The sequence below is a fragment of the Herbaspirillum chlorophenolicum genome (assembly GCF_001189955.1).
Taxonomy (GTDB): Bacteria; Pseudomonadota; Gammaproteobacteria; order Burkholderiales; family Burkholderiaceae_D; genus Herbaspirillum; species Herbaspirillum chlorophenolicum.
The window spans coordinates 1-56,655 of the sequence record NZ_LFLT01000009.1 but is presented as its reverse complement, the minus strand read 5'-3'; the positions used below and the strand labels follow the sequence as shown (position 1 = coordinate 56,655).

Here is a 56,655-nt window from a genome sequence, read left to right as displayed (position 1 = left end):
CTTGGAGGTAGTTTGCTCAGCATCGTCCTGCTGGTGGTGGTGTACCGGAAACTCAGGCTCGAGATGGCAAAGCGCGCAGATGCCCAGCAAAAGACCCAAGCTTACACCAACGAAATCGAAGACCTGTATAACAATGCGCCCTGCGGTTATCACGCGGTGGATGAGACAAACAAGAAAATCATCAAGATCAACGACACCGAACTGAAGTGGCTGGGCTACACGCGCGATCAGGTAGTGGGCAAGATGACCCATGCAGAGCTGCTGGCGCCGGAAAGCGCCGAACGTTATGTCAGGGAGCTGTTGCCGCAGCTCCTGCTCAAGCGGGAAATCATCAGCCAGGATTTGAAGTACCAGCGCTCGGATGGGTCGGTATTCACGGCATTGCTCAACGCTACCGCCATCCTGAATCCGGAGACCGGCCACCTGGTCAGCCGTACCGTGATATACGACATCTCGGAGCGCAAGCGTGCCGAGGACGAGATCGAGGCGCTGAACGCCGACCTGAAGCGCCAGGCCTTGCATCTGCATAACGTGAATAAGGAACTGGAGAGTTTTTCGTATTCGGTATCGCACGACCTGCGCGCGCCGCTGCGCGCCATCTCCGGTTACGCGATGATTCTCGAAGAGGATTATGCCCAAGTGCTGGAGGACAAGGGCCGCGAGCAATTGCAGGTGATCCGCCGCAACGTCAAGAAGATGGACGAGCTGATCAACGACCTGTTGAAGCTGGCCAAGTCGACGACCGGCGATCTGGCGCCGGAACGTTTCGCCATGGAAGATCTGGTGATGCAAACGATCAGCGAGCTGCGGCAGGAAAACCCGCGCGTGACCTTCGATGTGGCCGCGATGGGCAGCGTGGTAGCCAATCGTGGGCTGGTGGCCCAAGTCTGGGAGAACCTGTTGAGCAACGCGATCAAGTTCAGCAGTAAAAGTGAACAGCCTCTGGTGCGCGTGACAGCCGAGGAGGGCGAGGACGAGATTGTCTATGGCGTACACGACAATGGCGTGGGTTTCGACATGCGTTATGCGCACAAACTCTTCGGCACGTTCCAGCGTTTGCACCGCCAGGAAGAATATGCCGGCACGGGTATCGGGCTGGCGCTGGTGCAACGCATCGTGATCCGCCATGCCGGCCGCGTCTGGGCGGAAAGCACGCTCAAGGAAGGCGCCAGCTTCTACTTCTCCCTGCCGAAAAAGGGCCTGCTCCCCAACATGGGCGAGCAGCCGTGAACGATAAGCGCGCGGCAACCGGCAGGCAGGCCATGAGCGCCGCCCCGGTTGTATCGCAACGCATTTTTGAGAGCCCAGGACCATGAGCATTCCGCTTCGCGTCTTGTTTGTCGAGGATATGGAAGAAGATGCCGTACTGATGGTGCGCGAACTCAAGCGTGCGGGCTTCGAGCCGACCTGGCTGCGGGTCGACGATGAGCCGGCGCTGTTGGGCGCATTGCGCGAGGCGCGCTGGGACATCGTCATCTCCGACTATTCGATGCCGGCCTTCAGCGGTGTGGAGGCCTTGAAGATCGTCAAGCAAGACAACGACCAGACGCCGTTCATCATCGTCTCCGGCGTCATCGGCGAGCAGACTGCGGTCGAGGTGATGAAGGCCGGCGCCCAGGATTATTTTTTGAAAAGCGCCATCGCACGCTTGCCGCACGCAGTGGAGCGTGAACTGCGCGATGCCCAGGCGCGGCGCAAGCAGCGCGCCAGCGCCCAGGCGCTGCGCGAGATGCAGGCGCGCTTCAACGCGTTCATGAATGCGGCGCCGATGCCGACCTGGATCAAGGATGCGCAGTTGCGCTACAGCTATGTCAATCCGGCGCAATCGGCTTTCTTCGGCATGACGCCCGGCGACATGGATGGCTTGACCGATTTCGACCTGATGTCGACCGGTGCGGCGCAAGCGTCGCAAGAGAGCGACCGCAAAGTGCTGCAAGACCGGTGCGAACTGCATACGCAGGAGACGGTGTTCGACTACAACCACAATGCCCGCATCCTGGATGTGGTGCGTTTCCCGATTCACGGGGAAGGCAAGGGCGATATGGTGGCGGGATTGGCGATCGACGTTACCGAGCGCGAGCAGTCCCGGCGGGAGCTGGAGCTGGCCATCCAGCGCCAGCAATTGCTGTCTTCCCGCGTGATCGAAGTGCAGGAGCGCGAACGCCAGCATCTGGCGCGCGGCCTGCACGATGATGTCGGCCAGTCGCTCACGGCGTTGAAGATCACGCTGGAAACCATCAGGAAGAATGGCTCGCTGGAAGGCCCATCGCTGCAAAACGGCATCGACATCGTCACCGCGGTGCTGGCGCAGGTGCGCAGCCTGTCGCTGGACCTGCGCCCGCCGCAGTTGGACAATCTCGGCCTGATCGCGGCCTTGCGTTCCTATGTCGAACAGAAGTCCAGGCTGGCCGGCGTCAGCGGCTGGTTCGAAAGCAGCGGCCACGATGACGGGCTGCACCATGACATCGAGAACACCGCTTTCCGCATCGTCCAGGAAGCCGTCACCAACATCCTGCGCCATGCCAAATGCAAGAATATCCGGGTCAAGATCGACCGCCAGCAGGACCAACTCTACTTGTGCATACGCGACGATGGCCAGGGCTTCGACATCGAGACGGCACGCAGCAATGCAATTTCCGGCACCAGCTTCGGGTTGCTCAATATGGAGGAACGCGCGGTGCTGGTCGGCGGTTCCATGGATATTTCATCGGCGCCAGGCGAGGGGACGGAAATCGTCATGCATTTGCCGGTTGCGCCTGTCGTGAGGAGAATTTGAGCATGCAGACACGAATCGTACTTGCCGACGACCATGCGCTGGTGCGCAGCGGCATCAAGGCGCTGCTGGCTGCCATGCCAGGGGTGGACGTGGTGGGCGAGGCTTCCGACGGCAGCGAGGCAATCGAGATGATCGCGCGCCTGAAACCCGACCTGGTGGTGCTGGACATCGCCATGAAAGGCATGAATGGCCTGGAGGCACTGCGCCGTTTGCGCGGCGCTTACCCGGCCATGCGGTTCTTGATGCTATCGATGTACGGTAGCGAGGAATATGTGATGCAGGCATTGAATGCCGGCGCCAACGGCTACCTGTTCAAGGATTCCGCCGCCACCGAACTGGAAAAGGCGTTGGTCGAACTCAGGCAAGGCCGGCAATACCTAGACTCGCACATTTCGCGCGAGGCGCTGGACAACTACATGAAGCGCGTATCGCAAAACGGTACGCCGGCAGAGGTATTGACGCCGCGGCAGCGCGAGATCCTGCAACTGATCGCCGAAGGCAACAACACCAAGGAAATCGCCTACCAGCTCAATGTCAGCGCCAAGACCATCGAGACGCATCGCGCGCAACTGATGGAGCGGCTGGATATCCGCGACGTTCCCGGGCTGGTCCGATATGCGATTCGCACCGGCATTGCGACGTCGGATAAATAACCGATTGATGGATGGAGATCAGGAAAACCCTGATTTCTTTTGAAATCGCCTATGCAATAATCTGCAGAGGAAAGGCTTGAACTGGCGTCTGTACTGGCTTTCAGGCGGATTGCCGATGATGCGAACGGACTGGACGCGATGGCGTTGCGGAGGGAGCCGCATCGATGAGGGCGCAGAGCAGTGCATGGGATGGCCGGAAAGTGGTCAGATTAATAACAATAGTTCCAGCTTGAAACTTATTGAAGGAAGCGACCCTTATGGATATCGGGCAATATGACATCATCCTCGTCGACGACAGCCAGGAAGTGGCAGAGTTGACGCGCCTTGCCCTGGGCACCCGCAAGCTGGCTGAAAAAATGACCTGGTTCGCCGATGCAGAGCTTGCGCAGGATTACTTTTTTGCGCAGGGCGGATATGCCGACCGCAAGGAAACGCATCCTTCCCTGATTCTGCTGGATCTCAACCTGCCGCTGATGAGTGGGCATGATTTCCTGCAGATCATCAAATCCAATGCCGCGACCGCGCACATCCCGGTCGTGATGTTTTCATCCTCGGAAGACCAGCGCGACATCGACCAGAGCTACCATCTGGGCGCCAACGGTTATGTGGTGAAGTCAGCCGATCCGAAGGAATTCATGGGAACGGTGGCCGATACCGGTACTTACTGGCTTAACCGCAACCGTCCCGCGCGCGGGAACGAAGGGCCGCCACCGGGGCGTTCGCCTTCCGCTTCCGACCGGTAATTCGATAAAAAAAGCTGCCTGCAGGCAGCTTTTTTACATTGCTCTTCTAATCTCTTCTAATGCGCATTCACGGTGTCTTTACCCGTGGAATTGGCGCAGTCCATCGAGGTCGTTGATGGTGATGCTGCCGTAATCCACTTTCAGCAAACCGGCTTTTTCCAGCACCTGCAATGCCTGGTTGGCGCGCTGGCGCGATGTGCCGGAAAGATTGCCGACTTCTTCCTGGGAAATCTGCAGGTTCAGGCCGATGCCGGGATTCAGGTAGGGGTTGAACAGCGCCGCCAGGCAGCGCGCTACACGCGCATCCGGTTCCAGCATGCGGTCGTATTCCACCAGCGAAATGAACAGCCCCAGGCGCTCGTTCAACTGCGTCACCAGGAAGCGGTTGAACGGGATGCTGTTGTCCAGCAGCCAGATGTAAGTGGCTTTGGGCATGTAGAGCAACTCGCTCTCGCGCAGCGCGACCACGTCATACTTGCGCGGTTCGTCCTTGAGCAGGGAGCCTTCGCCCAGCCAGCCGCCGTTGGCCATGCCGGCGAACGAGACCGTCTTGCCTTCCGGTGAGACGCTGCTCATTTTCAGCAAGCCTTCATGCACGCCGATCCAATGCGTCACCGGATCGCCCTTGCGGCATACATAGCCGCCAGCGGCAATCTTGCGGCTCGATACCTCGGATTCCACCCGGGCCAACTGATCTTCAGTCAGTGCTTGCGCCCAGATGCTTTTTGCCAGCATGGTTCTTATTGGTGTCTCCGTCATGATGCGTCGCAATATCGAAAGTTTGACAATTGTCGGTGAGATGACATCCGCTGGCAACAACTGACTCTACTATCATCCCAAAAAAGCAGTCATGAAAAATACAGGACGGCTGGCACGCAAGACTTCACGGCGGATGCAGTAAGACCGACGTAAGCAAGGCGGCACAGACTGATCCGACACCGGATATTTCCAGCATCCTGGCAATATCCTCCGAGCCTACAAAAAGAAGGTGGGAAGATGGTGGAGACGAGACAAGAGACGGAAACGCAAACGTTTCCGCAGCTGCTGCTTGCGCACGCGCAGACACGGCCGCAGCGACCGGCCTTCCGCGAGAAGGACCTGGGCATCTGGCAGGCCACGAGCTGGCAGCAGGTGGCTGATGAAGTGCGTGCCTTCGCCTGTGGACTGGCGGCGCTGGGGTTCAAGCGTGGCATGAGCCTGGCGATCATCGGCAACAATTGCCCGCGCCTGTATTGGGCGATGTCCGCCGCACAGGTGCTGGGCGGCATGCCGGTGCCGCTGTACCAGGACGCCCCGGCTGCCGACATGGCCTATGTGCTGGCCGACGCCAATGTCGACTTCGTCATGGCCGAAGACCAGGAGCAGGTCGACAAGGTCTTCGAGATCAAGGAAAGCCTGCCGCGCATCGCGCATGTCATTTACGACGATGAGCGCGGCATGCGCAATTACCATCAGCCGGAGCTGCTGTCGTTTGCTCGCGTTCAGGAACTGGGCCGCGCCTACGAGCGCGTGCATCCTGATTTCTTCATGAACGAAGTCAAGGCCGGCAAGCCCGACGACGTTGCCATCATCCTCTATACCTCCGGCACCACCGGCAAGCCCAAGGGCGTCTGCCATTCGCACCGCGCGATGATCACCACCGCGCGCACGCTGGTGGAGTTCGACCGCCTCAACGAAGAGGACGACATCCTCTGCTACCTGCCGTTGGCCTGGGTGGGAGATTTCCTGTACTCGTTCGCCCAGCAGCACGTGGCGGGCTTCTGCCTGAACTGCCCGGAGTCGCCCAATACCGTGATGAGCGACCTGCGCGAGATCGGCCCGACCTATTACTTCGCGCCGCCGCGCGTTTATGAAAATATCCTGACCCAGGTGATGATCCGCATCGAGGACGCTGGCTGGATCAAGCGCAAGATGTTCCACGGTTTCATGCGCGTGGCGCGCCGTGTCGGCATGCGCATCCTCGACCGCAAGCCCGGTGTCTCGCTGGCCGATCGCCTGCAGTACGCGTTGGGCGACCTGCTGGTGTATGGCCCGCTGAAGAATGTGCTGGGCATGTCGCGATTGCGAGTGGCCTATACCGGCGGCGAAGCCATCGGTCCCGACCTGTTCGATTTCTACCGCTCACTGGGCATCAACCTGAAGCAGCTCTATGGCATGACCGAGACCTGCGTCACCATCTGCATGCAGCCCTCGGGCGACGTCAAGCTGGACAGCGTCGGCCGGCCGATGAAAGGCGTGGAGGTACGCATCGCCGATAACGGCGAAGTGCTGGTGCGATCGCCGGGCCTGATGAAGGAATACTTCAAGCGCCCCGACGCCACCGCCGAAGCCATCGACGCCGAAGGCTATTTCCATACCGGCGATGCCGGCTTCTTCGACAGCGACGGCCACCTCAAGATCATCGACCGCGCCAAGGATGTCGGGAAGATGGCTTGCGGCAGCATGTTTGCGCCCAAGTACATCGAGAACAAGCTGAAGTTCTTCCCCTTCGTCAAGGAGGCCGTCACCTTCGGCAACGAGCGCGAGCAGTGCATGGCCTTCATCAACATCGACATGGATGCGGTCGGCAACTGGGCCGAGCGGCGCAACTTGCCGTACAGCGGCTATACCGACCTGGCCGCCAATCCCGCCGTGTACGAACTGGTGCGCGAATGCGTGGAAAAGGTCAACGCCGACCTGGCGGCCGATCCGTTGCTGGCCGATTCGCAGATCCACCGCTTCCTGATCCTGCACAAGGAACTCGACCCCGATGACGAGGAGCTGACCCGTACCCGCAAGGTGCGGCGCGGCTTCATCGCCGACAAGTACGCGGTGCTGATCGACGCGCTGTACGACGGCCGTGCGTCGCAATACATCGAGACGCAGGTGAAGTTCGAGGACGGCCGGCAGGGCATGATTTCCGCCGACCTGAAGATCGCCGAAGCGAAAACCTTTGCGGTGCTGGGACGCGCGGCCTGAACGGCGCGCCGACGCATACATGCAGCCACACGAACCGGGCCTGTTGGTCCGGCCGAATCCAAGCGTATCCTGACCTATCGATGAATACGATCATGAAGCGACACATGACTGCAGAAATTTTCCCATCCGGGCTGCCGCCCGTATTGACCCCGGATGCGCAGGCCGAAGGCACGTCCGCCAATGGCCGGCAGATCGGCGGCGTCATCCTCGATCTGCAGAACATCTCGCTGTCCTTCGGCGGCGTCAAGGCGCTGACGGACATCTCCTTCAATGTGCGCGAACACGAGATCCGCGCCATCATCGGCCCCAATGGCGCCGGCAAGAGCTCGATGATCAATGTCATCAACGGCGTCTACCATCCGCAAAAGGGCAACATCATCTACCGCGGCCAGCAGCGGCGGGGCATGCGCCCGAGCACGATTGCACGCCAGGGCATCGCGCGCACTTTCCAGAACATCGCGCTGTTCAAGGGCATGACCGTGCTCGACAACATCATGACCGGACGCAACACCAAGATGCGTTCCGGCCTGTTGTCCAACGCGCTGTGGTGGGGCGCTGCGCGCAACGAGGAAATCGAACACCGGCGCAAGGTGGAGGAGGTGATCGACTTCCTTGAGATCCAGCATATCCGCAAGACGCCGGTGGGGCGCTTGCCCTACGGCCTGCAAAAGCGCGTGGAACTGGCGCGTGCGCTGGCGGCAGAGCCGGGCATGCTGCTGCTGGACGAGCCGATGGCCGGCATGAACGTGGAAGAGAAACAGGACATGTGCCGTTTCATCCTCGATGTCAACGACCAGTTCGGCACCACCATCGTGCTGATCGAGCACGACATGGGCGTGGTGATGGATATCTCCGACCGCGTGGTGGTGCTGGACTACGGCAAGAAGATCGGCGACGGCACGCCCGACGAGGTGATGAACAATGAAGAAGTGATCAGGGCTTACCTGGGCACATCGCACTGAATCTGAATCGAACAAAAAAATAACAAGAACGAAGCGGCAAGGAGACGACATGCAATTCTTTTTCGAAGTGGCGCTGAGCGGTTTGCTCTCCGGCCTCATGTATTCGCTGGTGGCGCTGGGATTCGTGCTGATCTACAAGGCTTCCGGCGTATTCAATTTCGCCCAGGGGGCGATGGTGTATTTCGCGGCGCTGGCGGTGGTGGGCTTGATGGACAAGGGCATGCCGATGTGGGCGGCGGTGATCGGCGCCTTCGCCGTCATGATCCTGGTCGGCCTGGCGACTGAGCGCTTCGTGCTGCGCAAGCTGGTCAACCAGCCGCCGATCACGCTGTTCATGGCCACCATCGGCCTGGCGTTCTTCCTTGAAGGCCTGGGGCCTTTGTTGTTCGGCAGCGAAGTGCGCCCGATCGACCTGGGCATCGTCGACGAACCCATCATGTCGGTGATGGACAGCATCGGCATCGGCATTTCCAAGTTCGACCTGTTCGCTTCCGGCATGGTGGTGGCGCTGGTGGCCGTGCTGGCGCTGTTCTTCCAGAAGACCAAGGTCGGCCGCGCGCTGCGCGCCGTGGCGGATGATCACCAGGCGGCATTGTCGCTGGGTATTCCGCTGCAGCACATCTGGGCAGTCGTATGGGGAGTGGCCGGTTTCGTTGCGCTGGTGGCCGGCCTGCTCTGGGGCTCGCGCAACGGTGTGCAGTTCGCGCTCACCATGACCGCCCTGAAAGCGCTGCCGGTGCTGATCCTTGGCGGATTTACCTCGATTCCCGGCGCGATCGTCGGCGGCCTGATCATCGGCGCTTCCGAGAAGCTGGCCGAGATCTATATTCCGCCGGTCATGCAGGATGCCTTCGGTGGCAATTTCGGCGGCATCGAAGGCTGGTTCCCCTACGTGTTCGCGCTGCTGTTCCTGCTGGTGCGGCCGGAGGGATTGTTCGGTGAACGGCATATCGACCGGGTGTGAGTGAAACAGTAGTCAATACATTGGAGACGCACCATGCTGTACCGTGAAGCAGGACAATTCAAGACAAGCTACATCGCCGACAGCCAGATATTCCCGATCCGGCAAGACCGTATCGTTTTTGCGCTGTTCATGGCAGTGGCCTTTGTCGCCGTACCTTTCATGGGAACCGAGTACTGGTTCTCGGCGATCCTGATCCCGTTCCTGGTGTTTGCGCTGGCCGCTCTTGGGCTCAACGTCCTGACCGGCTATGCCGGCCAGCTTTCGCTGGGTTCGGCAGCCTTCATGGCGGTGGGCGCTTATGCCGCCTATAACTTCCAGTTGCGGGTAGAGGGCATTCCCATCCTGCTTACCTTCATCCTGGCTGGCGGCTGCGCGGCGTTGGTGGGCGTGCTGTTCGGCTTGCCTTCATTGCGCATCAAGGGCTTTTATTTGGCAGTGGCGACACTGGCGGCGCAGTTCTTCGTGGTGTGGGCGCTGACCAAATTCGCCTGGTTCTCCAACAACAGCTCATCGGGCGTGATCAGCACGCCCAAGATCGACCTGTTCGGCATCGACATCAATACGCCGGTCAAAAAATACCTGTTCGTGCTGGCCATCGTCTGTGTCATGGCGCTGGTGGCCAAGAACCTGGTGCGGTCAAGCACCGGCCGCGCCTGGATGGCCGTGCGCGACATGGACGTGGCGGCCGAAGTGATCGGCATTCCGCTGATGCGCACCAAGCTGACCGCCTTTGCCGTCAGTTCCTTTTACTGCGGCGTGGCCGGTGCGCTCTACGCATTCTGCTACCTGGGATCGGTGGAGCCGGACGGCTTTTCGCTGGACCTGTCGTTCCGCATCCTGTTCATGATCATCATCGGCGGTGTCGGCAGCATTCTCGGCTCTTTCCTGGGATCGGCTTTCATCCTGCTGCTGCCGATCTTCCTCGATAACGTCTTGCCGCCGCTGGCCGCATTCCTCCATCTGCCGTTCACCAATGCCACCGTTTCGCATATCCAGCTGATGGTGTTCGGCGCGCTGATCATCTTCTTCCTGATCGTGGAGCCGCACGGGCTGGCGCGGCTGTGGCAGATCACCAAGGAAAAATTGCGATTGTGGCCGTTCCCGCATTGACGGGGGGCGAGCGAAGATTCATGAGTTGGAAGGGCCGGCTTGTGCCGGCAACGCATAAGTCGGAAACGACAACACAACAAGGAGACGAGACCATGAAGAGCATGAAACACCTGATGCTGGCAGCGGCAACTGCCGCCAGCCTGCTGTCCACGGCGCTGCCGGCCGCGGCGCAAGCCAACGACCAGTTCATCGCCATTCCCAGCTACCGCGTGGGGCCCTACGGCACCAACGGCCAGTCCTACTACGGCGGCTATGTCGACTACCTGAATTACGTGAACATGAAGGACGGCGGCATCAACGGCGTCAAGCTGTCATGGGAAGAATGCGAGACCGAGTACAACAACGCCAAGGGCGTGGAGTGCTACGAGCGCATGAAGAACAAGAACCCGGTGACCAAGGGCACGGCGATCAACTCGATGGCCACCGGCATCTCCTATGCCCTGATCGACAAGAGCGCCGAAGACAAGGTGCCGCTGCTGATGATGGGCTATGGCCGTACCGATGCGGTGGACGGTTCGGTGTTCCCGTATGCCTTCCCGCTGGTGACCACTTACCAGATGCAGGTCTCGGCCATCGTCAAGTTCCTGGCCAGCAAGAACGGCGGTTCGCTGGCCGGCAAGAAGATCGTGTTCCTGTACCACGATTCGGCCTACGGCAAGGAGCCGATCGTGGCGCTGCAGGCTGAGTCCAGTATCGGCAAGTTCAAGCTGATCGAGATTCCGGTGGCGCATCCCGGCAACGAGCAGGGCGCGCAATGGCTGCGCATCCGCCAGGAGAACCCCGACTACGTGATCTTCTGGGGCTGGGGCGTGATGAACCAGACCGCGCTGAAGGCGGCCCAAAAGGTCGGCTATGCGCGCGACAAGATCATCGGCTCATGGTGGGCCGGTTCCGAGGAGGACACGATCCCAGCGGGTGACGCTGCCAAGGGCTACATGAGCGCGACCTGGAACGTGGCCGGCAAGAACGTGCCGGTGATCGCCGACATCGACAAGGTGGTCTACGGTGCCGGCAAGGGCAACATGCAGGACAAGAACAAGGTCGGCTCCATCCTGTACAACCGCGGCGTCTCGGCGGCCATCGCCACGGTGGAAGCGGTGCGCACCGCGCAGGACAAGTTCGGCAAAGGCAAGGTCATGAGCGGCGAGCAGGTGCGCTGGGGCCTGGAGAACCTGAACATCACCAATGCCCGCCTGCAGCAACTGGGCGCAACCGGCCTGCTGCCGGAGATCAAGACCTCGTGTGAAAACCATGAAGGTTCCGGCATGGTGAAGATCCAGCAGTGGGACGGCAGCAAGTGGGTGCTGGTGTCTGACTGGATCGAAGGCAACAAGAACCTGATCCACCCGTTGTTCAAGGCTTCCGCCGCCAAATACGCAAAAGAAAAAGGCATTACTCCTGCCTGCATGAAGTAGGCGCTTGCGCCGGCGGCCTTGCACGTCTCCCATTCGCCGCCGGTGCTTTTTTGAATTGCGAACGAACATGAATATCAATAGTAGTGCGGCGCTCTCGATCAATAACATCGAAGTCATCTACGACCACGTGATTCTGGTCTTGAAAGGCGTCTCGCTGGACGTCCCGGACGGCAAGATCGTGGCGCTGCTGGGCGCCAACGGCGCCGGCAAGAGCACAACGCTCAAGGCCATTTCAAACCTGCTGCGCGCCGAGCGCGGCGATGTCACCAAGGGCAGCATCGAATTCCGCGGCGAGCGGGTCGACCGCATGACGCCCAACGACCTCGTCAAGCGCGGCGTGATCCAGGTGATGGAAGGACGGCACTGCTTCGGCCACCTGACCGTGGAAGAGAACCTGCTGACCGGCGCCTACACGCGCGGCATCAGCAACGGCGAGGTGAAGCAGGAGCTGGAAAAGATCTATGACTATTTCCCGCGCCTGAAGATCAGGCGCAAGTCGCAGTCGGGCTACACCTCGGGCGGCGAGCAGCAGATGACGGCGATCGGCCGCGCCATGATGGCCAAGCCGTCGATGATTCTGCTGGACGAACCGTCGATGGGCCTGGCGCCGCAGATTGTCGAAGAGATCTTCGAGATCGTGAAGGACCTCAATACGAAGGAAAAGGTCTCGTTCCTGCTGGCCGAACAGAACACCATGGTGGCGCTGCGCTATGCCGACTTCGGCTACATCCTGGAAAACGGCCGGGTGGTAATGGAGGGGGCGGCACGAGATCTGTCGGATAACGAAGACGTCAAGGAGTTCTACCTCGGCGTGTCGTCTGGCGGGCGCAAGAATTTCCGCGACATGAAGTTCTATCGCCGCCGCAAACGCTGGCTGGCTTGAGACGGGGGCGACATGGCAGACGGCAAACAAGCCCTCGCGGAATTGGATGCGCTGGAACGGCGTGACCCGCAGCAGCGTGAAGAGCAACTGATGCAGCGCCTGCCGCAGTTGCTGGCGCGTGCGCAGGCGGCGCCGGGCTGGGCGCGTATTTTGCACGGCATCGATGCGCAGGCGGTACGTTCGCGCGCCGGACTGGCGCAATTGCCGGTCACGCGCAAGTCGGACCTGAGGGAGCTGCAGACGCGCGAGGCGCCGTTCGGCGGCCTCAACAGCACGCCGGTGCGGCAATTGCGGCGCTTGTTCGTGTCGCCTGGGCCGATCTACGATCCGGAAGGGCATTGTGCCGACTGGTGGCGTTTCGCCAGCCCGATGAAGGCGCTGGGGCTGGCGGCCGGCCATATCGTGCAGAACTGTTTCGCCTATCATTTCACGCCGGCCGCCTTCATGGTCGAAGGCGCCGCCGCCAAACTGGGCTGCGCGGTCATTCCGGCCGGCATCGGCCAGACCGAGCTGCAGGTCAACGCGATGGCGGCCCTGAAACCGGACGCCTACGTCGGCACGCCATCCTTCCTCAAGATCATCATCGAGAAGGCGCGCGAGATGAATGCCGACATCGGCAGCGTGCAGCGTGCGCTGGTGAGCGCCGAGGCCTTGCCGCCGTCGCTGCGCAACTGGTTCCATGAGCATGGCGTGCCGCATGTGCTGCAGCTGTATGCCTCGGCCGATATCGGCAACATCGCCTACGAGACCATGAGCGAAGGGGCGGTCAATCCCGGCATGGTGCTGGACGAGGAGCTGATCCTGGAGATCGTGCGCCCCGGCACCGGCGACCCGGTCGCCGAAGGCGAGGTGGGGGAGATAGTGGTGACCTCGTTCAATCCGGATTATCCGCTGCTGCGTTTCGGCACCGGCGATTTGTCGGCGGTGATTGCCGGCGCTTCGCCGTGCGGGCGCACCAATACGCGCATCAAGGGCTGGATGGGACGTGCCGACCAGACCACGAAGGTGCGCGGCATGTTCGTGCACCCGTCCCAGGTGGCCGATGTGCTGCGCCGTCATGGCGATGTGATCAAGGCGCGGCTGGTGGTGAGCGGCGAGATGGCCAATGACATCATGACCTTGCATTGCGAGGTCGGTGATCCGCAAGACCCCGCCATCGATGCGGCGGCCGTGGCCGGCAGCCTGCGCGAGCTGACCAAGCTGCGCGGCGAGGTGATGTTCGTGGCGCCGGGCAGCCTGCCCAACGATGGCAAGGTGATCGAGGACGCGCGCAAATACGAGTGACGATCGGGGCATGATTACGTCTTGTGCAACGGCGCATTCGCGCATAGAATCTTTCGCGGAGCATTCGCTCCAACGTCGCTCGGACGGTTCCGGGCGCTGACGTGAAAGTCCAACATGACGCAATCCGCAGATCCGCGCGAGCCTTCGCGCACGCCTGACGTTTCTTCCTCTTCCTCTTCCTCGCCTGTCCCTGAAACCAACGCCATTCCGGTCAGCTTTCCGCGCATCGACCGCCTGCCGCCGTACGTCTTCAACATTACCGCCGAACTGAAAATGGCTGCGCGCCGCCGCGGCGAGGACATCATCGACATGTCGATGGGCAATCCGGACGGCCCCACGCCACAGCACATCGTGGACAAGCTGGTGGAAGTCGCGCAGCGGCCTGATACGCACGGCTATTCCTCGTCCAAAGGCATCCCACGGCTGCGCCGCGCGATTGCGCACTGGTACAAGTCGCGCTACGAAGTCGACTTCGATCCGGACAGCGAGGCCATCGTCACCATCGGTTCCAAGGAAGGCCTGGCGCACCTGATGCTGGCCACGCTGGACAAGGGCGATACCGTGCTGGTGCCCAATCCAAGTTATCCGATTCATATCTACGGCGCGGTCATTGCCGGCGCCAGCATCCGCTCGGTGCGCATGAGCCCGGGCGTGGACTTTTTCGCTGAGCTGGAACGCGCGGTGCGTGAGAGCTATCCGAAACCCAAGATGATGATCCTGGGCTTTCCGTCGAACCCTACCGCCCAGTGCGTCGAACTGGAATTCTTCGAGCGCGTGGTGAAGCTGGCGCGCGAGCACAACATCCTGGTAGTGCACGACCTGGCCTATGCCGACATCACCTTCGACGGCTGGAAGGCACCCTCCATCATGCAGGTGCCCGGCGCGCGCGATGTCGCGGTGGAATTCTTCACGCTCTCCAAGAGCTACAACATGGCCGGCTGGCGGATCGGTTTCATGGTCGGCAACCAGAAGCTGGTGGCGGCGCTGGCACGCATCAAGAGCTACCACGACTACGGCAGCTTCACGCCGGTGCAGGTGGCGGCGATTGCCGCGCTGGAAGGCGACCAGTCCTGCGTCGAGGAGATCCGCGCCAATTATGAAAAGCGCCGCAACGTGCTGGTCAAGGGCTTGCATGAGGCCGGCTGGATGGTCGATGTGCCCAAGGCATCGATGTATATCTGGGCGCGCATTCCCGAACCTTACCGTGCATTCGGCTCGCTGGAGTTCGCCAAGATACTGCTGGAACAGGCCAAGGTCTGCGTTTCTCCGGGCATCGGCTTCGGGGAATATGGCGACGAGTACGTGCGTTTTGCGCTGATCGAGAACGAGTCCCGCATTCGCCAGGCGGTGCGGGGCATCAAGGCCATGTTCAAGGCCGCCCGGGGAAATTAAAGTAGTCGCCGCGCCGGCAGCGGCTGGCGCGGCGATATGGGCATATTTGCACCGGTGGTATTGTCTGACGGCAATTCAACGTGCGGTTCTGCGGAACGCGTGCCGCATCTGCCGGTCTGAAACAAGTCATCCCTCGTTTCACTCATCATCATTTCATTATTATGAAAAAAATAATACTCGCCGCCGTACTCGCCGCTACTTCCGTGGGGGCCATCCTGCCTGTGGCGCAAGCCCAGGTTTCCGTCAACATCAATATCGGCGCGCCGCCGCCGCCGCGTGTGGAGCGTATGCCGCCGCCGCGCTATGGTTACATCTGGGCGCCGGGCTACTGGGACTGGAACGGCCACGCCCATGTCTGGCGCGAAGGCCGTTGGATGCGCGAGCGTCCCGGTTATGCTTATGCCCAGCCGGTCTGGCGTGAAGGCCCGCACGGGTGGGAACTGGATCGAGGCGGTTGGCGTGGCGACCGTCGTCGCGATGACGAAGACGGTGACCGCGACCATGGACGAGGCCATGATCGCGACCACTGCCCGCCGGGACATGCGAAAAAGGGCGAGTGCTGATTACTCTCCGGCTGTCTGGTTCGACTGCCAATAAGAACGGCCGCGACGTGCAATACGCCGCGGCCGTTTTTCATTGCGCTGCCAGGTTGTCGGGCGCTGCCGGTTCAGACCCTGTCCATCAGTGCCGATACCGCAAACGAGACGATGCCGGCGCTGATGCACCACACCGCGAGGCGGTACTGCGGAATGAATTTGGTCACGAAGGGCAGCAGAAAATACAGCACGACGGCAATCAGGATGCTGGTGATGAGTCTTTTCATTGTCATGGCGATGTTGGTTGAACGCTGGCCGCTATGATAGTGCGATTTCGCCCGGTAGTGGCGCTTGCGTGCACAGGACGGCCCGGAACCGCTTAGTGGGCCGGCTTAGCGGGAGCTGCCGGCGCCGTTGGCGTTGCCGGTTTGGATTGCGTCGCTCCCGGAGGCAGATTGCTGTCGGCTGCGTCGTCGGCAGGGTGCCCGCCACCGTGGCGGTTGAAGAATTCAACGATGGTGCGCGACGCGTCCAGGTTCTGCGAAGCCTTGCCGCTATTGGGCATGGGCGCGGTGCCGCCTGGCCAGTTGTGGCCGCCGCCCTTGATCTCATAGAGCACCACTGCCTGCGGATCGCTCTTGCTGTGGTAGGTGTATTGGCGTACCGAGGTGCCATCGCCTGCGGTGTCGGGGATGTCGTTCACGTCAGGCTTGGGATCGGCGCCGTTGGCCTTGACCCAGGTGTCGATGGTTTTGGCGACCGACAGGCGCGGCACCTGGGTTGCTTCCTTGGGGCCGATGCCGCCCAGGAACGGGATGAACGGATCGTCGCTGCCGTGGATGTGCAGTATCGGCACGCCGGCTTTTACCGTCTCGGGCGGCAGGTCCAGAACCGCGCTGACCACGGCCACGCCCTTGAACAGCTCCGGCGCTTCAGCCGCCATGCGGTAGGCCAGCATGCCGCCATTGGACAGGCCCACGATATAAACCCGGCTGCGGTCGGCCAAGCCTTCGGACACCAGCTTGTCGATCAGTGCGCGGATGAAGGCGACGTCATTCACCTTGTGCATTTGCGCGTAGCCGCAGCAACCGCCGGAATTCCAGGTGCGCGCATCGATGGTCAGGCCGGTGCCGTTGGGGTAGGCCACCATGTAGCCGGCCGCCTCGGCGATTTCGGTCAAACCGGTGTTGCGCGCCAGCTGGGAACCGGTGGAGCCGCTGCCGTGCAGGGCGATGATCAGCGGCTGCGGTACGCCCTGGCCGCCGCGTTCGGAAAAGTAGGCGCGCGCCAGGTTGCCTACACGTATCGACTTGAGTGACAGGTCGACTGCTTGCGCAGGTGGGCTAACGAGGGCAAGGCACAGTCCGGACAGTAAACAAGCCCGGAAGAAGGCGAGAAGGGGAATTCGGATCGTCATGGGCAAGCGTTCAGAACATGGCTGAACAAGTTCTAAGGCGTTGACGCAATGTTAACGCGTCGATCCGGATGCGGAAAGGAGATTTACACCCTCGTTGAATGGGACTCCCGCCGCCGTTTCCTGCTGCAGATGGGCAGAGCCGCATGCGACAGAGGAAACGGTGCGGATGCGGCAGCTTCAGCCGCGGGCCGGGATGCTCAGGCCCTTGATCACGGCCGGACGCGCCACGAAGGCTTCCAGTGCGCGCGCCACATTGGGGAAATCCTTGAAACCGACCAGTTCGCCCGCTTCATAGAAACCGATCAGGTTGCGGATCCAAGGGAAGGTGGCGATATCGGCGATGCTGTACTCGTCGCCGGCCAGCCATGCGGTGTCGGACAGGCGCTTGTCCATCACTCCCAGAAGGCGCTTGGATTCGTTGACGTAGCGGTCGCGCGGACGCTTGTCTTCGTATTCCTTGCCTGCAAAGCGATGGAAGAAGCCCAACTGGCCAAACATCGGGCCGACGCCGCCCATCTGGAACATGACCCATTGGATCACCTGATAGCGCGCGGCCGGATCGGCCGGGATGAATTTGCCGGTCTTCTCGGCCAGGTAGAGCAGGATGGCGCCCGACTCGAACAGCGACAGCGGTTTGCCGCCAGGGCCATTGGGGTCGATGATGGCGGGAATCTTGTTGTTCGGGTTCAGCGACAGGAACTCCGGCGACATCTGGTCGTTGGTCTCGAAGCTGACCAAGTGCGGCTCGTAAGGCAAGCCGGTTTCTTCCAGCATGATCGACACTTTCACGCCATTGGGCGTGGGCAGCGAATACAGCTGGATACGGTCGGGATGCTGGGCCGGCCATTTGTTGTTGATGGCGAAGCTCGACAATGCGTTGCTCATGTTAAGAACTCATTTCATCAATAGGCGTAAGTGCGAGCGAGTCCTGTTTGGGATGGAGTGCAAGGCGCGAATTTGGGTCAAGACTGGGCGTCTTGACCCAAATTCGTAACGCAGCAATCCGCCCAAACAGGCCGCTCCCGTTGGGTTCTGTTTAGAAAGGGCGCTGGCCGCGTTGCGCTCCTTGAGTGTGGCACCGCCACACGACGCGTCGCGCGCCTTGCCAGCGCCCTTTCTGAACAGAACGCATCTTACGCCTATTGATGAAATGAGTTCTTTGTCCTAGGCAGGAGTGAATCGGGGATCGAATTCCTGCGCGAACTTCTCGAAAGCGTCGACCGCGACCGGGCGGCAGAAGAAATACCCTTGGTAGGCGTGGCATCCGGCATCGGCCAGGAAGCTGCGTTGGGCATCGGTTTCCACCCCTTCGGCGATGACGCCCAGGCCCAAGCTCTGGGCCAGGTTGACGATGGTCTTGGCGATCGATGCATCGTTGGGATCGATCAAGACGTCGCGCACGAAAGACTGGTCGATTTTAAGCTGATTCAGCGGCAGCCGCTTGAGGTAGGACAGGGAGGAGTAGCCGATGCCGAAATCGTCCAGCGAGAACTCCACGCCATAGGCCTTCAGCGCGAACATCTTCTGGATGATGTCTTCGACATTGTCCACCAGCAGGCTTTCGGTCAGCTCCAGCTTCAGGCGCCGCGGATTGGCGCCGGTACGTTCGATCGTATCGAGTACCGTCTGCACGAAATCCGGCTCGCGGAATTGCTGTGCGCTGACGTTGACGGCGATGGTCAGGTGTTCGGTATGCCGGCCCTGGGCCCAGATGGCCAGCTGTTTGCAGGCGGTTTCCAGCACCCAGTTGCCCAGCGAAAGGATCAGGCCGGTTTCTTCGGCCAAGGGGATGAAATCGCCCGGCGGCACCATGCCGCGCTGCGGATGCTGCCAGCGCACCAGCACTTCGGCGCCCGTCACGCGGCCGCCTGCGACCACTTGCGCCTGGTAGTGCAGCAGCAGCTGGTCGCCTTCGATGGCTTTGCGCAAGCCGGACTCCAGCGCGGCACGCTCCAGCACCACGGTCTGCATCGCCGGGTCGAAGAAGCGCAGGGCGTTGCGGCCGGTTCCCTTGGCTTTGTACATGGCGAGGTCGGCTTGCTTCATCAACTCGTCCACCGATGCCTGGCGGCCGCGGAAGATGGTGGCGCCGACACTGGCGGTGGTGCGGTATTCGACATCGTCGAGCTGGTAAGTGTTGCCCAGCGTGGCCAGGATCTTCTCGCCGATCGCCTTGGTCTGGTTGGCGGCTTCCTGGGGATGTTCGTTCAAGCCCTCCAGCACCACTACGAACTCATCGCCGCCCACGCGCGCGACGGTATCGTTTTCACGCACGCTGGTCACCAGGCGCAGCGATACCTGTTTGAGCAGCAAGTCGCCTTTCTCATGGCCGATGGTGTCGTTGAGCGTCTTGAAGTGGTCAAGGTCGATGAACAGCAGCGCCGAGCAAGTCTTGCTGCGCGCAGACAGCGCAATGGCCTGCTTCAGGCGCTCCAGCAGCAAGGCGCGGTTGGGCAGGCGCGTCAGGGCATCGAAGGAGGCCAGTTCGCGGATGCGCTCTTCGGCCAGCTTGCGGTCACTGATGTCGTGATGGGTGCTGACGTAATGGGTAACGTGCCCGTCCTTGTTCTTGACGGCGGAGATGGTCAGCCATTCGGGATAAACCTCGCCATTCTTGCGGCGGTCCCAGATCTCGCCCTGCCATTTGCCGAAACGCTGGATGCTTTCGCGCATCTCCTGGAAGAAGGCGGGGCCGTGGCGGTCCGAGCGCAGCAGGTTGGGGTGCTTGCCGACGATTTCTTCAGACCTGTAGCCGGTGATCTCGGTGAAGGCCTTGTTCACGCGCAGGATCTTGCTGTTGGCATCGGTAATGAGCATGCCTTCGCGCGAATCGAAGGCCACCGCGGAGATGCGCAACTCGGCTTCGATCTGCTTGCGTTCGGTAATGTCGCGGCTGCTGGTGCGGAAACCCGTGAAGGTGCCGTGCGGATCGGTAATCGGCGCCGACGACAACGACAGCCAGAACACCGAACCATCCTTGCGTACGCAGCGGAATTCGACATCCTCGCGCTTCTGGCCATCCATGCACTTGGACAGCTCGGCGCGGATGCGCTTTTCGTCTTCGGGATGCACGATGGTGCCGACGAAATCCTTCATCGCCAGGCATTCCTCGACCGTGTAGCCGGTATAGTCGCTCACCGCATGGTTGACCCAGCGCGGCCGGCCGTCCAGGCCCCACCAGACTTCCCAGTTGACGGTGCAGTCGGCGATGGCGCGGAACTGTTCTTCGCTGGTGCGCAGCTTGGCGGTCATCTTCTGCGCCAGGCGCACCGCGCGCACGCGGGAAGACATCATCAGCCAGGCCAGCAGCGACAGCGTGATGCTCATGCCGATGCCGGTGGCGGCGATCAGGTGTTCGGCGTTGCGGCCGAATTGCACGGTGAAGCTGTCCAGCGTGCTCATGCTCAGCGTCCAGTTGTGGTTTGCCACCACCAGGTATTCCGTGGACGAAATGCGCGGCGGCTGTGTCTGCGGGCCGTCATTGCGCGAACGGTAGAGCAGGGCCTGCGGCACGGTTTCGACGCCGTCGTACAGCGAGAAGGCAATGCCGCGCGTGCTTTCGCCATACAGGCTGGCGATCACGTCGGTCATGCGGAATACCGCATGCACCCAGCCCAGCAGGTTGGCGCGGCGCTCGGCGATGGTGCCTTGCGGCTTGCCGCGTTCGTACAGCGGCAAGTACATCAGGAAGGAGGGTTCGGTCTTGTTGTTGTTTTCCAGATCCAGTTCGATCTTGCCGGAGATGGCTGCCATGCCGGAGTCGCGCGCTTTTTCCATGGCGACGCGCCGTACCGGGTCCGACCAGTGGTCGAAGCCGAAGGGGAGACGGTTGCGGCCGACGTAAGGTTCACGCAGGGTCAAGGGGGCATAAGCGTCGCGGCCGCCGGGCGGGCGGATCGCGTAGCCGTCCATGCCTTGCTTGCGCATGCGCTCCAGGTGGGCGTCCAGGCGCTCGGCGGGTATCCATTCTTCAATCGAGATGGCCTGGATGCCGGAGAAATTGGCATCCAGGTTCAGCGAGCTGACGTAATCGTGGAAGTTGCCGCGGTCGATGGCGCCGGTGGCAGAGACCAGCCCTTGCACGCCATGCAGCATCTGCTCGTAGGACGCCATGCGCTGTTCGATGCGGCTGACCGTCTCGCGCAGTGCCGAGGCGAACTGCGAATGGAGTTCCTTGTTGGAGGCCTGGCGCTCATGGTCCCAGGCGACCCAGGTCACGCCCAATCCTGTGATCAGGATCAGCAGCGGGAGCACAATCTTACGGATCCAGTTCACGGTTTGGCCTGGTCAACCATCGAAGCAGCCAGCTCCGGGTTGAAGTATTTTTCGAAGATGCGCAGCACGGTGCCGTCGGCCAGCATGCCGTTGACCAGTGCGCGCCACTTTTCCTGCTCGGCCGGCGGCAGTGCCTTCCTGGACATGATCAGTCCATGCGGCATTGAGGGGTCGTTGAAGCCGATGACGGCGGTGACATCGCGGATGCGTTTTTCCTGCACCGCCGGATAGTCGAACGGCTCCATGATCATGCCCTGGATGCGGTTGAGCAGCAGGGCTTCATATAAGGGTTCGAGGCCGCCGGCCTGGCTTACGCGGTTGGCGGCGGCGAGCTTGTCGACCAGGCGGTTGGCGTTGTCGCTATAGCGGAAGCTGCGGATGACGCCGAGCTGGAAACGCTCGTTGCGCGCGAAATCTTCCATTCGCGAGATGCCGGAATCCTTGCGCACCAGCAGGTAGTACTTGTTCCTGAAGTACCAGGCGAAGGCGGCGAACTGCTCGCGCTCGCGGTTGGAGATACCTGAAAGGCTGAAGTCCAGCGCACCCGACTCGATCAGTTGCCAGATGCGCGCGCGCGACATCAGGCTGACGTTGATCTTGCAGCCGCTGCGGCGGATCAGCTCGTCGGCGAAATCCTTGTCGATGCCGGTATCGGTGGCCGACGAGTACAACAAACCATGGTCGTGCAGCGCCAGCGTAAACGGGCGGGAGCAATCGGGGCCGGAAGGAGCGGCAAGAGCAGGGTTGGCGAACGTGAAAAGGGCGATCAGCAGGGCGGTTGCGCAGGCTGATGAACGTACTGCGCGATTGCGAAAGATATGACTGAAGAAAATACCCGTCCCCTGTTTGTACTCCGCCATTGGGACACATGGGCGCAGGAGCGAGTGTGCAGCATGCGCTGCTTGCCTTCGTCCATCGGCCAGTGCCTCTCCCGATCGGCCGCGCGGGCGCAGCCGTATGCATATGTGTTGATGCCGACCTGTTCGCAAATGGTATGACCATTTAATGAGCATACAAGCTACATAAAACAAGTCGATTTATTGAAAAAATTCTAGATCAACGCCGAGCGATGTTACCCGAGCACAATGCAATCCGCAACAGAATGCATTGAGCTTTGCAATCGCCATGGTTGAGCTGTCGCAGGGTATGAACGGCAGGCGCGGCGACAGTGTGCGTAGAAGTTGGGAGAGGAAAAAAAGAGGTGCCCAAATCGGGTGCAGGGAAATGCGAGTAGCGAAGCGGAGGGGGCGTTTGCGGCGCTAAAGATTGGTTAAATCGGCAAGTTTGCGCAGCGTTTGCCGACGGCGGTATGCACCCGCCACCGGCGCTGATCGGACGCTCAGATGAACATGCCGCCCGACACCTCGATGCGCTGGGCGTTGATCCAGCCGTTTTCCGGACGCAGCAGCGAGGCCACGGCGGCGCCGATGTCATCTGGCCGGCCGGCGCGGCCCAGCGCGGTCTGGCTGGAGACGAAGGCGTTGAGTTCGGCATTGTCGCGCACGCGGCCGCCGCCGAAATCGGTTTCGATGGCGCCCGGCGCCACGGTGTTGACGGCAATGCCGCGTGCGCCGAATTCCTTGGCCATGTAGCGCGTCATGACTTCCACGCCGCCTTTCATCGCGGCATAGGCCGCATAGCCGGGCAGGGAGAAGCGCGCCAGGCCGCTGGAGGTGTTGATGATGCGGCCGCCATCGGCAATCAGCGGCAGCAGCGCCTGGGTCAGGAAGAAGGTCCCCTTCAGGTGCACGTTGTACAGCTCGTCGAAGACTGCTTCGCTGGTCTCGGCGATCGAGGCATGCATGCCCATGCCGCCGTTGTTGACCAGGTAAGTGAGGTATTCGGCGTTCCAGGTCTGCTTCAGTGCGGCGCGCACGGCGTCGGCAAAGCCGGGGAAATTGCGGCTATTGGCCAGATCCAGTTGCAGGGCTACGGCCTTGGCGCCGATGGCCTGGATCTCGTCCACCGTCTGTTCGGCGGCGGCGCGGTTGCTGACATAGGTGATGATCACGCCGACGCCGTCGCGCGCCAGGTGCAGGGCCGTGTTCTTGCCGAGGCCGCGGCTGCCGCCGGTGACCAGGGCGATGCGGGGAGTGGTGTTGTCTGCTTGGGTCATGCTGGGCTCCTGTCGATGAAGAGTGGAAAGTCGTGCGGTGTGCCTGACTACGAAGCCCAGTATATTGAGAAGGTTTTTGTTAATAAATTTCTTATTTGATATTAGACTTTTCAATATTGAATAATAATTGGAGCGTTCCTTGAACCAGCTCGACACCCTCCAGATCTTCCAGCGCGTGGCCGAACTGGCCAGCTTCAGCGGGGCTGCGCGCCAGCTTGGCCTGCCCAATGCCACCGTCTCGCTGGCGGTGCAGCAACTGGAGCAGATGCTGGGTACGCGCCTGCTCCAGCGCACGACCAGGCGCGTGCAGATGACCGGAGACGGCGAAGCTTTCTACCGGCGCAGCAAGGAACTGCTGGATGATTTCGAGTCGATGCGCGCGATGTTCCGGGCCGGCGGCAAGTCGCTGACCGGCAAGCTGCGGGTGGACATGTCCAGCGCCATGGCGCGTGAGGTGGTGCTGCCGGCATTGCCGGCCTTTCTTGAGCAGCATCCGCAGCTGGAGATCGAGCTTTCCGCCAGCGACCGCCGCGTAGACCTGGTCGGCGAGGGCTTCGACTGCGTGCTGCGCACCGGGACGCTGGACGATTCATCGCTGGTGGCGCGTCCCATCGGACATCTGGTTCAGGTCAATTGCGCCAGTCCGGCTTATCTGGAGCGGCACGGCGTGCCGCGCACGCTGGACGACCTGGCGCACCACAAGCTGGTGCATTACCGCCAGGTACTGGGCGGCCGCTCGCCGGGCTGGGAATGGTTCGACGGCAAGGAGACCCACTATGTGCCGATGGCGGGCAGCGTTACCGTCAACAGCACCGAAACCTACGATGCCGCCTGCCAGGCGGGACTCGGGATGATCCAGTTGCCGCTGGTGGGGGCGCACAAGCGCAGCTTGCTGGTGCAGGGCGCATTGGTGGAGGTGCTGCCGCAATACCGGCCGGCGCCGATGCCGGTATCGTTGCTCTACGCCAGCCGCCGCCAGGTGCCGGCGCGCGTGGCCGGGTTCATGGACTGGCTGCACGCGCTGATCTTGCCGTTGACACGGGAAGGACAGGACAGCGGCATGCCGGTGTAGCGGCGAAAGGAGATGCTCAGGCCAGCGCAGTACGTCCGGCCGGATCGATGGTGACGGTGCCGCGGCCGATTTCGATTACGCGGCCGCCGACCTGGATCGCGCCGCTTTCCGACACTGAAAGATGCAAGCGGGAAGGGCGGTCGACTGCCGCGCCCTGGTCGATCGCATAGCGCGCCGGCAGCGCATGGCCGGTCGCCAGTAGCCAGCCGCCGAGGTTGGCGCAGGCCGAACCGGTGCCCGGGTCTTCAGCTACGCCGCCGCCTTGCTTGGTGAAGAAATAGCGCGCCAGCACATTGCCCGGTTCGCTGTCATCGAAAGCGAATACGTAAGCCGTCTTGCGGCCCAGGCTGCTTTGCGGCCAGTGTTCCAGCGCGCCGCTGTCGGGCTGGGCGCGGCGCACTGCCGCAGGGGACTTCAGCGGGATCAGGAACTGGTCGGCGCCGGTATCGACCCAGATGGGATCGCCTGCGAGGTCATCCACCGGCAGGCCGACCAGGGCTGCGACTTCGGCCGGCGGCAGTGGCGAGGGGGCGGTCTTCGGGCTGCCGGCGCTGGGTGCGGTGAAGGTCCAGACATCACCCTCGGCGGTCACCGGCACCACGCCGGCCTTGAATTCCAGTTTCAGCGCATCGCCGGCATGCAGCAGCTCGCGCACCACGTGCGCGGTGCCCAGGGTGGGATGGCCGGCGAACGGCATCTCGTAGCCGGTGGTGAAGATGCGCACGCGCGCATCGGCTACCGCCGAAGGCAGGATGAAGGTGGTTTCCGACAGGTTGAACTGCAAGGCCAGCGCCTGCATGGTGGCGTCGTCGATACCGCGTGCATCTTCAAATACGCACAGGGGATTGCCGCCGAAGGTGGATTCGGCGAACACGTTGAGCAGGCGGTAGGCGTAGGTGGAGGGCATGGTGGTCTCGCAGCGATGGAAGGAGTGGCTGATTCTATCGGCTGCCCAAGCTGCGAGACAGATACAGTTCACTCATCCACGGCGATACAGTTGCGGCCGAGCTGCTTGGCTTTGTACAGGCGCTGGTCGACGGTTTCCATGAAATCGATGCGCTGGTCCTGGCCGGAAGGGATGATGGTGGATACGCCAAGGCTGACCGTGACAACTTCCGCCACTTGCGAAGTCTCATGCGGGATCGCCTCGTCCAGCACTAGTTTGCGGCAGCGTTGCGCCACCTGCAGTGCCGCCTTGGCATCGGCCTCCGGCAGGATCAGCACGAACTCCTCGCCGCCATAGCGGGCGAAGAAGTCGCGTGAGCGGGTGGCTGCCTTGGACAGCACGGCGGCCACTTTCTTCAGGCATTCGTCGCCGCGGATGTGGCCGTAATGGTCGTTGTACTGCTTGAAGTAGTCGATGTCGAGCATGATCAGCGACAGCGGCGCGCGATTGTTGAGCGCATTGGTCCACTCCACTTCCAGCGCCGAGTCGAACATGCGGCGGTTGGCCACGTTGGTGAGGCCATCGCGATAAGACAGCGCCTCCAGTTCCTTTTGCAGCTCGACCAGATGGGCCTCGGTCTTTTTGCGTTCGGTGATGTCGAACATGAAACCGATCAGGGAATTCGGGCTGCCGTCGGGGTTGCGCACCACATGCACCACGTCGCGAATCCAGATGTGCTCGCCGTCGCGCGTGAGGGCGCGGTAGTCGGCCTCGTGGTCGATGCCTGACTTCGATTGCGAGATGCAGAAGTTGACCACCGCTTCGCGGTCTTCCGCATGGATGCGCATGGCCCAGTCTTCGGCGGTGGCCCAGCTCTCCGGCGTCCAGCCCAGCAGTTTCTCGATTTGCGGGCCGATGTAGGTGAACTTCATCGTGCTCCAGTCGATTTTCCACGGAATCGCCTTGGTTGATTCGAGCAGCGTTTTGTAGACGGCGCTATCGGGCTCCATCTGGTCTTTGGTCTGTTCGCTCATGTGTATGTGAGTGATTCGAAAATTGTTGTTGTATGGAAATTCGTGTCTTCCTTGCTGCATGGAGAAGAGCACGAAGCATTCCATGGGAGCCACATGCGAGTATCGGTTGGGCGCAAGCATACCGCGTATGGATGGCCGTCGCATGAAATCAGGGGCAGCAAGGCGCGGTGCAGGATCACCTGCGGAAAGGGATGGGTATCATTTTTCCTTATGGCCCTATCCCCAATCGGTATTTCCACGTCCGAGCGGCACGGGGATAGACTTCAGTCACAGCAGTTTTCGAGACGGAGATTGTTGTGATGACCGCTACCACGGTCGAAGTGTCTGACAGTAATGGGCCGTACCCGGCGCGGTAATGGCAGACGCTATCTGAATCAAAATTTTGGAGACAAGCAATGGAAATCCGTTCGGCAGCTGAGCCTGTCGGAACGACGGCGCCAACCGTAGAAGGCGTACGCGATTCCGATCTGGCTGCGACCCAAGTGAGCGCTCACTCGCCGGTCCCCGGTAAAACCGAGGGTAACCCCGGCAACTCCGCAACAGGCGGCTTGCATACCGCCGTTGCACATGCATCTGCGAACCGCATGGGCGGTTCGCCTGACATTGTCCCGCTGGCGCCTGTCAGCCTGGACGACAAATACACCGCCACCGAAGGCTCGATTTATCTCTCCGGCATCCAGGCCCTGGTGCGCCTGCCGATGCTGCAGCAATTGCGCGACCGGCAAGCGGGCCTGAACACGGCCGGCTTCATTTCCGGCTATCGCGGTTCGCCGCTGGGCGGGCTGGACGAGGCGCTATGGAAAGCGCAACCGTACCTGGAGACGCATCGCGTCAAGTTCCAGCCCGGCGTGAACGAAGACATGGCCGCCACCGCCGTCTGGGGCACCCAGCAAGTCAAGCTGATCGGCCCGTCCGAATACGATGGCGTATTCGCCATGTGGTACGGCAAGGGCCCCGGCGTGGACCGCTGCGGCGATGTGCTGAAACACATGAACCACGCCGGCACCTCTCCCCATGGCGGCGTGCTGCTGGTGGCCGGCGACGACCACGGCGCCTATTCCTCGACGCTGCCGCACCAGTCCGACCACATTTTCTCGGCATCGATGATCCCGATGCTCTATCCCTGCAACGTGCAGGAATACCTCGACCTCGGCCTGCACGGCTGGGCCATGTCGCGCTATTCCGGCTGTGTGGTGGGCTTCAAGGCGCTGGCCGACACGGTCGAGTCGAGCGCCTCGGTGGACGCCAATCCCTTCCGCATCGATATCAAGTACCCGGCCGATTTCGTGATGCCCGAAGGCGGCCTCAGCGCTCGTTTGTCGACCGACACGCTGGGCGTGCAGGCGCGCAAGCAGGAAGCGCTGATGCAGGACTACAAGATCTACGCGGCGCTGGCCTACGCGCGCGCCAACAAGCTCAACCGCGTGATGATCGACAGCCCCAAGGCGCGGCTGGGCATCATCGCCTCCGGCAAGTCCTACCTCGATGTGCTGGAGGCGCTGTCCGAGCTGGGCATCGACGAAGCCTTCGCGGCCGAGATCGGCCTGCGCCTGTTCAAGGTCTCCATGCCCTGGCCGCTGGAGCCGGAAGGCGTGCGCGAATTCGCGCAAGGGCTGGACGAAATCCTGGTGGTGGAAGAAAAGCGCCAGATGGTCGAATACCAGTTGAAGGAACAGCTCTACAACTGGCGCGACGACGTGCGCCCGCGCGTGATCGGCAAGTTCGATGAAAAGGGCGAGTGGGTTGCGCCGCGCGGCGAATGGCTGCTGACTTCCAAGGCAGACTTCTCGGTGGCGCAGATCGCGCGCGTGATCGCCGCGCGCATTGCGCGTTTCCACACCAGCGACCTGATCAAGGCGCGCCTGGCTTTCCTCGACGCCAAGGACGCGGTGCTGTCCAAGGCCGTCAACACGCCGCCGCGCCCTGCGTACTATTGCTCGGGTTGTCCGCACAACACCTCGACCAAGGTGCCCGAAGGCAGCTTCGCACTGGCCGGGATCGGCTGCCACGTGATGGCTACCGCGATCTATCCCGAATTCAACAAGCTGACCACCCACATGGGCGGCGAGGGTGCGCCCTGGATCGGCCAGGCGCCGTTCTCGCAGGTGCCGCACGTGTTCGCCAACCTGGGCGATGGCACCTATTTCCACTCCGGCTATCTGGCGATCCGCGCGGCGGTGGCAGCCAAGGTCAACATGACCTACAAGATCCTCTACAACGACGCGGTGGCGATGACCGGCGGCCAGCCGGTGGACGGCACGGTGTCGGTGCCGATGATCGCGCAGCAGATGGCGGCCGAGGGCGTGCAGCGCATCGCGCTGGTGTCGGAAGACATCGGCCGTTATATCGGACGCAATAGCGATCGTTCCAACCTGCCGGCCGCCGTGACCGTGCATGACCGCAAGGACATGGACGCCGTGCAGCGCGAATTGCGCGAGCTGCCGGGCGTGACCGTGATCATCTACGACCAGACCTGCGCCGCCGAGAAGCGCCGCCGCCGCAAGAAAGGCGAATTCCCCGACCCGAACCAGCGCCTGTTCATCAACGAGGCCGTATGCGAAGGCTGCGGCGACTGCGGCGTGCAGTCCAACTGTACGTCGATCCTGCCGCTGGAAACCGAATTCGGCCGCAAGCGCGCCATCGACCAGTCGTCCTGCAACAAGGATTACTCCTGCGTGAAGGGCTTTTGCCCCAGCTTCGTCACCGTCACCGGCGGCAAGCTGAAGAAGTCGAAGGCAGGCGTGAGCAAGAAGGGCGAGAGCGACGATTTCGGCGCATTGCCGCAGCCAGTATTGCCGTCCTGCGCTACGCCGTTCAACATCCTCATCAACGGCATCGGCGGTACCGGCGTGATCACCATCGGCGCGCTGATGGGCATGGCTGCGCACCTGGAAGGCAAGGGCGCTTCGGTGCTGGACATGACCGGCATGTCGCAGAAAAACGGTTCGGTGACATCGCACGTGCGCATCGCCGCCACGCGCGACGCCATCCGCGCCCAGCGCATCGCCACCGGCGAGGCCGACCTGATCCTCGGCTGCGACATGCTGACCGCAGGCTCCTTCGACGCCATTTCCAAGATGCGTCCGGGCCGTACGCGCGCCGTGGTCAACGTGCACCAGCAGCCTCCGGGGCAGTTCGCCAAGAATCCCGACTGGCAATTCCCGTTCGAGGAGGTCAAGGCGCTGATCGTGGAATCGGTGGACCAGCAGGCCGACTTCATCGACGCCACCCGCCTGGCCACCGCCCTGATGGGCGACTCCATTGCCACCAACCTGTTCATGCTGGGCTACGCCTGGCAGCGCGGCGAATTGCCGCTGACCGAAGCCGCGCTGCTGCGCGCCATCGAGATGAACGGCGTGGCCATCGAAGCCAACAAGACCGCCTTCCTGTGGGGCCGCCGCGCGGCAGTGGATCTGGCCAGGGTGGAGAAGATCGCCGTGCCGGCGCAACCGGTAGTGCTGCGCATGCCCGAGACGCTGGACAAGCTGGTCAAGCGCCGCACGGCTTTCCTCACGGATTACCAGAATGCCGCCTACGCCGCGCAGTTCGCTGAAGTGGTGGAGGCTGTGCGTGCCGCTGAAGCGCCGCTGGGCGGCGACAAGCTGGCCCTGGCGGTGGCGCGCAACTTGTCCAAGCTGATGGCTTACAAGGACGAGTATGAAGTGGCGCGCCTGTACACCGACGGCAAGTTCATGCAGCAACTGGAGCAGCAGTTCGAGGGCGACTTCGCCTTGAGCTTCAATCTCGCCCCGCCGATCTTCGCGAAAAAGGATGCACAGGGCCACCTGGTCAAGGCGCGCTACGGCAGCTGGATGTTCAAGGCATTCAAGCTGCTGGCGAAGATGAAGGGATTGCGCGGCACCGCCCTCGATGTCTTCGGACGCACCGAAGAGCGCAGGATGGAGCGGCAATTGATCGTCGATTATCGGGAGCTGGTGCTGGGCTTGCTGCCCAAGCTGAATGCTGCCAATCTCGCGGTAGCCGTTGAGTTGGCGCAGTTGCCCGATCAGGTGCGCGGCTACGGGCATGTCAAGGACAAGGCTGTCCAGTCGATGCAAGCGCGACGGACGGCGCTGCTGGCGCAATTCGGCAAGCCGGCTCTGGTCAGGGCGGCATAACGACGCGGGCCCCTGCTTTTGCAGGGGCGGCGGCGTTTGAATTGCGGCAGCCCGTCGTCCCTGCGGAAGCAGGAACCCGGCGTCGTCAGCTATTCCGGCCAATGTCGCCTGCGCGACAACTCATCTCCCCAAATTCCATTAATCTAGACCCATATCAAGACCAAAACAGGAGACACGCATGGACTTTGAACTCAATGAAGATCAACTGGCCTTCCAGCAAAGCGCGCGCGACTTCGCCGCCGGCGAGATGGCGCCGCATGCGGCCAAGTGGGACGAAGAGTCGCATTTTCCGCTCGATGTGATCGCCAAGGCCGGCGAGCTGGGCTTTTGCGGCCTGTACACACCGGAAGAGGTCGGCGGCCTGGGCCTGAGCCGGCTGGACGCCACCGTCGTGTTCGAGGAACTGGCGCACGCCTGTCCGTCCACGGCCGCTTATCTCACCATCCATAACATGGTGAGCTGGATGATTGCCTCCTGGGGCACCGCCGCCATCAAGGACGAATGGTGCGAGAAGCTGGCCGCCGGCCGCAAGATCGGCTCCTACTGCCTGACCGAGCCCGGTTCGGGATCGGATGCGGCATCGCTGAAAACCACTGCCAGGCTGGTGGACGGCCACTATGTGCTCAACGGCTCCAAGGCCTTCATCTCCGGCGCCGGTTCGACCGATGTGCTGGTGGTGATGGCGCGCACCGGCGGCGAAGGCGCCAAGGGCGTTTCCGCCATCGTGGTGCCGGGCAATGCGCCGGGCATCGCTTACGGCAAGAAGGAAAGCAAGATGGGCTGGAACAGCCAGCCTACGCGTACCATCAGCTTCGACAACGTCAAGGTGCCGGCCAGCCATTTGCTGGGCAATGAAGGTGAAGGCTTTATCTTCGCGATGAAGGGGCTGGATGGCGGCCGCATCAATATCGCCACCTGTTCGGTCGGCGCCGCGCAGGCCGCGCTCGATGCCGCGCATGCCTACATGAAGGAGCGCAAGCAGTTCGGCCGTCCGATCGCCGACTTCCAGGCGCTGCAATTCAAACTGGCCGACATGCAGACCGAACTGGTCGCCGCGCGCCAGATGGTGCGGCTGGCGGCGGTCAAGCTCGACAATAAGGCGCCCGGCGCCACCACTTACTGTGCGATGGCCAAGCGCTTTGCCACCGACCTGGGCTTCCGTATCTGCAATGAGGCGCTGCAGATCCACGGCGGCTACGGCTACATCCGCGAGTACCCGCTGGAACGCTATTTCCGCGACGTGCGCGTGCACCAGATCCTGGAAGGCACCAACGAGATCATGCGCGTGATCGTCTCGCGCCACCTGCTCAATAGCGACAATCTGGACGACATTCGCTGACCCTGTTTCGTTGAAAGGCATTCATGAGTACCTATACCAATCTCAAGCTGGAAAAGACCAACCACACCGCCGTCCTGACATTGTCCAACCCGCCGGCCAACACCTGGACGCGCGATGCGCTGGCCGGCCTGACGCAACTGGTCAAGGACCTCAACGCCGACCGTAACATCTACACGCTGGTGGTGACCGGCGAGGGCGAGAAGTTCTTTTCCGCCGGCGCCGACCTGAAGCTGTTCGCCGACGGCGACCGCGCCATGGCGCGCGAGATGGCGCGCCGTTTCGGCGAAGCGTTTGAAACCTTGTCCAATTTTCGCGGCGTCTCGATCGCCGCCATCAATGGTTATGCCATGGGCGGCGGGCTGGAATGTGCCCTGGCCTGCGACATCCGCATTGCCGAGGAGCAGGCTCAGATGGCCTTGCCGGAAGCGGCCGTGGGCTTGCTGCCCTGCGCCGGTGGCACGCAGAATTTGCCGTGGCTGGTCGGCGAAGGCTGGGCCAAGCGCATGATCCTGTGCGGAGAACGCGTCAACGCGGAGACCGCTTTGCGCATCGGCCTGGTGGAAGAAGTGGTAGGCAAGGGACAGGCGAAGGCACGCGCACTGGAACTGGCGCTGCAGGCCGAGAAGCAAAGCCCGTCGTCGGTGGCGGCCAGCAAGAAGCTGATCCAGGGGGCGCGCCACAACCCGCTGGGCACCATCCTGCAGACCGAGCGTGAACTGTTCATCGACCTGTTCGATACGCAGGACCAGAAGGAGGGCGTCAACGCCTTTTTGGAGAAGCGCAATCCACTGTGGAAGAACAGCTGACATTTTCCCGGGAAATGGGCCACGCATCGCCGGCTTTATGCCGGCGATTTTTTTGAGGATGTCCGGCTCCCAAACGGTTGCCCCTTGTTTGGGTATCATGCTGGCTTTAGCCTTCGCCCGCCTGCTGCCATGAACATCGAATACAAGACCGACATCGCCCTTACCGTCGAGCAGTTCGTCAACGTGCTCTCTCGCACTTCGATGGGCCCGCGCCGTCCGCTGGACGACCTCGAATGCATGAAGGGCATGGTGGAGAACGCCAATCTGGTCGCCACCGCATGGGACGGCGAGCTGCTGGTCGGCGTGGCGCGCTGCGTGACCGACTTCACCTATGCCTGCTACATGTCGGAACTGGCCGTCGATGAGAGTTACCAGCGCCGCGGCATCGGCAAGGAACTGATCCGCCATACCCGCAACCGGCTCGGCCCGCACTGCCGCCTGCGCTTGCTGGCCGCGCCCGATGCTGCGGACTACTACGGATACATCGGTTTCGCCCACAGCCCGCGCTGCTGGGAGCTGACGCCGGGCAACGAACTCAAGTAAGCCACGCAACATCGGGCCAGCAAGCCAGCCCTTATCCAAGCGCACACATCCATGATCGAAATTCGTCCCTTTTCCCTAGAGCACGCAGAAGGCGTGGTCAAGGTCATCCTGCCGATCCAGCAACAGGAATTCGACATTCCCATCACGCTGGAAGGCCAGCCCGACCTGAACGATATTTCCGGTTTCTATCAACAGGGCAAGGGCAATTTCTGGGTCGCGCTGGATGGCGGCGAGGTGGTCGGCACCGTATCGCTGCTCGATATCGGCAACGACCGGGTGGCGCTGCGCAAGATGTTTGTCGCCGCCAGCCATCGCGGCAGCGAGCACGGCACCGCCAGGCGCCTGCTGGACGGCGCCATCGGCTGGGCCAAGATGCAGGGCGTGAAGCAGGTTTATCTGGGGACTACGGCAAAGTTCCTGGCGGCGCACCGCTTCTATGAGAAAAACGGTTTCGCACTGATCGAGAAAGCCGCGCTGCCGCCTTCGTTTCCGGTGATGACGGTGGACACGCGCTTCTATGTGCTGGATTGCGCCTGATAGATAAAGATCGGCTTACAGCTTGCGGCCGCTTTTCACGCCGAAGTAAAACCATTCATTGCCAGCCAGCGCCTTGGGGTTGGGGAATACGATGTAACCGTCATCCGGCGCCGTCACCGCTGTTCCATCGTGGCGGTGGCCGATGGCCTGGCCTTTGGCCACGCGGTCGAAACTGGCCCATTCGCGGGTGAAGGCGTCGGCCGGATGTTCCATGTCGATCACGTCGACCAGACGGATGATCTCGATTTCCGGACGAGGCGGTTCCAGCGGCAGTTGCGCCATGCCGAGCAGGGCCAGGGTCTGCAGGATCGCATGGTAGGCGACTTCCGGTGCGTGCGGGTCGTCATGCTGCCCGCATTCCAGCGTGATGCCGTAGACGCCCTGGGTACGGGCGAATTCCGTCGTGCCTACGCCATAGTTGCGATCCAGCAGGTCGGGAGCGCCGACTTTTCCTTCCTTGCGGCGGCGTTCCACGCCGCGTGCATAAGTGCCCATCCATCCTTCCACGATGCGTGTCGTTCCCAGATGAGCAGCCATGCGCTGTTCTGCCTGCGCATGCGAGAAGGGTTCGATGTCGCCATCGTTGTCTTCCGGCCCCAGCATGGCGAAGGGAACGCCGGCGGTATGGAAGGAGTGCAGGTCGAGCAGCACATCGTGTTCGGCGATCCACGGGCATAGCACGTTGGATATCCTGTCTTCGAAATTGGCCGGCGCCGCATTCACCCGCATGTTGCGGTTGAGGTTGCGTTCGCCCTGGCGTTGTTTCTTCTGGTAGGCGAGGGGATTGGTGACCGGCACCAGTGTCAGCAGGCCGCGCGTGAGGGCGAGGGCGCCGCTGTCCAGTTCGCGCAGCAGCCGCTCGATGGCGCGCGTGCCGCAAGTTTCGTTGCCGTGTACCGCACCCAGCACCAGCAGGCGTGGGCCGGGTTCAAGCGCGGCGAATTGATGGCGTTGCAAGGTACTGGGGATGCTGCTGGAAATCATGAGGAAATCTGTTGTTCTGGCGATAGCATGAAAGATACTCCGGTTCGCGCGGGTGTGCCAGAGACGGGGCGGACGTGCATTCTTTTATCTTCTTTAGTCCATGCGTTCCCAGCCAGGCGTCGCGCAAGAGGCAACCGCGTCGTGCGGGTGCAGGCTTTCATGGTGGCTGACCGAAACCGAGCAGGCGCTGAAATGCTGCTCCAGTGCCCACCGCAGGCGACGCGCGGCATCTTCCACGTACATCAGGTTGGCGCCGTTGAGCAGGGCGAATGCCTGTTCGTCGGCGCGCTTGACGGCCGTCTGCACCGGCGTGGCCAATGCCGTTTCGGCGCAGTTGATGAGTGCCGGTAGCGGCAGCGCATCGGCATCGGCGGAAAGCCTGATGCGCACCTCGGCCTCACTGCGCTGGCTGTGCGGCGTGGCCAGGCTGGCCCTGGCGGAAATCCAGTCGAGCACATCGCCGCGCGCGACCAGGGCGGTATCGCTGAAATCTTCCGCAAAAGCATCGCGCACGGCCTGTCGCGAGAGGGCGGCCGAACAGGGGCAGGTGGAGGAATACTGGATGCGCACTGCCAGTTCCACCCACGTGGCGTGGCCGCGATGCATGGCCTGCACGCTGACCGGATAACTCTTCCAGCCTGCCAGACCAGCGGTGCGCAGCGCCGGCCGTTGTTGCAGCAAGCCGAATTCCAGCCCGATGCGCGCCGCACGCGATCCGCAATCGGCGTGGCTTTCAATCATGTCGCGCAGCAGCCGCTGCAGTGAGCGCGGCGACAATTCCCCATGCTGGGCGAACGTACCCAGCAAGCGGTACAGGCGCGACATGTGGATGCCTTTGGCGTGCGGATCGGGCAAATCCACGGCAAGGTCTGCCGTGGCCGCCAGCGGCGCGATTTCAGGGCTGCCAGGCATCAGGGGGATGGCGATGCCGCGCATGCCGACCCAATTCAGCGCCAAGGGAATGGCCGAACTTTCGTGACGGGCGACATCGGGGAGTGTGGACGCCACCGTCAACCCCATAGCGGAAAGGGATCTGCCATGCGCACCCAGCCCAGCGGGCCTTGCGCCATTTCAGCATCGTCCAGCAGGCAGGCATCCAGTCGGGCGCGCAGCATGGCCTGGTTCAGGTCCATGCCGATGAGCACCAGCTCCTGGCGCGCATCGCCGACGTTCTCATCCCATTGTTCCATGATGAAGTCGACCGATTCCTGGTCTTGCGGCCATTGTTCGCGCGCCACGGCGGCCCACCATTTTCCTGCCAGCCCGTGGCGGCATACGCCGCCCGCCTGCGACCAGGAGCCGGCCTGCGCCGGCCGGCTGGCCAGCCAGAAAAAGCCCTTGGAGCGCACCACGCCCGGCCATTCGGTGTTGATCAGGTCGAAGAATCGCTTTGGATGAAAAGGCCGGCGCGCGCGGTAGGCGAAGCTGGAGATGCCGTATTGTTCGGACTCCGGCACGTGTTCGCCGCGCAGCTCCTGCAACCAGCCCGGCGCCTGCTGCGCCTGTTCGAAGTCGAACAGGCCGGTATGCAGGATCTTGTCCAGTGCCACGCTGCCGAAGGTTGATGTTTCGATGCGGGCGCGCGGATTGAGGCTGCGCAGGATGGCCGTCAGCCGTTCCAGTTCCTGCGGCGACACCAGGTCCAGCTTGTTGAGCACCAGCACGTCGCAGAACTCGATCTGCTCGATGAGCAGGTCGACTACGGTGCGGGTGTCTTCCTCTCCCAGCGATTCGCCGCGTTGTTCCAGGCTGTCCTGCGAGCTGTAGTCCTTGAGGAAATTGTAGGCATCGACCACGGTGACCATGGTGTCCAGCCGCGCCACATCGGACAGGCTGGCGCCGTCTTCGTCGGTGAACGTGAATGTCTCGGCGACCGGCAGCGGTTCGGAAATGCCGGTGGATTCGATCACCAGTTGGTCGAAACGCCGCTCGCGCGCCAGCTTGCGCACTTCCAGCAGCAAATCTTCACGCAGCGTGCAGCAGATGCAGCCGTTGCTCATCTCCACCAGTTTTTCATCGGTGCGCGACAGTTCGGCGCCGCCGTTCCTGACCAGGGCGGCATCGATATTGATTTCCGACATGTCATTGACGATGACGGCCACGCGACGGCCTTCACGGTTATTGAGGATGTGGTTGAGCAGGGTGGTTTTGCCGGCGCCGAGAAAGCCTGAGAGCACGGTCACGGGAAGCCTGCCATCGGCAGGTCGTTGCAGGGTGGTTGTTTGCATGGAAAAAGGGCCGTTGGCGTAAAAAGGAGGCGATGGATAGGGGCTGGATAAATGCAACAGAGTTGCGTAATATCTCATAAATGCAACTTAGTTGCAAATGTGGGGCTGCGGGCCTCCCTGAGAAAAAAGCCGCTTCGTGCTAGCATTGCGCCTCGCAATCAGGAGGCTTTTTCATGTCCAATCTCTTTCCATACAAGGGAAATTCAGTCATTCCACAGGTTCAAAAAATGGACAATGGAAAATTCATGGCCTGCTTCGTGATCCACGAAGGCAAGGACAGCAACGGCAAGTTGCGCTACCAGCGCAAGTCACCGACCAATGAGTTCGATTCCGAAGATGAGGCGGTTGCCTACATCCTGGATTTCTCAGGTGACTGGATCGACCAAAACCCCCTCTGAGCCAACGCTGCCGGCATACACCAGGCAACAGGCCATACGAAAGAGCCGCATAGTGCGGCTCTTTTTCATTTCGTCCCCACCGCTTGCGCAGAATTCGCCCGGCGCGTGCGACAAATTGCCACATTCGCAGCGCACGGCGCGCGGCCTACAATGAGCCGCTTATCCTTGCCACTTCCATGCATGCCGTGATTCCGCATCACGGAGTGCGGTTTCCTGCCATGACCACCCATACCTACCAGCCGGCCGCCAGCGTGTCCGGCCAGCGCAAGAGCGCATCGGCGCTGGCGGCTTTGCTGCTGCGCCTGCATTTCTACATCGGCCTGTTCGTCGGCCCGTTCATCCTGGTGGCAGCCGTCACCGGCACGCTGTTCGTGGTGACGCCGCAAATCGAGACGCGCATGTATGCCGACCAGTTGTTCAACCGCTCGCAAGGCGCCGCGCAGCCGCTGGCGGCGCAGGTGAAGGCGGCAGAGGACTATATCGGCGAAGGCCCGCGTCTGTTTGCGGTGCGTCCGGGCAAGGAGCCGGGCTGGAATACCCGCGTGATGTTCAGCCAGAAAGGCTTGGGCGACTCGGAAAGCCGTGCGGTCTTCATCGACCCGGTGAGCCTGGAAGTGAAGGGCGACCTGACCGTCTACGGCACCAGCGGCACCTTGCCTTTGCGCACCGCGCTGGACACCCTGCATCGCAACCTGATGCTGGGCAGCCTGGGCCGGAACTACAGCGAGCTGGCGGCATCGTGGTTATGGCTGGGCTCGCTGGGCGGCCTCTGGCTGTGGTGGAGTACGCGGCGCAAGACGCGTGCTGCCACGCGCCGGACGATGAACGCGCGCCGCCTGCATTCGCTGCTGGGGCTGTGGATCGTGGTCGGGCTGGTGTTTTTCTCGGCGACCGGACTGACCTGGTCGAAGTGGGCCGGCGGACGCGTCAATATGCTGCGCGCTTCAATGGGATGGGTGACGCCTTCGGCCTCGATGCAATTGCAGCCTGCCAGCACGGGCGCCGATGCCGGCATGGGCGAACATGCCGGGCACATGGGGCACCACGGATCGGATGGCATGGCCATGCTCATGCCAGCGGCCGGCGATCCGGCGCGGTTCGACCTGGTGCAGTCGATTGCGCGCCAGGGCGGCATCGATGCCAGCGAGATCGAGATCCGTCCCCCGCGTGCGCAGAACCAGGCGTGGATGGTGCGCGAAGTCGACCGTTCCTGGCCGACCCAGGTCGATACGGTGGCAGTCGATCCGGATCGCATGGCCATCACCAGCCGCGCCGATTTCGAGACGTTTCCGTTGGTGGCCAAACTGATTCGCTGGGGTGTCGATGCGCACATGGGCATCCTGTTCGGCGTGTGGAACCAGATCCTGATGGCGGCCTTCGGTATCGCGCTCACGGCCATGATCGTGCTGGGCTATGTGATGTGGTGGCGCCGCCGTCCGGCAGCCGGAACCGCCCTGGCGCCGCTGTCCGAGGCCTTCGTACGGCTGCCGCCGGCGCAGCGCACGGCGGTGGGCGCACTGGCCATTGTCCTGGGATGGAACCTGCCGCTGATGGGCCTTAGCCTGTTGCTGTTCTTGCTGGCGGATGTGTTGCGCTGGCGCTTGGCCCGTCGCTGAGATCATCCATCCTGAACCATTCGCTGCCGCGTTGCATGAAGGACTGTGACGCGGCCAGTGAGAAGCTATTCTGCCCGGGCTCCCAGCCCAGCCTGTGCACCGTGATCTGATGCGCTTCAATCTGCAGCACATTGAATGAATTGACTTCGCCGCGCCCGCGTGTGGAAGTGGCTGTTCCTGCTTGCACTACCAGTGCCGAATAGCCAGGGATGTTGTAGCGTCCGGCGCTGCTGACGGCCGAACTGATATGTGCGTGGCCTGCCAGCAGAAGGTCGGCGCCGCATAGCGCGAAGGCGCGCATGGCGGGTATCGCCTTGCCGACCAGGCTGTGGTGTTGCGGCCCCGGCGGCAAGTCGAAGGGGTGGTGGGTGACGATGATCTTGACCATGTGGTCGCCGACAGCGGCCAACTGGCGGCGTGTTATCTCGATCTGGCGGTCGTTGACGCGGCCATCCTTGATGGTCAGCGAGCGCGCGGTGTTGATGCCGACCACCACCATCTCATCATCCATGAAAACCGGATGCAGGTCTTCGCCGATATAGCGGCGGTATTTGCGCAGCGGCTGCAGCAGCCGTGCGGCGATGTTGAACAGCGGCACATCGTGGTTGCCCGGCACCACCAGTTGCGGCTGCGGCAGGGCGTCGAGGAAGTGGCGCGCCTGCTTGAACTGGGCGCTGCGCGCACGCTGGGTCAGGTCGCCGGACACCACTACCAGGTCGGGCTTGAGTTCATGCACCTGCGCGATCAAAGGTTCGATGATGGCGGTATCGATGCGGCCGAAATGCAGATCCGAGAGATGGATGATGGTACGCATCAGTGGTCCTTCCGCAATGCTCGGATGATGGCCGGTTGGACTTCCGCGGGAATGGGGCGCGCTTCGCGATCCGGCACGATCACTTCCAGCGAAGCCGGGCGGATGCGGTATTGCAGCGGCGTCTGCATGATGGTGACCTCGCCGTCGGTGGCTACTAGCATACGTTTCTTGTGCGTTTCGATCAGGATGTCGTGGGCAGTGAGCGCGTCGAAGTCGTGCGCCTCATGCAGCCGTCCGAACAAGGCGTTGACGGCCAGGCGCAAGAGGCCGAGGCGGCCGGTACGGTGGCAGACGTAGAGGCTGAGTTTACCTTCCATCAGCGAAGAACGCTTGCCGATATCGAGGCCGCTCATCAGGTATTCGTTGTTGCCGATGAAGACCAGGGGCGTATGCCGCCAGTGGTCCTGGCCGCCGACATGCAGGCGCACGCGCAGGAAGGGATAGCGCCGCAACGCGCCCATTGCCGCCCAACTGAAGGCCAGCCATTTTCCGCGCCCCAGGCGGGCTTGCTGCTTCTCTCGCTCGCGCACGATGTCGGGATACAAGCCGAGGCTGGAATTGTTGATGAAGGGCACGCCGTTGACTTCGCCGCTGTCGACGCGGATACGCCAGCCATGGGCGATCGCGGCGATGGCATCTGCCAGCGCCAGCGGGATGTCCAGGTCCTTGGCAAAATGATTGAGTGTGCCCAGCGGCAGCACGCCCAGGGCGCTGCTGCAATTCGCATCGGCAATCAGCACGGAGGCCACCGCGTTGACGCTGCCGTCGCCGCCGCCCACGGCGACGATCCCGATCTTGTCGTGCACAGCCTGGCGTGCAGCGGCCAGCATGTCTTCGCCGCTGGTCGCGAGGCATACACTGGCGCGCAAGCCATGTCTGGCGAACTCCGCAGCGATGTGTCCGGCCAGTTCCTGCGCATGGCCGCCACCGGCCTTGGCGTTGATGACCGCGACCACGTCGGGCCGCTCTTGGCCGGTATCCGGTTGTTGTTTGCTTGCCGGAAATCCGGCGGGCCTGGTTTTTTCTGGGATCGGATGTGTCGTCATAGGCGGCGCTGTAGAAGGGCCGGCACATGAGCCGGAAATCAGTTGGAGCGCGGCCGCGCCCAATAGTGCCGGTGCACCGTGAAAACCACCGTGGTGCACAAGGCGAACCAGGCTGTGCCCAGCAGCATCGCACCCAGCACATCGCTCAGGAAATGGGCGCCGAGATAGACCCGGCTGAAGGCGGTCAGCAGCACCAGCAGCAAGGCCGTGCAGACGATGGCGGCTTGCGTGCCGCGTGTGCCTGTGTGCAGCCGTTCGCCAATACGCCCGGCCAGCGCAGGCTGGTGGAGCAGGTAAGCCGCCAGCATCGCATACAGCAAGGTGGCGCCGATCGTATGGCCGCTGGGAAAACTGTAACTGTGCAGCACCAGGATGGGATCGTTGAAATGCGGGCGCAGCCGTGTAAAGACATGCTTCAAACCAAAGTTGAGCAGCATGCCGCCCGGCAGCACCAGCACAAGGTCGACCGCCCAGTGCCACTGCCGTTCGCGCACCATCTGCCACAGCAGCAGCGCACCCATGGCCAGCACGCCGATGGTGCCATGCAAGTGAGTATAGCCGAGCAGCAGTTCCGTCAGGGGCGAGAAGGCGTGGAGGTTGAACCAGTCGGCCAGTTGCTGGTCGAGCCGCACCAATGCACCATGGGTCGTGACTTCATAGGCGATCAGGGCGAACAGCAGGAGAGTGGCCGCCACGGCCAGTACGGCGGTGACGAGGCGCGCCTGAAGGAATGCGCGATAAGGGAGAGAGGAGTGATGTGGCCGGTATGTCATCCGGCCATTCTAGCGCGGCGCGAAGGACGCGCGCCGCACTTGAGCCGGCTCAGGCGCAGGGATCGCTGCCCAGCGCGATGGAACGCAGCGACGGCAGGTCAAGCAATTCCACGTCGCGGTGGTTGACGTCGATGACACCGGTTTTCTTGAAGCCGGACAGCAGGCGGCTCACGCTTTCCACCGCCAGGCCGAGATAGTTGCCGATTTCCTCGCGCGTCATGCGCAGCTGGAAGCGGGTCGAGGAGTAGCCGCGGCTCACGTAGCGCGACGACAGGTTGACCAGGAAGGCCGCCATCTTCTGCTGCGCGGTCATGCTGCCCAAGGTCAGCATCACGCGTTGCTCGCGCGAGATTTCCAGGCTCATCATGCGATGGAACTGGCGCAGCAGGATCGGCATGTCGCGGAACAGGTCTTCCAGGCTGGCGAAGGGAATCTCGCAGACCTCGCTGTCTTCCAGCGCCACCGCTTCGCACAGGTGATGGCCGGCGCCGATGGCATCCATGCCGAGCAATTCGCCGGCCATCTGGAAACCGGTGATCTGCTGGCCGCCATTGGGGTTGTGCTGGAACGTCTTGAAGTGGCCCAGCCGGATCGCGTACAGCATGTCGAACTTGTCGTTGACGTGGTACAGCGTCTCGTCGCGCTTGACCTTGCGGCGGCGGTTGATCACTTGCTCCAGCCGTTGCATGTCGCCCTGGTCCAGCCCCATCGGCAGGCACAACTGGTGCATGCCGCAGGCGGAGCAGCCGGCACGCAGCGCCTGCACGGTAGCGCCGGATGAAGAGCGGGGCGAGGCGGAGGGCGATAAGCTGGACATAAGTAGTTCGGATTCCTTCTTCATGTTTGCAGCGCAGCAAGGATTACTGCTTTGCAATCGGATAGCACCATCATAGGGTGCTGCAGGCACATTCAAATCGACGGACAGCGGGGGATCTCTGTTCTTGTACCACAGTTCCAGAACAGGGATGCTTCCCGGGCAGGCCGTTCGGAAACTTTCATCTGTTGCATACAGCGCTTGCATCCGGGCTATCTGCCGCACGGATGCGTTTGCTTATTTGATGAGTTTCAGAACATCCCGAAACAGCGGATGCCTGGCGTCGCGCATCCATTCATAAGCCACCATTTCTACGGTCACCGGCACCGCGCCCGCCTGCTGCAGCCGTGCGAAGGCGGCGTCGCGGTCGCTGGGCTTGCGCGATCCGCAGGCGTCCAGCAGCGGCAGTACCTGATAGCCGTGCTCGAGCAGTGAGAGCGCTGTCTGCAGCATGCAGATGTGCGCCTCGCAACCGGCGATGACGATCTGGCGCGCGGCACCGGGCAGGGCCGGCAGCAGGCCTTCGGCGCAGGCGTCGAAGTGGCTCTTGGCCAGCGTCTGGCCGCACAGATGGCGTATGTCGGGATGGTTGGGGCCGAGCTTGTCGGGGATCTGCTCGGTGCCGATCACGGGTACGCCGAACAGGCCGGCAATGGTGGCCATGCGCACGGCCTGCGCCAGGATGGCCTGGTTGTCATGGATCACCGGCAGCAGTTTTTGCTGCAGGTCGACCACCAGCAGCGCGGATTGGCTCACATCGATCAGCATGGGCATGGTTCTCGTCAAATGGGTGAAACGGCTGAGCCGGATGCGTTGGCAGGAATTGAATGGTTTGTGTCATTGACGCCATACCGGCCCAAATCGACAATTTTTCCTCCGATAACATACCAGAGCGAAAAACCATGACAACACCGCCGACAGGCCATCCCGGGCAGCAATTCGACCATGTTAAGGCGGCTTCCTTACCGCAGCCTTATGCAGCAGGAAGATACAACCCGACGGTGCTGGCGGTATGCCAGGGCCTGTTCACCTGCGCCATCTCCATCGACCTGACGCTGACCGCGCTGACCGGCTGGCAACTGGCGCCGGACAAATCGCTGGCGACCTTGCCGTTCGCCCTGATCACCGTTGCCGGCGCGCTCGTTACCTGGTTTGCCGCCTTCCTGATCCAGCGCCTGGGACGGCGCTTGTCGTTCGCATTGGGCGCCGCCAGCTGCTGCGTGGGTGGACTGGTATCGGTATGGTCGATATGGCATGGCGACTTCTGGACCTTTTGCGCAGGCACCGCGCTGGTCGGCGTGTTCCAGGCCTTTGCCCAGTATTACCGGCTGGCCGCGGCCGATGCCGTCTCCGACGAATTCAAGAGCCGCGCCATCTCCACGGTACTGGCCGGCGGCGTGATCGCGGCCATCGCCGGGCCCGCGCTGGCCGCATGGAGCAAGGATCTGTTCCCGTCGGCCCTGTTCGCCGGCGCCTATCTGGTGGTGGCTGTCATGGGCGCGCTGTCGGTGCTGGTTCTGCTGTTGCTGTACCGCGATGTGGCTCCTTCGCAGGGATCGGCCGATGCCGGTGCACAGGCCTCGGCGCCGGCGCGCACGCTGGGCCGGATAGCGCGTACGCCGGTATTCATCGCATCGGTGGCCAACAACGTGGCAGGTTCGATGGTGATGATGTTCATCATGACCGCGGCTCCGTTGGCGGCGGTGGCTTGCCACCATCGCATCGATGACGGCGCGGCGATCATCCAGTGGCATCTGGTGGGCATGTATGCGCCATCCTTTTTCGCCGGTCGCCTGGTCAAGCGTTTCGGCCTTGGCGCGGTGCTGATGGCCGGGCTGGCGCTGAACCTGGCCTGCGCCGTGACCGCGATGGCTTCCACCAGCCTGCCGGCTTTCTACGCGGCGCTGCTGTTCTTGGGGATCGGCTGGAATTTCATGTTCGTCGGCGGCACCACCTTGCTGGCGCGCTCCTATACGCCATCCGAACAGGCCAAGACCCAGGGTTTTTCCGAACTGCTGCGCTACGCCGCTACGGCGCTGGCCACGCTCGGCGCAGGCCCCTTGCTGGCGCGCTTTGGCTGGCAGACGCTCAACGTGGCGATTCTGCCCATCCTGCTGCTGAGTGCGCTGGCCACCGCATACTGGATGCTCGGGCAGCGCGCCGGCCAGCCGCGTCCGGCTTGACGAGCGCATGGGATAACATCGAGAGAGTCCAACGAGATTTTGCGAGGCAGACAGTGAGCCCCAGTTCACCGAAGAAAAATGTATCCGCCCAGCCCATGCGCGTGGTGGTGCTGGCCTACGAAGGCATGAACCTGCTCGACCTGTCCGGACCGCTGCAGGTGTTCGCCACCACCAACCGGCTTGCCGGCGAGGCTGGCCCGTACCGTCTGCATGTGGTGTCCGCCAGCGGCGGCAGCATTGTCACCGGCGCCGGCTTGCCTGTCGCCACGCAATCGCTGGCGGCGCTGGATGCCGAGCTGGAATCCAGCGCCGGCATCCATACGCTGATTTCTCCCGGCGGCAGCACGGGCGAGACCTTCGTCACCGATGCCGCGCTGGTGCAATGGATACGCCGTCGCGCACCACAGGCGCAGCGGGTGTGTTCGGTCTGCACCGGCGCCTTCCATTTGGCCGAGGCAGGCGTATTGGACGGCTTGCGCGTGACCACGCACTGGAATTGGGCCGCCGAATTGCAGCGGCAATATCCCCGGCTGGAAGTGGATGCAGAGCCTATTTTCATCCGGCAAGGGCGTATCTGGACTTCGGCCGGGGTGACTGCCGGCATCGACCTGGCGCTGGCCCTGGTGGAGCAGGATTGCGGGCACAAGCAAGCCATCGCCACGGCGCGCCAGCTGGTGATGTTCATCAAGCGCCCGGGCGGGCAATCCCAGTTCAGCATACCGCTGGCCTCGCAATCGGCCGGGGCGGGGCGCTTTGTCGAATTGCATGCCTGGATTGCCGCGCATCTCGGCGATGACTTGCGGGTGGAAAACCTGGCGGGCTACGTCAACATGAGTCCGCGCACCTTTGCCCGCGCCTACGTCGCCGAGCTTGGGCGTACGCCTGCGCGCACGGTGGAGCTGATGCGGCTGGAAGCCGCCCGGCGTGCGCTGGAAGAAACCTCGTTGCCGCTCAAGCGCATCGCCACCGATGCCGGGTATGGCGAAGAACAGAACCTGCGCCGCGTGTTCCAGCGCCAGCTGGGCGTGAGCCCGGCGCAGTACCGCGAGCGGTTTTCCGCGCATTGACCGCGATCAGGACTTGAGCGGCTCCAGCGTCCTGAGTTCGGCCAGCGAATCGAGCCACCACGACAGTGCCGGCCCGGCGCGGTAATCGGGCTTGTAGACGCATTGCACCGGCAGCTCGGAGCCCTGCGGCGGATGGTGGATGGTGGCGATGCTCACCAGCCGGCCGGCGGCGAGGTCGGCCTGCACCACATGCAGCGGCATGTTGCCCCAGCCCATGCCGGCGCGCAGCAGCGCGTGCTTGGTGCCGAGGTCGCTCATGCGCCAGGTCAGCCGCGAATGCACCGAGAAGTCTTGCCGGGCGGTGAGTTCACTGCGGTCCGACAGCACCAGCTGGGTCTGCTGCAACAACAGCTTTTCAGAAACACGCCCCTTGACCTGCGCCAGCGGGTGGTGCGGCGCCACGACCGCCACCAGCTTCACGCTGGGCAGGGTGATGCGCAGCAGGTTGGGCGGGGTAGTCGGCAAGGTACCGAGAATGCCCAGCATGGCGCGCCCGTCCAACACGCGTTCGGCCACCGCGCCCAGCGCCTCGATATCCAGCCGCACCGTGACTGCCGGAAAGGCATCGCGGAAACGCCGCAGCAAATCCACCAGGCACGCCGTGGGAAAGAACACATCCACCGCCAGCGCCACTTCCAGCTCTTGTCCCTTGGCATACGAACTGGCGCGCACTTGCAGCGAATCCACATGATCCAGCACCTGGCGCGCATCGGCCAGCAGCGCCATGCCGGGGGCGGTCAGTTGCGGCCGGTAGCCGCTGCGGTCGAACAAGGTGACACCCAGTTGTTCTTCCAGCGTGGCGATGGCATAGCTGACCGCCGACTGCGCGCGCGCCAGCTTGCGGGCCGCCGCCAGGAAACTGCCGTTGTCGGCGACCTGCACGAAGACGCGCAACTGGTCCAGGGAAAGGCGTTCGATGTTCATGGGTGAGATGTAAAACTATATCTAATAATTAGATATTGATTATATAAAGATAATCAGTTTTGTTTGTCCGATATTTTGCTTATTCTGTTGCTACCGGTTGCAGCAAACAGTGGCAACACTTACTGATCCGCCGGGAAATTGAAATCAGGAAATATTCCAAACCAAATCCCACACGGAGAGGCACACCATGATCACCAATATCAACATCTATCGCATCGGCCGCATCCTGCTGGCATCGCTGTTCGTCGTTTCCGGCATCTTCAAGATCCTCGGTTTTTCCGGCACGGTCGGCTACTTCACCAGCCTGGGTCTGCCTGTGCCCACGGTGGCGGTAGTGGTGACCATCCTGGTCGAAGTCGGCGGCGGCCTGCTGCTGATGTTCGGCCGCGGCGTCAAGCCGGTGTCGCTGGTGATCGCGCTGTTCACGGTTGGCGCGACCTTGTCGGCCCACCATTTCTGGAACATGGAAGGCGCTGCCGCACAAGCGCAGCTGACCCAGTTCCTGAAGAACCTGTCGCTGATCGGCGCTTTGCTGCTGGTGTCGTCCATCGATCCGGAAGCCCAGCCCGAGCGTCCCCACTAAATCGCCGCCTGTGCCTGGAACATCGCCGGCCAGGCGCAGGAAACCGCATTGAATGAAATTGAATCACCCAGGCAGCCGTCCATGAGCCGATGACATTGGCCCATGATGCGGACGCACCCAAGGAGAAAGCACCATGAACACCCCCTACACCCGCCAGATCGAACGACTCGTCAACGGCATCCCTACCCAGGATGGCGCCGGCGTCAGCCTCACCCGCGTGCTGACCCATGACCTGCAACGCCGCCTGGACCCGTTCCTGATGCTGGACGCTTTCCATTCGGACGAGCCCAGCGACTACCTGGCCGGTTTTCCCGACCATCCGCATCGCGGCTTCGAGACCGTGACCTACATGCTGGCCGGCCGCATGCGCCATCGCGACAACGCCGGCAATGAAGGTTTGCTGGAACCGGGCGGCATGCAGTGGATGACCGCCGGCCGCGGCCTGGTGCACTCCGAGTTGCCGGAACAGGAAAATGGCCTGATGAGCGGTTTCCAGCTGTGGGTCAACCTGGCCGGCCGCGACAAGATGACCGATCCCGGCTACAGCGACATTCCGTCCGCCGGCATCCCCGAGGTGTCGCCGCAGCCCGGCGTGAAGGTGCGCGTGCTGGCAGGCGAAGCGTTCGGCACGGCCGGTGCGATCCACCGCGACACCACCGAGCCGCTGTACCTGGATATCGCGCTGGAGGCGGGCGTGGCCATCGACCTGCCGATCCCGGCCACGCACAATGCCTTCCTGTATGTGTATGAAGGCAAGCTGGCGGTCGGCGCAGAAAGTGGCGACCGCAGCGAACGCCGGATGGCCGATGCCGGCCGCATGGCAGTGCTCAACAATGCCGCCGGCGCCGCAGGGGTGTCGGTGAAAGCGGAGCAGGGCAGCCGTTTCCTGCTGATCGCCGGCAAGCCCCTGAATGAGCCTATTGCCCAATGGGGGCCGTTCGTGATGAATACCCGCGAACAGGTCGAGCAGGCCATCGACGATTTCCGCGCCGGCCGTTTTTAAGCGGATATCTTGAACGGATTATTCCGAGTCCGATAACAACCGCGGGCGCCCCAACCAGGCGCCCGTCATCTGGGAGTACTGTATGAGCAACATCCGCCACAAGATCCAGGGCCTGACCCGCGACATCGGCTTTCCGGTACGCCGCCTGCTGCCGGCGGCCGCGGCCCGCACCGTCGGTCCCTTCGTGTTCTTCGATCACATGGGACCGGTCGAATTCGATGCCGGCACCACTGAAGGCGATGTCCGCCCGCATCCGCACATCGGCCTGGCCACCGTGACCTACCTGTTCTCCGGCGCCATGATGCACCGTGACAGCCTGGGCGTGGTCCAGCGCATCACGCCGGGCGCGGTGAACTGGATGGCCGCCGGCCGCGGCATCGTCCATTCCGAGCGTGTTCCCGAAGACATCCGCGAGCAAAAAGTGCCGGTACACGGCCTGCAGATGTGGGTAGCCTTGCCGGCCGGCGAAGAAGACGGCGCCCCGCTGTTTCACCATTACCCGGCCGAGCAAATGCCGGTCGTCGAAGTTGGCGGGGCCAAACTGCATGTGCTGGCGGGTTCGGCCTTCGGTGCAAGTTCGCCGGTGGCGACCGCCAGCCCCACGCTGTACGTGGCCGGCAGCGCGGAAAAGGGCGCCGAGCTGGAGATTCCCGCCGATGTCGCCGAGCGCGCCGTCTATGTGGTCAAAGGTGACGTGTCGCTGGATGGCGAGCCTTTGGAGGCCGGTACGCTGGCCATCCTGGAACCGGGTGCTGCAGTCGCGCTCAAGGCCGGCAGCGACGCGGTCTTCATGCTGCTGGGCGGCGAGCCGCTGGATGGGCCGCGCTTCGTGTGGTGGAATTTCGTCGCCACCTCGAAAGACAAGATCGAAGCCGCCAAAACGGCCTGGAATGCGCGCGATAAGAGCATGTTCCCGGACATCCCCGGCGAGACCGAATGGATTCCGCTGCCGGTGCATTGAGCCAATTCGTCGCGCACAAAGGAAAACCGCCTGCCGCAGTCAATGCGGCAGGCGGTTTCTTATTGGGGGAAAGGAATTACATCAGGCCGATGATGCGGCCCATCTCGGCGATGTAGGGGCTGTCTTTCAATACGGCGTTTTCCACGCTGTCGGCGGCCCTGCGCAACGACTGCCAGGAGTCGCGCACCGAGCCGGTATGCGGTTGCGGCGCCGACAAGTGCTCCTTCAGGCGGGCGATGTCTTCGCGCAGTTGTTGCGCGTCAAGGCTGTCGGCAGGCTGTTTCTGCAATTCCAGTTCAAATTCGTTCACCATCTGCAGCAAGCGCTGGTGGTTGAAGTCCGGCGTATCCGTTTGCGTGTCGCTCATCTTTTCTCCTTCGGTTGTTGGCCGTTCTCCATCATAGCCAGAATGCGGCAGTGCCGGCGAAAAAAGCTGCCGGTAATTTGCCCGGCATCAAATGCCATGATCGGTTGGTTGCCGTCTGAAAAGGCAAGTTCCCCAAGCGCGGCGGCAGTGCGCTTTGTTACACTGGCAGCTGTTTCCGGCGGAACCCTCATGGCGCCGCCATTCTTATTGCCAATTAATGACCATATCCCAAGATTTCGCTCCCCACATCGCATGGCAGGCCGACGGCGCGCAGCAGACGCTGCCCTGGCATTCGGAAGCCGGCAACGGCCCCCCAAAACGCGTGGTGGAGGCGGACGACCAGATTCCTGCCGATACCGCCTACAAGCTGGCCTGCGAAGGCACCGGCCTGTTGTGGCGCGGCGACTTCCAGAACGCACGTTTGTTGCTGCAGGCCCTGGGCCGCCGCGTCGATCGCGCGCGCGAGCGTTTCGAAACCAAAAAGAAGGTGGCCGAGAAGGATGCGGCAGCGCAGCCGGCCCAGGCCTTTCACCACCAGCGGCAGATGCAGGCGCAGCGCGCCCGCATCCTGGGCATGCTGCTGATTCCCTTCGATTCCGGTTTCAGCATTCCGCTGCGGCGCGCGCCCGATGTGCACGATGCCTGCGCCGAGGCGTATGGGCCGCAATTGGGCGCCCAGCCGTTTGCAGCATCGTTGCGCGAACTGCAGGGCTTGATCGGCGCTCATGAGTGGCGCAAGAAGGGCGTGGAGATCGCTTCGCTGGGCGCACGCATCCATCCTTACTATGGCGTGTTCTCACCGGTGCGCGGCGAATACGTCGAGCTGGTGGCGCAGGCGCCGCTGCCGTCGACTGCGCTGGCTTTCGACATCGGCGTGGGGTCCGGGGTCTTGTCGGCGGTGCTGGCCAAGCGCGGCGTGCGCAAGGTGGTGGCGACCGACATGGATGAGCGCGCACTGGCATGCGCGCGCGAAAACCTGAAAAGCCTGGGGGTGCTGGCGCAGGTGGAGTTGCACCAGGCCGACCTGTTTCCCGCAGGCCGGGCGCCGCTGATCGTCTGCAATCCGCCCTGGCTGCCTGCGCGCCCCAGTTCGCCCATCGAGCACGCCGTCTACGATCCGGACAGCCGCATGCTGCTGGGCTTCCTCAATGGCCTTGCCCAGCATCTGGAGTCGGGCGGCGAAGGCTGGCTGATCATGTCCGATTTTGCAGAACACTTGGGCCTGCGCGCCCCCGGCATGCTGGCCGAAGCAATCTCTGCCGCCGGCCTGGAAGTGGCCGGCCGTATCGACACCAAGCCGCGCCACGGCAAGGCCGCCGATCGCGACGATCCGCTGTACGCGGCGCGCAGCAAGGAAACCACTTCGCTGTGGCGCCTCAAGGTACGTGCCTGACCATCCAAACCAAGGGAGCCGACGATGAACGCCAATGCCATCCATGCCGTATTCCTGCGCTGCACGGCCCTCATGCTGGCGCTGGGTTGCGCAGGGCAGGCATCTGCCCAGGGGGTGACCGCACGCGACCTGGGCGGCAGCTACGGTACGCATAACCAGGTGGTTCCTGTCCCGGTGCCCATTCCGGTGCCGGACCCGCTGAACCGCAACCAGCAACTGAGCGAGCCGATCACCACGTCCGGCAATAGCTGCACTTGCCAGGTGGCCCAGGCCAGCGGTAATGCCTGCATGATTTTCCTGCGCACCAATGCGGCGGACTGGATTGCCAAGAACGCGCCGCAGACCGCCATGCGCTCATCGGCCGGCGGCCGTTTCTACGATGCGCCGTTCAGCCTTGCCGCAAGCGCCTGCGCCGGCCGCAAGGTGGCGCCGGGTGGCATCAAGGTGCATTGGCTGGACCGCAGCAATGCGATCCTGGAATGGAAGTGAAAAATTGCCGGAGATACGGGGGCTAAGCGATACAGTCTTCAGCGTCCGGCAAATTCCCGCGCCAGTTTAAGGAAGTTCTGCTGCGTCGGCTCGCCCGTTCCGCTGCGGCACACCAGGTTGATCGGCGCCAGCAGCGCCGGCCTGGCATCTTTCACACGGCAATACACCACGCTCTCCCGGTGGAAGCTCTTCATCGAAGCCGGGACCACCGACACGCCCACGCCCGCGGCCACCAGGCTGATGTTGGTCAGCATGCGGTCGATTTCCAGCGCGATCTTCGGGGTGAAGCCGGCGTTTTCGCAGGCTGCGATCAGGTTGGAGTACATGCCCGGCGCGCCGTGGCGGCGCACCAGAATGAATTCCTCCGCTGCCAGCGCGTTCAACGAGACTGAAGGCAGGCTATCGTCGGCCGCCGATGTGTCGCGCTTGCCCGCCAGCAGCGGGTGGCCTGCGGGCAGGATCAGCAGCATTTCCTCTTCCAGCAATTCGTGGAAGGCAATGCCTTGCGGCTGGGCCACGGGCTGGCGCAGGAAGCCGATATCGACCTTGCCATGCATGACGTCTTCGGTCAGTTCCGCCGCATTGGCTTCGGTCAGCGCCATATGCACGCGGGGATAGGCTTCGCGGTAGGCGCGGATGATGCCGGGGATCAGGGGGTGCGCTGCCGCCGAGCTGGTGAAGCCGATGGCGATGGTGCCGGCGAAGCCTTGCGCTGCACGTGCGGCTTTTTGCGAAGCCAGTTCCACGCTGTGCAGGATGGCTTTGGCTTCTTCCAGGAAGACTCTCCCACCGGCGGTCAGGTCGGCGCCCTTGGGATGGCGGCGCAACAGCTCGAAGCCCAGCTCCTGTTCCAGCAGGCGGATCTGGTGGCTCAGCGGCGGCTGTTGCATGCCCAGCCGTTCGGCGGCACGGGTAAAGTGCTGTTCTTCCGCGACCACGAGGAAATAGCGGAGATGGCGCAATTCCATTCAATCTGTCTCCATATTTTGTTTATCTGGAAATATTATTTTTGATATATTTTACAGATCCTCTCTGCACTGTATGCCGCCAGCAATGACGGATATCCCTTAGCGTACGCAGCGGAGACTTGGCCGGTAGACTCCATGCTGCAGCCATCGCCAGGATGGCCGGGACACAACAAGACAAAAAACACGAAATAAACCAAAGAGGGAGACAGCGCCGGTTCGACGGCGTCCAGCATCGATGTCGGGGAAGATATTCAGGAACGGTCTGGTTCAGATGGCGGCAGCGATTGCCGCGGGTATCGCCTTGGGCCAATGGCAACCCGATCTGGCCGTGCAGATGAAGCCGTTGAGCGATGGTTTCGTCAAGCTGATCGGCATGCTGATCGGCGTGATCATGTTCGCGCTTGTGGTATCGGGCATCGCCGGCATGCAGGGACGGGCCCAGACCGCCAAGGTCGGCGGCAAGGCGGTGCTGTATTTCGAGGCGATGGCGTTGCTGTCGCTGGCGGTCGGTATCGGCGCCGCGGTGCTGCTGGAGCCGGGCAGCGGTTTTCATCTCGATTTGTCGGCCACGGCAGCGGAGGCGGCGGGTAGCACCGGCGGGCAGATGGTCTCGGGCTACATACGCCGGGCCGAAGACTTTCGTTTCGACCAGTTCGCCCTGGGCCTGATCCCCGATAGTTTCGCTGGCGCCTTCGTGTACAACAACAGCTTGCAGATCCTGCTGGTGGCGGTGTTTTTCGGCGTCGCGCTGGGCCACCTGTCGGCGGTCAATCCCCGCATGGCGCAACTGCGCGATTTCATTGAAGCCATCCTCGGCGTGCTGTTCGGGATGGTCAGCCTGATCCTGAAGCTGGCGCCGCTGGCGGCGTTCGGCGCCATGGCCTTTACCATCGGCCGTTATGGCCCGGGCTCGATGCTGCCGTTGCTGCGCTTCGTCGGTGCGATCTACCTGGCCAGCATTTTCTTCGTCGCGGTGGTGATGGCGCTGGTGGCGCGCGCGGTCGGCGTGAACCTGTTCAGGATGATTGCCTATGTGCGCGATGAGCTTCTGCTGGTGGTCTTCACGGCCTCGTCGATGGCGGCATTGCCGGGGCTGATCGAGAAGATGGAAAAGATCGGCTGCTCGCGCAATGTGGTGCGGCTGGTGCTGCCGGCCGGCTACAGCTTCAATCTTTCCGGCACCAATCTCTACCTGGCGATGGCTACCCTGTTCCTGGCGCAGGCCTCGGGTGTGCACCTCGGCGCATGGCAGTTGCTGACGCTGCTGGCGATCGCCATGCTCACTTCCAAGGGCGCCACCAGCGTGACCGGCTCCGGTTTTATCGCGCTGGCGGCGACGCTGGCCGCGTTGCAGATGGTGCCGGTGGGCGGAATCGTGCTGTTACTGGGCGTGGAGCGGCTGATGAAGTGCCGTTCGCTGACCAATGTGATCGGCAATTGCCTGGCCTGCGTGGTGATCGCCGTATGGGAGCGCGAGTTCGACCGTGAGGCGATGCGGCGCGAGCTGGGGGGCGAGTGAGGGCCTGTTCAAGCCTGCTCTTCGGCAGGCGCCTGCCACGCCGGAAAATCCAGCACTACCGAAAAATACCCTTGCGCCGTATGTTCGAAGCGCATGCCGCCGGCATGCGCGCGCATTACTTCTTCCACGATGGACAAGCCCAAACTTGCGCCCATGCGGCCCTCGCCGCGCGGTGAAAAGGGTTTGCGCAGCCGTTCCCAGTCGGCGGCGGGGATGCCGGGGCCGTCATCGATGAAGTGCAGTACATAACGCGCTTCATTGCGCGCCTCATTCGCCTCAAGCCGCACGTGCAAGAGGCCCGGGGAGCCGTATTGCAGCGCATTGTTGAGGATGTTCTTGATGGCTTCACCCAGGCTGATGGCATCGCCGCGGATGAAGCAGGGCGCTTCCGGCATGTCCAGCGCCAGGTCGGGCGTGCGTTCGCGGTTGGACAGCACATCGGTCATTTGCGAGCGCACCAGCTCACCGAGGTCGATGCGTTGCTGCAGGCTGATGTCGCTGCGGTGCTGCACCATGGCGTGGTTGATCAACTGGTTCACCAGCGCGCCCAGGCTGCGCGTGCGCTCGCGCAACTGGTCCAGGTGGCGCTGGCGCTTTTCCTCGCTGGTCTGGGTTTCCAGCAATTCCATTTGCGATACCAGGGCGGTGACCGGGGTACGTAGCTGGTGGGCGGCGTCGCCGATCACGCGCCGCATGGTGGCGCGGTGTATCGCCAGGCGCTGCATGAAGGCGTTGATGGCGGAAACCAGCGCGTGGGTCTCGGCCGGCACGGTCAGGTTCAGCGGCGAGAGGTCGTTCAGGTCGCGTTCGCGGATGGCGGCTTCGATACGTTTCAAGGGCGCCAGCGCCTGGTACAGCGTGAACATGGCCGCCACCAGCGTCAGCACGCTCATGGCGATGATCACCAGCAGCGCCTTGCTGCCCAGGCTGTGTGCGAACGACATGCGGGCATTGTTGGTCTGCACCAGTACGATCACCGCCCACGGATGCGGGCCGTCGACCGGCATGCGGCGGCCGATGATGGCCATGCGCACCGGTGTGCCGAGATATTCGCCATCGCGCAGCAGCGGGCCTTGCTCCAGCTTTTCCCACGGGATATCGGGGCGGAATTCGCCATCGCCGGCGATCACCCGGCCTTGCGGATCGAGCACGACGTAGATCGCATGGTCGCCGGTGCCCAGCATCGAGAGTGCGGCCAGCGGCACGTCGACGTTGACGGCGCCGTTCTCGTACCAGGTGTTTTCCGCAATCTGCAACGCGCTACCGGAAAGGATGCGGTCATAGGCCTCATTGGCTGCCAGCTGGGTCGAGATCCAGATGGCGATCAGCAGGGCGGCGGCGCTGATAGTGAGCACCGCGCCCACGCGGGTGACCAGCCGGGTATAGAGCGAGCGTCCGGCGACGACGTGCTGCGTGCGCGGCTGCATCAGTGGAGCGCGCCGCCGTCGGCAGGGGCGTGCAGCACCAACTGGTAGCCCAGGCCGCGCAGGGTGCGGATCTCGAAGGCGGCGCCGGCCAGCTTCTTGCGCAGGCGGGCAACGTATTGTTCGACGGTATTGGCGTTGGGCGTGTCGTCTACCGTAAACAGGCGGTCCATCAGTTCGTCCTTGTTGAAGATGCGGCCGGGGCGGGAGGCGATGATCTCCAGCAGGGTCACCTCGCGCCGGGTCAGCTCGATCGGCACGCCGTCCAGCGTGGCGCTGCGGCTCTTGCGGTCGATGCTGACGTTGGCGCAGTGGATCAGGTTGGTCGACTCGCCGCCGCTGCGGCGCAGCAGCACACGGATGCGCGCGTCCAGTTCGCGGAAATCGAAGGGTTTGATCAGGTAGTCGTCGGCTCCCAGGTCCAGCGCTCGCACGCGCTCCTCGATCTCGGCGCAGGCGGTCAGCATCAGCACCGGCGTTTTCTGGCCGCGCCCGCGCAATTGCTCCAGCAGCGAGAAGCCATCCTGCTGCGGCAGCATCACATCCAGGATCACCAGGTCGAAGGAATCGGCCATGCGGCGTCCGGCGGCAGCGCCGTTGCTTTCCCACTCCACGGTATGGCCGATACGGGCGAGGTGGGAGACGATGGCTTCGGCCACGTCGGAGGTGTCTTCGACCAGCAGGATACGCATGGGTTATCTCAAGTTTGTTGCGGTGCCGCAGCCGTAGCGGACCTACAGGTGGAAATCGCCCGCGGCTTCCGGCTGGTAAAGCACTTTCTCAATCAAAATATGGCAGGTTCGGCCCGGAATCCGCCAGTCGATGGTATCGCCTTCCTTGTAGCCCAGGATCGCGGTGCCGACGCCGGAGCAGATCGACAGCTTCCCGGCACTGCCGTCCGCGTCCTGCGGGTAGACCAAATCCACCTCTATTTCCTCGTCGTCCAGATGCAGCAAGGCTCTTGAGTTCATCGTGACCACATCCCGCGCCACCTGACGCGGATTAACGACAGTGGCTCGCTCGATCTCGTACTCCAGCTCGACCACATCCGGGCCTTGCTCCAGCATGACCAGGTTCCTGAGTCGGGCCTGGTCGATTTCAGTGATGTAGATCTCGGCGGGGCCACTCACAGGACCTTCGCGCAAGAGCTGAAAATAACGCTCCGAGCTCATGGCATATGACTTCAGCGTGGGCGTTTCGCTGTCAAGCAGAAAACCGCAGCCCAGGAATGCCTTCAGCGCAGTCTCGTATACACATTCCGAGACCACGAGACCAAGGCGAA

Annotated in this window: 53 protein-coding genes (1 of these 53 only partly in view); 29 read left to right on the top strand and 24 right to left on the bottom strand. The window is 62.6% G+C overall.

Going from position 1 to position 56,655, the window contains the following annotated elements; translation table 11 throughout:
* The 4 genes from AKL28_RS08040 to AKL28_RS08025 all read left to right on the top strand — a co-directional run.
* Positions 1 to 1,230: the 3' portion of a sensor histidine kinase gene (locus AKL28_RS08040; RefSeq protein ID WP_050467602.1), read on the top strand. Its footprint begins 555 nt before the window's first position; 1,230 of the gene's 1,785 nt are visible here — the last part of the coding sequence; its start codon lies beyond the left edge, outside the window; the stop codon is at positions 1,228 to 1,230.
* Positions 1,231 to 1,312: 82 nt separating this feature from the next.
* A complete protein-coding gene (locus AKL28_RS08035; protein ID WP_050467601.1) occupies positions 1,313 to 2,776 on the top strand; it encodes a hybrid sensor histidine kinase/response regulator in 1,464 nt (487 codons plus the stop codon).
* Positions 2,777 to 2,778: 2 nt separating this feature from the next.
* A complete protein-coding gene (locus AKL28_RS08030) occupies positions 2,779 to 3,429 on the top strand; it encodes a response regulator (protein ID WP_050467600.1) in 651 nt (216 codons plus the stop codon).
* Positions 3,430 to 3,686: 257 nt separating this feature from the next.
* Complete coding sequence (locus AKL28_RS08025) at positions 3,687 to 4,172, top strand: response regulator (RefSeq protein WP_050467599.1); 486 nt, start codon at positions 3,687 to 3,689, stop codon at positions 4,170 to 4,172.
* A gap of 78 nt (positions 4,173 to 4,250) precedes the next feature.
* On the opposite strand, the gene AKL28_RS08020 is transcribed toward AKL28_RS08025, so the two are convergent.
* Positions 4,251 to 4,907, bottom strand: coding sequence for a Crp/Fnr family transcriptional regulator (locus AKL28_RS08020; RefSeq protein ID WP_174525356.1), 657 nt, complete (start codon positions 4,905 to 4,907; stop codon positions 4,251 to 4,253).
* Between the two features lie 261 nt (positions 4,908 to 5,168).
* Between AKL28_RS08020 and AKL28_RS08015 the strand changes: the two genes are divergently transcribed.
* From AKL28_RS08015 to AKL28_RS07975, 9 genes are all read left to right on the top strand, one after another.
* Complete coding sequence (locus tag AKL28_RS08015) at positions 5,169 to 7,130, top strand: AMP-dependent synthetase/ligase (protein ID WP_050467597.1); 1,962 nt, start codon at positions 5,169 to 5,171, stop codon at positions 7,128 to 7,130.
* Between the two features lie 80 nt (positions 7,131 to 7,210).
* A complete protein-coding gene (locus AKL28_RS08010) occupies positions 7,211 to 8,092 on the top strand; it encodes an ABC transporter ATP-binding protein (RefSeq protein ID WP_050467596.1) in 882 nt (293 codons plus the stop codon).
* Positions 8,093 to 8,141: 49 nt separating this feature from the next.
* The gene (locus AKL28_RS08005; protein WP_050467595.1) at positions 8,142 to 9,056 is read left to right on the top strand and encodes a branched-chain amino acid ABC transporter permease; all 915 of its coding nucleotides are present in this window, start codon (positions 8,142 to 8,144) and stop codon (positions 9,054 to 9,056) included.
* 33 nt (positions 9,057 to 9,089) lie between these two features.
* The gene (locus tag AKL28_RS08000; RefSeq protein WP_050467594.1) at positions 9,090 to 10,166 is read left to right on the top strand and encodes a branched-chain amino acid ABC transporter permease; all 1,077 of its coding nucleotides are present in this window, start codon (positions 9,090 to 9,092) and stop codon (positions 10,164 to 10,166) included.
* Between the two features lie 92 nt (positions 10,167 to 10,258).
* A complete protein-coding gene (locus AKL28_RS07995; RefSeq protein WP_050467593.1) occupies positions 10,259 to 11,581 on the top strand; it encodes an ABC transporter substrate-binding protein in 1,323 nt (440 codons plus the stop codon).
* 67 nt (positions 11,582 to 11,648) lie between these two features.
* Positions 11,649 to 12,464: an ABC transporter ATP-binding protein gene (locus AKL28_RS07990; RefSeq protein ID WP_050467592.1), complete on the top strand. Its 816-nt coding sequence runs from the start codon at positions 11,649 to 11,651 to the stop codon at positions 12,462 to 12,464.
* A 12-nt stretch (positions 12,465 to 12,476) separates the two neighbouring features.
* Positions 12,477 to 13,748, top strand: a complete 1,272-nt coding sequence (locus tag AKL28_RS07985; protein ID WP_050467591.1) for a phenylacetate--CoA ligase family protein — start codon at positions 12,477 to 12,479, stop codon at positions 13,746 to 13,748.
* Between the two features lie 114 nt (positions 13,749 to 13,862).
* Positions 13,863 to 15,140, top strand: a complete 1,278-nt coding sequence (alaC, locus tag AKL28_RS07980; RefSeq protein ID WP_050467590.1) for an alanine transaminase — start codon at positions 13,863 to 13,865, stop codon at positions 15,138 to 15,140.
* 161 nt (positions 15,141 to 15,301) lie between these two features.
* Positions 15,302 to 15,703 carry a YXWGXW repeat-containing protein gene (locus AKL28_RS07975; RefSeq protein ID WP_050467589.1) on the top strand — a complete coding sequence of 134 codons (402 nt, stop codon included), beginning with the start codon at positions 15,302 to 15,304 and terminating at the stop codon, positions 15,701 to 15,703.
* Between the two features lie 104 nt (positions 15,704 to 15,807).
* Here the strand turns inward: AKL28_RS07975 and AKL28_RS24805 are convergent, their stop codons facing one another.
* The 6 genes from AKL28_RS24805 to AKL28_RS07950 all read right to left on the bottom strand — a co-directional run bounded on the left by AKL28_RS24805 (position 15,808) and on the right by AKL28_RS07950 (position 23,484).
* Entirely contained in the window at positions 15,808 to 15,963 is a 156-nt protein-coding gene (locus AKL28_RS24805) for a hypothetical protein (RefSeq protein WP_169801830.1), read from the bottom strand.
* A 92-nt stretch (positions 15,964 to 16,055) separates the two neighbouring features.
* Positions 16,056 to 17,093: a CE1 family esterase gene (locus AKL28_RS07970; protein WP_082221412.1), complete on the bottom strand. Its 1,038-nt coding sequence runs from the start codon at positions 17,091 to 17,093 to the stop codon at positions 16,056 to 16,058.
* 177 nt (positions 17,094 to 17,270) lie between these two features.
* Positions 17,271 to 17,978, bottom strand: a complete 708-nt coding sequence (locus AKL28_RS07965) for a glutathione S-transferase N-terminal domain-containing protein (protein ID WP_050467588.1) — start codon at positions 17,976 to 17,978, stop codon at positions 17,271 to 17,273.
* A 279-nt stretch (positions 17,979 to 18,257) separates the two neighbouring features.
* The gene (locus tag AKL28_RS07960) at positions 18,258 to 21,368 is read right to left on the bottom strand and encodes a bifunctional diguanylate cyclase/phosphodiesterase (RefSeq protein WP_050467587.1); all 3,111 of its coding nucleotides are present in this window, start codon (positions 21,366 to 21,368) and stop codon (positions 18,258 to 18,260) included.
* On the bottom strand, positions 21,365 to 22,228 hold the full coding sequence (locus tag AKL28_RS07955; RefSeq protein WP_050467586.1) for a substrate-binding periplasmic protein: 864 nt from the start codon (positions 22,226 to 22,228) through the stop codon (positions 21,365 to 21,367). Before AKL28_RS07955 ends, AKL28_RS07960 begins: the two co-directional genes overlap by 4 nt.
* A gap of 479 nt (positions 22,229 to 22,707) precedes the next feature.
* Complete coding sequence (locus AKL28_RS07950) at positions 22,708 to 23,484, bottom strand: SDR family NAD(P)-dependent oxidoreductase (protein ID WP_050467585.1); 777 nt, start codon at positions 23,482 to 23,484, stop codon at positions 22,708 to 22,710.
* A 139-nt stretch (positions 23,485 to 23,623) separates the two neighbouring features.
* On the opposite strand from AKL28_RS07950, the gene AKL28_RS07945 reads away from it, so the two are divergent.
* Positions 23,624 to 24,556: a LysR family transcriptional regulator gene (locus tag AKL28_RS07945; RefSeq protein ID WP_050467685.1), complete on the top strand. Its 933-nt coding sequence runs from the start codon at positions 23,624 to 23,626 to the stop codon at positions 24,554 to 24,556.
* Positions 24,557 to 24,572: 16 nt separating this feature from the next.
* Here AKL28_RS07945 and AKL28_RS07940 read toward each other — a convergent pair whose 3' ends face one another.
* Complete coding sequence (locus AKL28_RS07940) at positions 24,573 to 25,463, bottom strand: PhzF family phenazine biosynthesis protein (RefSeq protein WP_050467584.1); 891 nt, start codon at positions 25,461 to 25,463, stop codon at positions 24,573 to 24,575.
* A 68-nt stretch (positions 25,464 to 25,531) separates the two neighbouring features.
* Entirely contained in the window at positions 25,532 to 26,476 is a 945-nt protein-coding gene (locus AKL28_RS07935; protein ID WP_174525357.1) for a GGDEF domain-containing protein, read from the bottom strand.
* A 584-nt stretch (positions 26,477 to 27,060) separates the two neighbouring features.
* On the opposite strand from AKL28_RS07935, the gene AKL28_RS07930 reads away from it, so the two are divergent.
* The 5 genes from AKL28_RS07930 (at position 27,061) to AKL28_RS07910 (ending at position 33,819) form a co-directional block, all read left to right on the top strand.
* Complete coding sequence (locus AKL28_RS07930; RefSeq protein WP_050467583.1) at positions 27,061 to 30,594, top strand: indolepyruvate ferredoxin oxidoreductase family protein; 3,534 nt, start codon at positions 27,061 to 27,063, stop codon at positions 30,592 to 30,594.
* A 178-nt stretch (positions 30,595 to 30,772) separates the two neighbouring features.
* Positions 30,773 to 31,933: an acyl-CoA dehydrogenase family protein gene (locus tag AKL28_RS07925; RefSeq protein ID WP_050467582.1), complete on the top strand. Its 1,161-nt coding sequence runs from the start codon at positions 30,773 to 30,775 to the stop codon at positions 31,931 to 31,933.
* A gap of 23 nt (positions 31,934 to 31,956) precedes the next feature.
* Positions 31,957 to 32,739 carry an enoyl-CoA hydratase gene (locus AKL28_RS07920; protein WP_050467581.1) on the top strand — a complete coding sequence of 261 codons (783 nt, stop codon included), beginning with the start codon at positions 31,957 to 31,959 and terminating at the stop codon, positions 32,737 to 32,739.
* 129 nt (positions 32,740 to 32,868) lie between these two features.
* Complete coding sequence (locus tag AKL28_RS07915) at positions 32,869 to 33,282, top strand: GNAT family N-acetyltransferase (RefSeq protein WP_050467580.1); 414 nt, start codon at positions 32,869 to 32,871, stop codon at positions 33,280 to 33,282.
* Positions 33,283 to 33,333: 51 nt separating this feature from the next.
* A complete protein-coding gene (locus AKL28_RS07910; RefSeq protein WP_050467579.1) occupies positions 33,334 to 33,819 on the top strand; it encodes a GNAT family N-acetyltransferase in 486 nt (161 codons plus the stop codon).
* 15 nt (positions 33,820 to 33,834) lie between these two features.
* Here the strand turns inward: AKL28_RS07910 and AKL28_RS07905 are convergent, their stop codons facing one another.
* The 3 genes from AKL28_RS07905 to zigA form a co-directional block, all read right to left on the bottom strand.
* A complete protein-coding gene (locus AKL28_RS07905; RefSeq protein WP_050467578.1) occupies positions 33,835 to 34,803 on the bottom strand; it encodes a M14 family metallopeptidase in 969 nt (322 codons plus the stop codon).
* 93 nt (positions 34,804 to 34,896) lie between these two features.
* Entirely contained in the window at positions 34,897 to 35,811 is a 915-nt protein-coding gene (folE2, locus tag AKL28_RS07900) for a GTP cyclohydrolase FolE2 (RefSeq protein WP_050467683.1), read from the bottom strand.
* Between the two features lie 2 nt (positions 35,812 to 35,813).
* Positions 35,814 to 37,031, bottom strand: a complete 1,218-nt coding sequence (gene zigA, locus AKL28_RS07895) for a zinc metallochaperone GTPase ZigA (RefSeq protein WP_050467577.1) — start codon at positions 37,029 to 37,031, stop codon at positions 35,814 to 35,816.
* 173 nt (positions 37,032 to 37,204) lie between these two features.
* Between zigA and AKL28_RS07890 the strand changes: the two genes are divergently transcribed.
* Together AKL28_RS07890 and AKL28_RS07885 are read left to right on the top strand one after the other, a co-directional pair.
* Positions 37,205 to 37,429: a hypothetical protein gene (locus AKL28_RS07890; RefSeq protein WP_050467576.1), complete on the top strand. Its 225-nt coding sequence runs from the start codon at positions 37,205 to 37,207 to the stop codon at positions 37,427 to 37,429.
* Between the two features lie 218 nt (positions 37,430 to 37,647).
* Positions 37,648 to 39,045, top strand: a complete 1,398-nt coding sequence (locus AKL28_RS07885) for a PepSY-associated TM helix domain-containing protein (protein ID WP_050467682.1) — start codon at positions 37,648 to 37,650, stop codon at positions 39,043 to 39,045.
* Here AKL28_RS07885 and AKL28_RS07880 read toward each other — a convergent pair.
* From AKL28_RS07880 to AKL28_RS07860, 5 genes are all read right to left on the bottom strand, one after another.
* Positions 38,987 to 39,859: a metallophosphoesterase family protein gene (locus AKL28_RS07880; protein ID WP_050467575.1), complete on the bottom strand. Its 873-nt coding sequence runs from the start codon at positions 39,857 to 39,859 to the stop codon at positions 38,987 to 38,989. The two genes, AKL28_RS07885 and AKL28_RS07880, sit on opposite strands and share 59 nt — an antisense overlap.
* Complete coding sequence (locus AKL28_RS07875; protein ID WP_050467574.1) at positions 39,859 to 40,815, bottom strand: diacylglycerol/lipid kinase family protein; 957 nt, start codon at positions 40,813 to 40,815, stop codon at positions 39,859 to 39,861. Before AKL28_RS07875 ends, AKL28_RS07880 begins: the two co-directional genes overlap by 1 nt.
* A gap of 128 nt (positions 40,816 to 40,943) precedes the next feature.
* Complete coding sequence (locus AKL28_RS07870) at positions 40,944 to 41,678, bottom strand: phosphatase PAP2 family protein (protein WP_050467573.1); 735 nt, start codon at positions 41,676 to 41,678, stop codon at positions 40,944 to 40,946.
* Between the two features lie 49 nt (positions 41,679 to 41,727).
* Complete coding sequence (fnr, locus tag AKL28_RS07865; RefSeq protein WP_050467572.1) at positions 41,728 to 42,495, bottom strand: fumarate/nitrate reduction transcriptional regulator Fnr; 768 nt, start codon at positions 42,493 to 42,495, stop codon at positions 41,728 to 41,730.
* 234 nt (positions 42,496 to 42,729) lie between these two features.
* Complete coding sequence (locus AKL28_RS07860; protein WP_050467681.1) at positions 42,730 to 43,260, bottom strand: isochorismatase family protein; 531 nt, start codon at positions 43,258 to 43,260, stop codon at positions 42,730 to 42,732.
* Between the two features lie 134 nt (positions 43,261 to 43,394).
* Between AKL28_RS07860 and AKL28_RS07855 the strand changes: the two genes are divergently transcribed.
* Positions 43,395 to 44,675, top strand: coding sequence for an MFS transporter (locus AKL28_RS07855; RefSeq protein ID WP_082221410.1), 1,281 nt, complete (start codon positions 43,395 to 43,397; stop codon positions 44,673 to 44,675).
* A 95-nt stretch (positions 44,676 to 44,770) separates the two neighbouring features.
* Complete coding sequence (locus AKL28_RS07850; RefSeq protein ID WP_050467571.1) at positions 44,771 to 45,742, top strand: GlxA family transcriptional regulator; 972 nt, start codon at positions 44,771 to 44,773, stop codon at positions 45,740 to 45,742.
* Positions 45,743 to 45,748: 6 nt separating this feature from the next.
* Here AKL28_RS07850 and AKL28_RS07845 read toward each other — a convergent pair whose 3' ends face one another.
* Entirely contained in the window at positions 45,749 to 46,666 is a 918-nt protein-coding gene (locus AKL28_RS07845) for a LysR family transcriptional regulator (RefSeq protein ID WP_050467570.1), read from the bottom strand.
* 187 nt (positions 46,667 to 46,853) lie between these two features.
* On the opposite strand from AKL28_RS07845, the gene AKL28_RS07840 reads away from it, so the two are divergent.
* The 3 genes from AKL28_RS07840 to AKL28_RS07830 all read left to right on the top strand — a co-directional run bounded on the left by AKL28_RS07840 (position 46,854) and on the right by AKL28_RS07830 (position 49,213).
* Complete coding sequence (locus AKL28_RS07840) at positions 46,854 to 47,249, top strand: DoxX family protein (RefSeq protein ID WP_050467569.1); 396 nt, start codon at positions 46,854 to 46,856, stop codon at positions 47,247 to 47,249.
* Between the two features lie 133 nt (positions 47,250 to 47,382).
* Positions 47,383 to 48,252 carry a pirin family protein gene (locus AKL28_RS07835; RefSeq protein WP_050467568.1) on the top strand — a complete coding sequence of 290 codons (870 nt, stop codon included), beginning with the start codon at positions 47,383 to 47,385 and terminating at the stop codon, positions 48,250 to 48,252.
* An 82-nt stretch (positions 48,253 to 48,334) separates the two neighbouring features.
* The gene (locus AKL28_RS07830; protein WP_050467567.1) at positions 48,335 to 49,213 is read left to right on the top strand and encodes a pirin family protein; all 879 of its coding nucleotides are present in this window, start codon (positions 48,335 to 48,337) and stop codon (positions 49,211 to 49,213) included.
* Between the two features lie 76 nt (positions 49,214 to 49,289).
* On the opposite strand, the gene AKL28_RS07825 is transcribed toward AKL28_RS07830, so the two are convergent.
* Positions 49,290 to 49,580: a hypothetical protein gene (locus AKL28_RS07825; RefSeq protein WP_050467566.1), complete on the bottom strand. Its 291-nt coding sequence runs from the start codon at positions 49,578 to 49,580 to the stop codon at positions 49,290 to 49,292.
* Positions 49,577 to 49,771: a hypothetical protein gene (locus AKL28_RS07820; protein WP_050467565.1), complete on the bottom strand. Its 195-nt coding sequence runs from the start codon at positions 49,769 to 49,771 to the stop codon at positions 49,577 to 49,579. Before AKL28_RS07820 ends, AKL28_RS07825 begins: the two co-directional genes overlap by 4 nt.
* 26 nt (positions 49,772 to 49,797) lie before the next feature.
* On the opposite strand from AKL28_RS07820, the gene AKL28_RS07815 reads away from it, so the two are divergent.
* Together AKL28_RS07815 and AKL28_RS07810 are read left to right on the top strand one after the other, a co-directional pair.
* Positions 49,798 to 50,973 carry a methyltransferase gene (locus AKL28_RS07815; protein ID WP_050467564.1) on the top strand — a complete coding sequence of 392 codons (1,176 nt, stop codon included), beginning with the start codon at positions 49,798 to 49,800 and terminating at the stop codon, positions 50,971 to 50,973.
* 72 nt (positions 50,974 to 51,045) lie between these two features.
* On the top strand, positions 51,046 to 51,462 hold the full coding sequence (locus AKL28_RS07810) for a hypothetical protein (RefSeq protein WP_156226272.1): 417 nt from the start codon (positions 51,046 to 51,048) through the stop codon (positions 51,460 to 51,462).
* A gap of 38 nt (positions 51,463 to 51,500) precedes the next feature.
* Here the strand turns inward: AKL28_RS07810 and AKL28_RS07805 are convergent, their stop codons facing one another.
* Entirely contained in the window at positions 51,501 to 52,430 is a 930-nt protein-coding gene (locus AKL28_RS07805) for a LysR substrate-binding domain-containing protein (protein ID WP_050467563.1), read from the bottom strand.
* A 271-nt stretch (positions 52,431 to 52,701) separates the two neighbouring features.
* Between AKL28_RS07805 and AKL28_RS07800 the strand changes: the two genes are divergently transcribed.
* A complete protein-coding gene (locus AKL28_RS07800; protein ID WP_156226266.1) occupies positions 52,702 to 53,949 on the top strand; it encodes a cation:dicarboxylate symporter family transporter in 1,248 nt (415 codons plus the stop codon).
* Between the two features lie 8 nt (positions 53,950 to 53,957).
* Here AKL28_RS07800 and AKL28_RS07795 read toward each other — a convergent pair whose 3' ends face one another.
* The 3 genes from AKL28_RS07795 to AKL28_RS07785 form a co-directional block, all read right to left on the bottom strand.
* Positions 53,958 to 55,376: a sensor histidine kinase gene (locus tag AKL28_RS07795; RefSeq protein ID WP_050467561.1), complete on the bottom strand. Its 1,419-nt coding sequence runs from the start codon at positions 55,374 to 55,376 to the stop codon at positions 53,958 to 53,960.
* Positions 55,376 to 56,065: a response regulator transcription factor gene (locus AKL28_RS07790; protein ID WP_050467560.1), complete on the bottom strand. Its 690-nt coding sequence runs from the start codon at positions 56,063 to 56,065 to the stop codon at positions 55,376 to 55,378. The genes AKL28_RS07795 and AKL28_RS07790 overlap by 1 nt, the downstream gene beginning before the upstream one ends.
* Before the next feature lie 42 nt (positions 56,066 to 56,107).
* Positions 56,108 to 56,655 (bottom strand): GreA/GreB family elongation factor (locus tag AKL28_RS07785; protein WP_197091052.1); only part of this gene is annotated, 548 nt, incomplete at its 5' end.

Coding starts and splice junctions, on each gene's coding strand:
- AKL28_RS08035 (WP_050467601.1), top strand. CDS start 1,313: ATGAGCATTCCGCTTCGCGTCTTGTTTGTCGAGGATATGGAAGAAGAT.
- AKL28_RS08030 (WP_050467600.1), top strand. CDS start 2,779: ATGCAGACACGAATCGTACTTGCCGACGACCATGCGCTGGTGCGCAGC.
- AKL28_RS08025 (WP_050467599.1), top strand. CDS start 3,687: ATGGATATCGGGCAATATGACATCATCCTCGTCGACGACAGCCAGGAA.
- AKL28_RS08020 (WP_174525356.1), bottom strand. CDS start 4,907: ATGCTGGCAAAAAGCATCTGGGCGCAAGCACTGACTGAAGATCAGTTG.
- AKL28_RS08015 (WP_050467597.1), top strand. CDS start 5,169: ATGGTGGAGACGAGACAAGAGACGGAAACGCAAACGTTTCCGCAGCTG.
- AKL28_RS08010 (WP_050467596.1), top strand. CDS start 7,211: ATGAATACGATCATGAAGCGACACATGACTGCAGAAATTTTCCCATCC.
- AKL28_RS08005 (WP_050467595.1), top strand. CDS start 8,142: ATGCAATTCTTTTTCGAAGTGGCGCTGAGCGGTTTGCTCTCCGGCCTC.
- AKL28_RS08000 (WP_050467594.1), top strand. CDS start 9,090: ATGCTGTACCGTGAAGCAGGACAATTCAAGACAAGCTACATCGCCGAC.
- AKL28_RS07995 (WP_050467593.1), top strand. CDS start 10,259: ATGAAGAGCATGAAACACCTGATGCTGGCAGCGGCAACTGCCGCCAGC.
- AKL28_RS07990 (WP_050467592.1), top strand. CDS start 11,649: ATGAATATCAATAGTAGTGCGGCGCTCTCGATCAATAACATCGAAGTC.
- AKL28_RS07985 (WP_050467591.1), top strand. CDS start 12,477: ATGGCAGACGGCAAACAAGCCCTCGCGGAATTGGATGCGCTGGAACGG.
- alaC (WP_050467590.1), top strand. CDS start 13,863: ATGACGCAATCCGCAGATCCGCGCGAGCCTTCGCGCACGCCTGACGTT.
- AKL28_RS07975 (WP_050467589.1), top strand. CDS start 15,302: ATGAAAAAAATAATACTCGCCGCCGTACTCGCCGCTACTTCCGTGGGG.
- AKL28_RS24805 (WP_169801830.1), bottom strand. CDS start 15,963: ATGAAAAGACTCATCACCAGCATCCTGATTGCCGTCGTGCTGTATTTT.
- AKL28_RS07970 (WP_082221412.1), bottom strand. CDS start 17,093: ATGACGATCCGAATTCCCCTTCTCGCCTTCTTCCGGGCTTGTTTACTG.
- AKL28_RS07965 (WP_050467588.1), bottom strand. CDS start 17,978: ATGAGCAACGCATTGTCGAGCTTCGCCATCAACAACAAATGGCCGGCC.
- AKL28_RS07955 (WP_050467586.1), bottom strand. CDS start 22,228: ATGGCGGAGTACAAACAGGGGACGGGTATTTTCTTCAGTCATATCTTT.
- AKL28_RS07950 (WP_050467585.1), bottom strand. CDS start 23,484: ATGACCCAAGCAGACAACACCACTCCCCGCATCGCCCTGGTCACCGGC.
- AKL28_RS07940 (WP_050467584.1), bottom strand. CDS start 25,463: ATGCCCTCCACCTACGCCTACCGCCTGCTCAACGTGTTCGCCGAATCC.
- AKL28_RS07935 (WP_174525357.1), bottom strand. CDS start 26,476: ATGAGCGAACAGACCAAAGACCAGATGGAGCCCGATAGCGCCGTCTAC.
- AKL28_RS07930 (WP_050467583.1), top strand. CDS start 27,061: ATGGGCGGTTCGCCTGACATTGTCCCGCTGGCGCCTGTCAGCCTGGAC.
- AKL28_RS07925 (WP_050467582.1), top strand. CDS start 30,773: ATGGACTTTGAACTCAATGAAGATCAACTGGCCTTCCAGCAAAGCGCG.
- AKL28_RS07920 (WP_050467581.1), top strand. CDS start 31,957: ATGAGTACCTATACCAATCTCAAGCTGGAAAAGACCAACCACACCGCC.
- AKL28_RS07915 (WP_050467580.1), top strand. CDS start 32,869: ATGAACATCGAATACAAGACCGACATCGCCCTTACCGTCGAGCAGTTC.
- AKL28_RS07910 (WP_050467579.1), top strand. CDS start 33,334: ATGATCGAAATTCGTCCCTTTTCCCTAGAGCACGCAGAAGGCGTGGTC.
- AKL28_RS07905 (WP_050467578.1), bottom strand. CDS start 34,803: ATGATTTCCAGCAGCATCCCCAGTACCTTGCAACGCCATCAATTCGCC.
- zigA (WP_050467577.1), bottom strand. CDS start 37,031: ATGCAAACAACCACCCTGCAACGACCTGCCGATGGCAGGCTTCCCGTG.
- AKL28_RS07890 (WP_050467576.1), top strand. CDS start 37,205: ATGTCCAATCTCTTTCCATACAAGGGAAATTCAGTCATTCCACAGGTT.
- AKL28_RS07885 (WP_050467682.1), top strand. CDS start 37,648: ATGACCACCCATACCTACCAGCCGGCCGCCAGCGTGTCCGGCCAGCGC.
- AKL28_RS07880 (WP_050467575.1), bottom strand. CDS start 39,859: ATGCGTACCATCATCCATCTCTCGGATCTGCATTTCGGCCGCATCGAT.
- AKL28_RS07870 (WP_050467573.1), bottom strand. CDS start 41,678: ATGACATACCGGCCACATCACTCCTCTCTCCCTTATCGCGCATTCCTT.
- fnr (WP_050467572.1), bottom strand. CDS start 42,495: ATGTCCAGCTTATCGCCCTCCGCCTCGCCCCGCTCTTCATCCGGCGCT.
- AKL28_RS07860 (WP_050467681.1), bottom strand. CDS start 43,260: ATGCTGATCGATGTGAGCCAATCCGCGCTGCTGGTGGTCGACCTGCAG.
- AKL28_RS07855 (WP_082221410.1), top strand. CDS start 43,395: ATGACAACACCGCCGACAGGCCATCCCGGGCAGCAATTCGACCATGTT.
- AKL28_RS07850 (WP_050467571.1), top strand. CDS start 44,771: ATGCGCGTGGTGGTGCTGGCCTACGAAGGCATGAACCTGCTCGACCTG.
- AKL28_RS07845 (WP_050467570.1), bottom strand. CDS start 46,666: ATGAACATCGAACGCCTTTCCCTGGACCAGTTGCGCGTCTTCGTGCAG.
- AKL28_RS07840 (WP_050467569.1), top strand. CDS start 46,854: ATGATCACCAATATCAACATCTATCGCATCGGCCGCATCCTGCTGGCA.
- AKL28_RS07835 (WP_050467568.1), top strand. CDS start 47,383: ATGAACACCCCCTACACCCGCCAGATCGAACGACTCGTCAACGGCATC.
- AKL28_RS07830 (WP_050467567.1), top strand. CDS start 48,335: ATGAGCAACATCCGCCACAAGATCCAGGGCCTGACCCGCGACATCGGC.
- AKL28_RS07825 (WP_050467566.1), bottom strand. CDS start 49,580: ATGAGCGACACGCAAACGGATACGCCGGACTTCAACCACCAGCGCTTG.
- AKL28_RS07820 (WP_050467565.1), bottom strand. CDS start 49,771: ATGAGGGTTCCGCCGGAAACAGCTGCCAGTGTAACAAAGCGCACTGCC.
- AKL28_RS07815 (WP_050467564.1), top strand. CDS start 49,798: ATGACCATATCCCAAGATTTCGCTCCCCACATCGCATGGCAGGCCGAC.
- AKL28_RS07810 (WP_156226272.1), top strand. CDS start 51,046: ATGCTGGCGCTGGGTTGCGCAGGGCAGGCATCTGCCCAGGGGGTGACC.
- AKL28_RS07805 (WP_050467563.1), bottom strand. CDS start 52,430: ATGGAATTGCGCCATCTCCGCTATTTCCTCGTGGTCGCGGAAGAACAG.
- AKL28_RS07800 (WP_156226266.1), top strand. CDS start 52,702: ATGGCGGCAGCGATTGCCGCGGGTATCGCCTTGGGCCAATGGCAACCC.
- AKL28_RS07795 (WP_050467561.1), bottom strand. CDS start 55,376: ATGCAGCCGCGCACGCAGCACGTCGTCGCCGGACGCTCGCTCTATACC.
- AKL28_RS07790 (WP_050467560.1), bottom strand. CDS start 56,065: ATGCGTATCCTGCTGGTCGAAGACACCTCCGACGTGGCCGAAGCCATC.